We start from the raw sequence: 56,212 nt of genomic DNA, 5'->3' as shown, positions 1-56,212 counted from the left end.
AGGCCCACGTGCGCGTGCAACAATCCGAATTGCTGACACACCCCCGGTCAGCGCCTGTGGAGATCCCCTCCGGCCCCCGCGTTCCTCCCCCTGGCGCGGGGGCCTCTCCATGCACACATCTGTGACCCAGGCCACAGTTCAGGCGGCTCCGCAACGCAACCGTTATCGTGTCGCCGTGCCTCTTGGATCCCTTGGACGGTCGAAGTCTGGCCGGCATCGCCCGCCCGCGAATGAAGTCGACGGACCCGTGCCCGACGAGGAGCTGGAGTCGTACCTGGCCGCCCTCGCCCCGGAGACGGCGGACGCGGAGACGACGGCCGGCACCAGCTTCGGCAACGCGCAGGTCTACCAGCTCCGCCTCCAGCTGATGGCGAACGAGCAGCTGAAGGAGCTGGCCGCCGAACGGCAGACCTCGCCCCAGGCGCTGGCCACGGAGTGGGTCATGCAGCGGCTGGAGTGGGAAGCCCGCCAGCGCGGCTACTAGCCCGGCGCACCACGTGAAACGCCCCGGCCCCGAAGCCGGGCCCGAACCCCGATCGACGAGCAGGCCCCCGACCATCCCGGTCGGGGGCCTGCTCCGTCAGTGCCAAGACGTGAAGTTGTGACGATCGCCGCGATCAGACCTTGCGCACGTTCTGGGCCTGCGGACCCTTGGTGCCCTGGCCGATCTCGAACTCGACCCGCTGGTTCTCCTCCAGGGTGCGGAAACCCTGACCCTGGATCTCCGAGTAGTGCACGAAGACGTCCGGCCCGCCGTTCTCCTGGGCGATGAAGCCGAAGCCCTTCTCGGAGTTGAACCACTTGACAGTGCCCAGTGCCATGTACCTGCCTCCATCGCAGGAAAGCTTGGGGCTGCACCGTGCAGCCCCGGCCGTCCCGGGGCGTTTCCCCCACCGCTGGGGTGGGGACGGCACGCCCGCGTGTCGTTCCGCGAGCGTGAGACACGAACACAGAAACCACGGCCTGCGTGGCTGAGCGTATCGGTTGGTGACGCCCAGCACTACACCCCCGAAGTCATTGGTCCACCGGACAGCTACTTCTCCGTCACCTTGGGTGGTTCCGGCAGCGGCACGCCGGCCTGCCCGATGTTGCGCTCCAACGCCGACCGCCACTCGCCGGAGCCGACCATCTTCTCGATGGCCGCGCTGACCTCCGACCTGCCCTTGGCGTCGTCCTTGGCCAGCCCGATCCCGTACCGCTCGGTGGTGAACGGCTTGCCGACGAGCTTGAGCAGCTCGGGGTTCTCCGCCACGTACCCGGCGAGGATCACCTCATCGGTGGTCACCGCGTCGACGTTGCCCGCCAGCAGGGCGATCACGCAGTCGGAGTACTGGCCGTACTCCACGAGCTGCACGTCCTGGGCGAACTGGTCCTTCACCCGCTGCGCCGACGTCGAACCGGTGACCGAGCACAGCTTCTTGCCGTTCAACGTCTCCGGGCCGGTGATGTGGTCCTCGGTGAAGCGGACGAGCACGCCCTGGCCGGTCTCGAAGTACGGTCCGGCGAAGGACACCTGCTCCTTGCGCTTGTCGGTGATCGAGTAGGTGGCGACGACGAAGTCCACCTCGCCGGAGGCGATCAGCTTCTCCCGGTCGGCGGAGCGCGCTTCGCGCCAGGTGATGCCCTTCTCGTCGACGCCGAGCTGCGCGGCCACGTACTTGGCCACGTCCACGTCGAAGCCGACGTACTTGCCGTCGAGGCGGCGCTGGCCCAGGCCCGGTTGGTCGAACCGGATGCCGATGGTCAGCTTGCCGTCGTCGGCCTTGCCGGCGAGGGTGTCGTCGCTCGCGCCGCCGCACGCGGCGATCAGGGAGAGGGCCGTGACCAGCGCGGTCGCGGGCAGCAGTCGTCGGAACAGCATGAGGTGCGAACCTCTCGGGGTGCTCGGGAACGCGGGCGCGGATCGACGCGCCGGACGTTGGCCATGCTAAGCAAACCGAGCGGTCCTCTTGATGCGATAAAGGTCGCAGTGGTCCACTCCACTGCGCCGTTCGGAGCAGTTCCCGTTGTGAGCCCGCCGACTCCGCGCTACGACGGGAGCAGCGCGCGCCTCGGCGCAACCTGCAGGCCCAGTCGCCGTATCGCCTTGTTCACGTGACCCTCGGGGACGCCCCAGCGGATCGGCGCGGGGACGAGCAGCGCGGCGGCCCGGGCGGCGCGCAGCAGGGCGGTGGCGGCGGGTTCGGGGTACGGGCGGTGGCCGTGCAGGGCGATGGCCCACTCCGGTTGCACGGAGTACGCCAGGTGGCCCAGCAGCGGCTCGTAGGCGTCGAGGCCGAGGCGCAGCAGGCCGTCCACGGGCGGGCGGTGCAGGAACCGGTACACCACCTCGGAGTCCGCGGTGCGCTTGAGGTCGGGGAGCACGGCGGCGAAGTAGTCGGCCATCTCGGCGGCGCTGCCGGGCACCTCGTCGGAGTGCAGGCCGACGAGGGCGGCGGTGCGGCGTTGTTCGGCGTAGTAGCGGTCGACCTGGGCGTCGGTGAGGCGGTAGCCGGCGCGGCGCAGCACGGTGAGGAAGCAGTGGACCTCGGCGCAGTGCACCCACAGCAGCAGTTCGGGGTCGTCGACGCGGAAGCTGCGGCCGTCGGCGTCCTTGGCGCGCAGGCTGCGGTGCACGCCGCGGACGCGGGCGGCGGCCCGTTCGACCTCGTCGGTGGAGCCGTAGCTGACCGTGCCGACGAAGTCCGCGGTGCGCCGCAGGCGGCCCAGCGGGTCGCGCTGGAAGCTGGAGTTCTGCACCACGGCGGCGACCGCGCGGGGGTGCAGCGACTGGAGGTAGAGGCTCGCGATGCCGGCGACCCACATGGCCGGGTCGGCGTGCAGCTGCCACGTGACGGTTCCCGGTCCGAGCAACCCGACGTCCACCACCCGATCGTGTCACGCTCTCGGATTTCCGTCACCCCCCGCGACCAGCCGGAACAGGCTGGGGCGTAACACCTTCCGCGTGGTGGACGATTCCACGTGACAGCTTGGAGCCTCGGAGCGGGTGCTGGGATGAGCAGTGGCAGGGGTGTCGCGTTCGCCGGAGTGGCGCTGTTACTGGCGACCGGCGCGCTCGTGACGCTGGCGCTCACGGTGGACGACCCGCGACCGGTCGATGTGCGGCAGGTGCAGCTGAGTCCGGTGGAACCGGGGGTGCTCAGCGCCACCTACACGACCACCTTGGAGATCGCGCGGCCGACGACGGTGCTTGTGGTCGTCCCGCCGCCCGAGCCGCGGCCCGTGCCGCCGATCACCACCACGACCACCGTCGCCGTGACGACGACCTCCGAGCCGCCCGCGCCGCCCAGCGCGCCGGAGAGCTCCACGTCCACCACCCCGTCGTGGGGCGAGAACTGCGACCACTCCTACGTGACCGAGGGGCCGTGCGTGCCGTGGCGGTTCCCGCGCGGGGTGCGGCGGTTCTGCGAGTGGCTGCGCGAGCAGGGGACCACGCGCATCGAGGTGGTCGGCTGGGACCGCCACTACCTGGATCGCGACCGTGACGGCATCGCGTGCGAGCGTGCCGACTGACGGCCCGCGCGGACCTGAGCGTTGAACTCGGGGGTCCTGAACGTAGGACACACGCGTTCCGAACGTAGGACACACGCGTTCTGAACGTAGGACACACGCGTTCTGGAGGTAGGACTCGCGCGGGGGTCAGCGGTCGGCCAGGCGGTCCAAAGCGGTGCCCACGCGGTCGGTCAGCAGGGACAGCGCGCCCACCGTGCGGGTGGTCGGGTCGTCGGTGGAGCCGCCGAGGGCCCGGGCGCGGACGTAGGCGGCCTTCACCTCCTGCCAGCGGGTGGCCTGGGCCGGGGTCAGGGTGCCGCGCAGCTCGGCGAGCTTGAGCAGGTTCGCCTCGGCGTCCGAGGTCAGGGTCTGCGCCTCGCCCGCGTAGTGGTCGTCGATCACGGCGGCCAGCTCGGCGTCGTTCATCACCGGCACCACCTTCTCGGCCAGCTTGTTCATGTTGCGGTAGGAGCCCTGCAACCGGAACGGCGGCTCGACGCGCGAGGCGTCGGACTGGGCGGCCGAGGCGATGTAGGCCCGGTTGTTGGCCAGCACGACCTCCTGCACCCGCAGCAGCTTGCGCAGCACGGACAGCACCTGCTCCAGCTCCACCGACGGGTACGGGTGCGCGAGCCGGTCGGCCCGCACGTCCTCGCCCCGCGCCATCCGCACGAGCAGCTCCACGTCGCCGCGATCACGCGTGGACAGCGGGGCCAGCACCGGGTTCGACGTCAACGCGTTCTCGACGTAGCTCAACGCGAACAGCTCCTCGCGCCCGGACAGCACGTCGCCCAGGTTCCACACGTCGGCGCGGTTGGCGAGCATGTCGGGGACGCGGAAGCGCTGCCCGGACTCGGTGTACGGGTTGCCGGCCATGCACACCGCGAACCGCTTGCCGCGCAGGTCGTAGGTGCGCGTGCCGCCGTCCCACACCCCTTCCATGCGCCGCTGCGCGTCGCACAAGGAGATGAACTTCTGCAGCAGTTCCGGTGACGTGTGCTGGATGTCGTCCAGGTACAGCAGCACGTTGTTGCCGGCCTCCAGCGCGAACGAGATCTTCTCGACCTCCTGCCGCGCGGTGGCGTTCGGCGCGTCCGCCGGGTCGACCGACGTCACGTCGTGGCCCAGCGCCGGGCCGTTGACCTTGACGAACACCAGGCCGAGCCGGTTGGCCACGTACTCCATCAACGTGGTCTTGCCGTAGCCGGGCGGGGAGATGAGCAGCAGCAGGCCCATCTGGTCGGTGCGCTTGCCCTCGCCCGCCGCGCCGAGCTGCTTGGCCAGGTTGTCGCCGATCAGCGGCAGGTACACCTCGTCCAGCAGCCGGTTGCGCACGAACGCGCTCATCACCTTCGGCCGGTACTCGTCCAGCCGCAACCGCGCCCGTTCGGCGGCCACGACCTCGTTGCGCCGCCGCTGGTAGGCCCGGTAGGCGGGCACGCGCTGCTCGCGGAACGCGCGCGTGCGGGCCAGCAGCTCGTCCAGCCGGAAGGTCAACGACCGGTCCACGACCCGCGGGTGCGTGCCGAGCAACCCGTCCACGGTGGTCGTCAACTGGGCCGACGACTCGTGCCGCGGCAGGTCGCGGCACAGCTCCAGCGCCACGGCCTCCGGCAGGTCCGGATCGGCTCGACCGCCCAGGAACGCCTCGTACCAGCCCTGGACCAGACGCCGTCGCACGTCGAGGTCGGCCAACGCGCACAGGTCCTCGTCGAACTCCTTGCGCCCGCCCAACGCCCGGTGGAACGCGTCGACCAGAGCACGCGCCCCGGCGCTGGTGGCGAACCCGAACGGCGCGCCGCACAGCTCCTCGAACAGGTACTCGCCTGCCAACGGGTCGCCGGCCGCCGCGGCCAGCTCCGCGCACAGCTCGTCGATGGCCGCGGTGTGCCCGAACGCCTCCCGCGCGCGTCCCAGCGACACCGCCCGCCGTTCGAACGCGGCCCGCACGTCCTCGTCCGCCGAGGCCCAGTACAGCTGCGCCGCCGCACGCGCACCCGGCGGGTACCGCAGCACGCCCGCGCCCGCGTGCAGCCGCAGCACCGCGTCGAGGACGCGTGCCGCGTCGTGGTCGTGCACGCCCCGCTCGTAGCCCTCGTCCAGCCGCGACTCGGCCACCTGCCGCACCAGCTCGGGCAACCGGTCCTCGGTGACGGCGGCGTGCAGCGCGTCCACCGGGTGCGTGGCCAGGATCGACGTGGCCAGGTGCTCGGCCCGGTACACCTCGGCCGTCTCCGACACCAGGAGCTGGTCCCAGAACGGCCGGGTGTCGGCGAACGCGGGGTCGCGCACGGGCGAGCGGAAGTCGGTGCCGGTGAGGGCGAACGACAGCACGCCGTCCTTCGGCACCAGGGTCAGGTCGACCGGCTGGGTGTTGACCGCGAACCGGTGCCTGCCCAGCCTGATGGTCTCGCCGTCGAACAGGTCGAGCCGGTCGCGCAGCGCGCGGCCCGCCTCCTGCCACGCGGCCAGCAGCCGCCCGTCGAGCTCCTCGGCCCGCACCTGGTCGCCCAACGCCCGCAGCTCGTCGGCCACGGAACGGACCTTGGCCACCATCGGGTCGGCCGCGAAGTAGGTGTTGACCTCGTCCAGCGAGGCCGGCGACGCCACCCGCCGGGTGATGCCCGCGAGGATCCGGTCGGCCGAGGACGCGAGCCGGTCCGCGCGGCGGGCGCGGTCGTCCAGCAACGCCTGCTTGCGCGACGAGAACGCCTCGTAGACGTCGGTCCGCTTGGTCTCGAGCCGGGCGAGGAAGTCGTCGAACTCGCCGAACCGCGACTCCAGGTTCTCCAGTTGCAGCAGCAACCTGCCCAGTTGCTCGTCGCACCGCTGCGGGGTGTCCGCGACCGCCAGCGCGCCGGTGATCGCCTGGCCCAGCAACGCGAACTCCGCGGCGAACTCGGCCCGGCCCTCGGTGGCCACCAGGGCACGCCGGCGACCGTCCACGGTGGCCCGCGCCCGGTTCAGCCCGCCCAGCACCTCGCCGATGCGCTCCAGGATCGACGTGCGCACGGTGGCGTCGGCGATGTCCAGCGAGCCGACGACCTCGGTCAGCACCTCCAGGCCGTGCTGCTGCTCGGCCAGCTCCTCGACCACGGGCGCGGCCTCGGCGACCGTGCCGATCGCGTCGGCCCGACCGACCAGCGCCTCGACCCGCTCGTGGTAGCCGGTGAACGCGTCGTCACGCCGCAGGTGCTCGACCGCGCGCCGCGCCGTGACGCCCAGCTCGTCGTCCAGCGACGCCACGAGCGCGTCGATGCGCGCCACGTCGGCGTACCGCAGCTCCTTCAACGTCACCAGGTGCCCTTGCGCCTGCCGCAGGTCGGCCAACTGCCGGACCCACGCGTCCGCGGTCGTGGGCGCCTCGCCGCGCACCCGGCGCACCACCGACGCGATCCGCTCGTCGGCCTCCGCCACCGCGGCCGCCGCCCGGTCGGTCAGCTCCCGCACGGCCTCGAACTCGTCCAGCACCTGCTCGGCCGTCGCCCGCACCTGCGTCAAGGGGCCGCGCAGGTCCTCCAGCTCCGGCTCGCCCAGCCAGTGGTAGGTGTCGAGCACCCTGGTGCACGAGGCGATCAGGTCCTCGAACACCGCCACCGACGGCGCCATCTCGCCGACCACCCGGCTCACCGACAGGCAGTCGGAGACGCCGCGCACCAGGTCGGCGTTCCCGACCTTCTCCAACGGCCCCGTGCCCACCGGCTGGGCGGCGGCGTAGGCGTCGGACAGGTACGGCGTCCGCCACACCTGCATCGGGTGCACCCGGGTCGGCTCGTCGTTCATCGCGCGGAACACGACCAGCGTGCCGTCGTCGAACAGCGAGTACCCGTGGCACGACAGCGGGTTCGCCACCTCCTTGCGGATCACGTTGTACGGCAGCAGCAGAGACCGGCCGTCACGGCGGGCGTGGAAGACGTACAGCACGTCCTCGCCGTTGGTGGAGCGGATGACCCGCTCGAACTCCAGCTCGTCCACCGGGGTGTCGAACGTCTTGCTGACGCCCGTGGCGAGGTAGTAGCCGCCGGGGAAGATCAGGCCCTGGTCCTCGGGCAGCCGCCGGCACGCCTGGCCGATGCCGTCCAGCCGCACCACCGACCGGGTGCGGGTGTTGAACACCAGGTGACGCCACGCGGTCTCGTTGTACGGGCGGATGCGCAGCAGGATCAGCGAGCCGACCCGCGCGTACTGCACCTCGCCGTCGGCCAGCGACTGCAACGGCTCGTCCACCGGCTCGGTGTAGACGCCCTCGCCGGTCTCGGTGTTGTCCTCCACCTTGATCGTGAGGTCGCCGCCGATGGTCTCGACGAACACCTCGTCCTCGATCGAGATGTGCGGGTGCCGTCCCAGCACGTGGTGCTCGCGGCCCGTGACGACCCATTCGAAGCCGTGCGACGGCGGGAACACGTGGTCGCGCTCGCCCCGGTTGTCCAGGTACTCGACCGTGCCGTCCACGTCGACCCGCCAGCGCAGCACCCGGACGTCCTCGATGCGCGCGCCGGTCTGGAACACCGCCAGCAACCGGCCCTCGACCCGGCGCAGCTGGATCAGGCGCGTGTCGCGGTAGTACCGGTACAGCTCGGCGAAGTCGCGCTCGAACCTCGGGTCGCGCAGGAGGCCGGGCAGCTCGTCGTCGGCCGCGTCCTCGAACCGGAACGCGTCACCGTCACGGGTGAAGCGGTGCAGCGAGAACACGTCGTCGACGGTCGTCTCGGGCTTGAGGCCGATGAAGACGTTGTAGCCGAACAGCATCAGCCCGGCCACCTGCACCACGTCACGCGGCACGCAGTTGTGCTCGGTGCGGATGCGCTCGGTGCCCAGCAACCTCAGCTCGGCGCTGCCGAACACCTCCAGCCGGCGCGCGTTGAGCGCTTCGGCCCGGCGGGCGAGCCCGGCGGCCTGCTCGGCCAACCGGGCCCGCAGCACCTCGTAGGTGCCCGCCTCCAACGTCGGTGCCGCGTCCGCTGGCGTGGTCACGACAGCGAGGCGACCGGCCGCTCGGCCACGCCCAGGCGCTGCGCGGCGGCCAGCAGCTCGCGCAGCTTGCCCTCGTCCGGCCCACCGGAGTTGATCAGCTTGAGCAGCAGCGCGGACACGGTCAGGTTCTTCACGTCACCGGTGCTGAGAGAGCCGAGCAGCCTGCCGATGTCGTCGGTGAAGCTCGCCGACCCGTCCAACCACGGCCCGGCGAGGGTCCGCGCGACCTCGGAGTGCCCGACGAACCCGTCCACCTGCTTGCCCACGGTGATCGCGCCGACGATCCGGTCGAAGAACATGCTGTCGCCGCCGACGATGTCGATGTCGGCCTTCTCCAAGCCCGCGGCCAGCACCAACGCCTGCGACTCGGCCACCTGCCGCTGCACGTCGATCCCGGCCAGCCGGACCTCCTTGTCGGCCTCCAACCGCAGCCGGTACTCCTCGTGCTCGCGGGTCGCCTCGTCCAGCGCGGCCATCGCGCCCGCCTTGTCGGACAGGCCCTCCGCCTCGCCCTTGAGCTTCTCGCGGATCGCCAGCGCGGCGACCAGCGCCTTCTCCTTCTCCACGGCGGCCTCGGCGCGGCCGACCTTCTCGATCGCCTCCGCGTCGCGCTCGCGCACCTGCACGTCGGCGAGACCGGTCGCGGCCGCCTCGGCCTGCTTGCCCTCGGCCAGCCGGATCATGGCGCGGGTGTCCAGCTCGGCGGCCTGCTGCCGGGCCTCGGCCAGCAGCAGCTCCTCGCGGGCCTTGAACTTGGCGGCCTGCTCGGCGGCCTCGGCCGCCTTGATGTCCTTGACCAGGCCCTCCTGCGCCTGCGCCTCGGCCTTGATCACTACCGTCTGGCGCTGCCGCTCGGCCTCCTCGACCGCACGCAGCCGCTTGATGATCTCCTCCTGCTCGGCCACGGTCTTCTCCACCGCGATGCGCTCGCGCACCACCTCGGCGATGGACCGCTTCTCGGCCTCCAGCTCCTTGTCCGCGGCGATCCGGGTCAGCTCGGTCTCCCGCTCCCGGCCGATGACCTCCAGCATCCGGTCCTTCTCGATGCGCTCGGTCTCGATCGCGATCACGCGCTCGCGGTTCTTCTCCGCCACCGCGATCTCGCGCGCCTTGTTCTCGGTCTGGATCCCCAGCTGCTCGTCCGTGCGGATGTGCGCGGTGTTGGCCTTGAGGCGCTCCTCGGCCTGCACCTTCGCGATCTCGGCCTCCTCGCGGGCGCGCATCGTCTCGACCTCGCGCTTCTGCTTGATCTCCGCGTCGGCCTGGCGGCGCTCCAGCTCCAGGATCGCCTCGCGCGCCTCGACGTTCTGGCGCGTGATCTCCTTCTCCTCGTGCCGCGTGAACTCGTTCGTGCGCACGTGCTCGATCGCGGTCAGCTCGGTGATCTTGCGGATGCCCTGGGCGTCGAGGATGTTCGACGGGTTGAGCTGCGCCATCGGCGTCTGCTCCAGGTAGTCGATCGCCGCGTCCTCGAGGCTGTAGCCGTTGAGGTCGGTGCCGATGACCTGGATGATCCGGTCGCGGAACTCGTCGCGCTTGGTGTAGAGGTCGATGAAGTCGAGCTGCTTGCCGACCGTCTTCAACGCCTCGGAGAACTTGGCGTTGAACAGCTCCTGCAACGTCTGCTCGTCGCTGGCGCGGGCGGTGCCGATCGCCTGGGCGACCTTGATGACGTCCTCGACGGTCTTGTTGACCCGCACGAAGAACGTGATCCGGATGTCGGCCCGGATGTTGTCCTGGCAGATGAGGCCCTCTTGGCCCGCGCGGCGGATCTCGATCGTCTTCACCGAGATGTCCATGACCTCCGCGCGGTGCAGCACCGGCAGCACCACCGCGCCGGTGAACGTGACGTCCACCTTGCGCACCTTGGAGATGATCAGCGCCTTGCCCTGGTCGATCTTGCGGAACAGGCGGCTGACCAGGATCAGCACGCCGATGACGACGACCAGGACGACGGCGACGAGAATGCCGAACCCGGTGGTGATGACATCCATCAGTGGTCCCCCCGTGTGAGAGTCGGGCCGTGTCCGAGGTCGAGGGACGCGACCCAGAAGAACTCGCCGTCCGCGTCGTAATCGAAGATCAGCGCGGTGGCGCCCGCGGTCAGCGGGTCCTCGCCCGGCTGCCGCACCTGCACGACGGCCGACGAGCCGTCCGCGGCGGTGACCTCCGCCTGGCCGAACGTCCGCGTCACGCGACCCGTGCGGATGACGCACGTGCGGCCGACGAAGTCCAGCCGCGACGCGGGCGGGTCGGCCGGGAACAGCCGCTTCAGCGGCGTCATCACCAGCCGGGTCAGCACCAGCCCCGCGGCGAGCGCACCGCCGAGCACGCCCGCACCGGCGAGCGTCGACGGCGGCTCGAACACCACCACGCCGGCCAGGCACGCGAACCACGAGAACGCGATCAGCAGGGACAGCCCCAGGGTCGCGGGCACGCCACCGATGTCCAGCTCGACCCAGTCCGCGTCCGCCGCGCCGAAGGCGACCAGCAGCCAGTAGGCCACCACGATCACCAGCGGCACGGTGAGCACCGCGACCGGGAATCCCAGCGACGCCGCGAAGAACTCCCCCATGCACCCCCCTTGCACGGGACACTAACCCGTTTCCGGCGGCCACCAGGGGCGAATGACGCAACGCGGTCGAACCACCCCGGTCAGTGCACGAGCAGCCCCGACACCCGCGTCAGCGGGTTGCCCGCGTAGCTGACCACCGCGCCGTCGGCGAACGGCATGGACCGGATGCTCATGCCCGCGAAACCCTGGTCGGTCACGAACCAGCCCCACGTCGTCAGCCACGGCCGGTCGTCGCCCGGCACCACGTCCGGCGTCGGCCGCACGCGTTCCTGCACCACGTACGGCTGCCCCGCCACGTCGTCGAGCACCGCGGCCCACTCCCGGTCAGTCAGCAGCCAACCGGGGTGCACACCCGCGCCCGCGAACCCGCCCGCCGCCTTGACGATGAGGTTCTCCCGGTCGGCGCGCAGCCGGTCGCGCGGCACGTCGTGAACCAGGCGGGTCCACGGCACCAGCCGGTCCACCAACGCCCGCTCGTCGTCGGTCAGCTCCTCGCGGCGCTCCGACAGCAGCGCGATGGTCGACTTGCTGCCGTAGTAGTAGCTCGACAACGGCGTGTACAGCTCAGTCTTGTGACCCTTGGCCAGCAGGTCGGCGTACCCCACGGCCTGGGCGGCGGAGAAGTACCGGACCGCCACGTCCAGCCGGGCGCCGCGCAGGTGCAGGTAACCGTTGCGCTCGGTCAGCTCGTCCAGCTCGCCGAGCAGCACGTCCACGCCCAGCCGGGCGCACGTCTCGCGGAAGCTCGCGAACCCCTTGGCGAACCTGGCCAGCATCCCGCCCTCTTCCAGGAACGCGACGGTGCGGTCGCGGCCGATGGCGTCGAGCAGCTTCTCCACCGGGTTGAAGTACGTCAGCTCGTGCTCGCGCACGAACGGCTGGAAACCCGGGTTCTCGTGGATGACGCGGGCCAGCTCGCCGAGGTCGGGGCCACCGAGCTGCGAACCCGCGTTGACCTCCAGCAGCCGGAAGTCGTCGCCGACCCGGTAGATGTCCGCGCGGCCGTGCATGGGCGGGCGGTCCGAGCCCATGATCGCGGCTTCGGCGGGCGGGATGCCCAGCGCCTCGGCGAACCGCGTGAAGCTGCCGTCGAACATCCTCTTGGGCAAGGAGAAGAGGAGCTCGAAGAAGTCCATGACGTCCGCCGCGATGCGGTGCGCGGTGTGCTCCTCGAGGAAGAACGGCCGGTCGACCAGCCGGTGGCCGTAGGCGGCACGCAGGGCGGGCGGCAGGTCGAGCCGGCGCATCACCCCGTGCAGGCCCTCGTCGTCCAGGTACGCCTGCGTCACGTGGTCGGTCACCGTCGCCGCTCCTCCGGGTCGTGGGTCGGCGCACATGATGGCCGAGCGCCCAGCCCACGAGAATCCCCCGAAGCGCCGTGCGGACGTCCGCCGCCGGGTCGGGGGCTTTCCGCCTCCGCGAACGCTTCGGGGGCGGTGACTAGGACTGGGGCAGCTTCACGGTCTTGCGGGTGCGCGGCGCGGACGGCGGCGGCACCACCGGCCCGATGTCCCCGTCCGGCGCCTCGTCCAGGTCGACGATCACGGGGGCGTGGTCGCTGGGCCCGGTGCCCTTGCGCGCGTGCCGGTCGACCCACGCCGCCTTCACCCGCGCCGCCACCGGCGTCGACGCCAGCACCAGGTCGATGCGCATGCCGAGGTCCTGGTGGAACATGCCAGCGCGGTAGTCCCAGTAGGTGAAGACCCGCTCGTCGGGCCACCGGTCGCGGACCACGTCGTGCAGCCCGACCGCCTGCAACGCCGCCAGCGCCTCCCGTTCGGGCGCGGTCACGTGCGTGTGGCCGACGTAGGCCGCCGGGTCGAACACGTCCGCGTCCGCCGGCGCGATGTTCACGTCACCGCAGACCACGACGTCCCGCGGCCCGGCCGCCACCACGTCCCGCAACGCCGCGAGCCAGGCGAGCTTGTAGTGGTAGTGGTCGGAGTCGGGTGACCGCCCGTTCGGCACGTAGACCGAGTGCACCCGCACCCCACCACACGTCGCCGCCACCGCCCGCGCCTCGGGGTGCGGGAACCCGGGCCCGTCCGCGAGCCCGTCGACGACGTCGTCGAGCCCCACGCGGGACAGGATCGCCACCCCGTTCCACCGGCTCTCGCCGTGCGCCGCCACCTCGTACCCGCGAGCGGCCAGCTCGTCACCGAGCAGCGCGACGAAGGCGTCGTCGGCCAACTTCGTCTCCTGCAGGCAGACCACATCGGGCCGCCGCTGGTCGAGCCACGGCAACAACCGGGGCACCCGCTGCTTGACCGAGTTCACGTTCCAAGTAGCCACCCGCACAACCCCACGGTAGTCCGAACGCACCACCGCGACGCATCCCCAACCCCCTGACCAGCCCCACCAGCCGACCCCCGCACCCGAACGTGACACCACCCACACCACCGCCCCGACCACCCCGCTCACCACGGGCGCCGGTCTCGGTAAGCTGTCGAGCACGGGCTGCTAGCTCAATTGGCAGAGCAGGAGACTTTTAATCTTCGGGTTCAGGGTTCGAGTCCCTGGCGGCCCACCAGACTCATCGGTTCCGATGGGAAATGCGGGCAGGCGTCCTCGGGCCGCCGGCTTGGTCCGGTCGGCGGAGGCGTGATCGGCTCGGCGGTCGTGTTGGTCGATCGGCTCGCCTTGGCGTCCACCTGCCACGATCGGTTGGCTGCGCCCGTCCTTGGTCGTGTGCCGTAATTGCGAGATAAGTGGCGGGAATGGGTGGCGGGGTTTTATGGATTGTCAGTAAAACCTGTGGGTGGGAACTCCACCGGAACGGGTGATTGCGGTGGCGGTTGGGGGTGGTGGGGGATAAGTAGGAGGTATGCACTTCGCTGTGGCGCTCGCCCTCACGGCCTCGTTCACCGTCGTGTCCGGGGATCTGACCAGCTATGACCCGCGCGTGCCCGTCGGGGCCAGGGCGGAGGTGGTGGTCGCGCCCATAGGGGCCGGCGGGACGGTGGTGTGGTTGCGCACCAGTGGGTTGCTGCCCGATCGGGACTACGGCGCGCACGCCCACGTGAACCCCTGTGGACCGGCGCCGGCGGATTCCGGGCCGCATTACCAGCACGTCCAGGGTGGTGCGACGGATCCCGCGTTCGCCAACCCGTCCAACGAGATCTGGCTCGACTTCACCACCGACTCGCACGGCCGAGCGGAGGCGTGGGCTCGGGTTCCGTGGCAGTTCGGCGAACGGCGCGCCCAGTCGGTCGTGCTGCACGAGGAGCACACGCACACCGAGCCGGGTCACGCGGGCACGGCGGGGGCTCGGGTCGGGTGCATCACCGTCCCGTTCTGACGCTGTCGTACCCCGCCGGCACCCTGCGCCCATGACCGCGCACATCGACATCCACCCGTGGGCCGAGGGTGACCTCTGGTTGCTGCGGCGGCTGAACGCGCCGGAGGTCACCACGCACCTCGGTGGCCCGGAGTCGGACGAGCGGGTGGCCGACCGGCACCGGCGCTACCTCGTGCTCGGCGACGGCCGGATGTTCCGCGTCGAGGTGGACGGCGTCCCCGCGGGCAGCATCGGGTACTGGACGAAGCCGTGGCGCGGCGAGGCGGTGTGGGAGGTCGGCTGGAGCGTGCTGCCCGAGTTCCAGGGGCGCGGGGTGGCCTCGGCGGCGGCACGGGCGACCGTGGTCGCCGCGCGGGCGGACGGCAGGCACCGGTGGGCGCACGCGTTCCCCTCGGTGGACCACCCGGCGTCCAACGCGGTGTGCCGCAAGGCCGGCTTCACCCTGCTCGGCGAAGCCGATGTCGAGTACCCGCCGGGCCGGTGGATGCGGTGTCACGACTGGGCGCTGGACCTGCGACCCGACCTCGACCCCGGCTGATTCGGTCGTGTGGCGACGGCCACTGGCCGGGGTGGGTGACAATGGACGGCGATGTCCACCGCGCTGCACGCCACCAAGCCCCTGAAGATCGGCCCCTACCCGGTCGATCCCGCCGTCGTCCTCGCGCCCATGGCGGGGATCACGAACGTGGCCTTCCGGCAGCTGTGCCGCGAGTTCGGCAGCCCCACCTCGCTGTACGTCTGCGAGATGATCACCGCCCGCGCGATCGTCGAGCGCGACGCCAAGACGATGCAGATGATCACGTTCGGCGAGGGCGAGCACCCCCGGTCGATGCAGCTCTACGGCGTCGACCCGAAGTCGATGTCCGAAGCCACGAAGATCATCGTCGGCGAGGACCGGGCCGACCACGTCGACATGAACTTCGGCTGCCCGGTGCCCAAGGTCACGCGCAAGGGCGGCGGCGCGGCGCTGCCGTACAAGAGGCAGCTGTTCCGGCAGATCGTGCGGGCCGCCGTACGCGCCGCCGAACCCGCCGGGGTGCCGGTGACGGTCAAGTTCCGCATCGGCATCGACGACGACCACCTCACCTACCTCGACGCGGGCCGCATCGCCGAGGACGAGGGCGCGCAGGCCGTCGCCCTGCACGCCCGCACCGCGGCCCAGCGCTACTCCGGCCAGGCCGACTGGTCCGCCATCGCGCGGCTGAAGGAGGCCGTGACCAGCATCCCCGTGCTCGGCAACGGCGACATCTTCAGCGCCCGCGACGCCCTGGACATGGTCGCCCGCACCGGCTGCGACGGCGTGGTCGTCGGGCGCGGCTGCCTGGGCAGGCCGTGGCTGTTCGGCGAGCTGCAGGCGGCGTTCCGGGGCGAGCCCGTCCCGCCGGGGCCGAGCCTGGGCCAGGTCGGCGAGATCCTGCGCCGCCACGGCGCGCTGCTCGCGGACTTCCTCGGCGAGGACAAGGGCCTGCGCGACCTGCGCAAGCACATGTCGTGGTACCTGAAGGGCTTCCCGGTCGGGGCGGAGCTGCGGCGCAGCCTCGCCATGGTCTCCACCCTGACCGAGCTGGACGACCTGGTGGGCCGGCTCGACCCGGCGCTGCCGTTCCCCGACAACGCCGACGAGCCGCGCGGCCGGCAGGGCTCGCCCGGCAAGGTCGTGCTGCCCGAGGGCTGGCTGGACGACCCGGAGGACGCCACCGTGCCCGTGGGCGCCGACGAGCTGCACTCGGGTGGCTGACGTGCTCGCGCGCGCCGCGACGGCGCTGGCGTGCGCCCTGGTGCTGGCCGGGTGCGGCTCGGCGACGAGCGGTGTGGCCCGTCCGCTGCGGGTCACCGACGTGGAGCGCGAGCTGGTGTCGGGCTACTTCGCCGACCTCAACGAGGCGGGCGGGCAGGGCACGTCCGAGCAGCGCGACCTGCTCAAGGACACCCAGCACCCCGATTTCCGCGACGAGGACTGCCAACTGCCCTCGGGCACGATCAGGGTGCAGCCGACGATGTCGACGCTGCGCCTGGACCCGGCGTGGACGCCGCCCGGCACGGAGGAGCACCCGCGCGGGGTCGTGCTGGTCGTCGCGGTCACGTTGACCGTGGTGCAGGAGGGCTCCGAGATCGGCAGCCAGATCGGCTCGCAGCACGTCGTGCTGCTCAACGGCAAGGCCTACGGCTTCGCCCCTTGCGTCAATTGAGGTGACGCGGGCCCGGTTGACCACGCTGGGCAAACTTCGTGACAGTTCGATCACCGAATGTCACTAGTTCGGAGCAGTGCACGGTCAACCAGTCGAGGGAAATCCCTCTGTGACGCGTCCCGCCGGCTCAAGCGTCGCCTCGTATCAGACGACACCTTGGCAAGGAAGGAGGTGAGCGCGTTGACCGCACTGCGACCCGAAGTGGCCCAGTTCGACCACGACGGCCAGCCCGGAGGAGACCTGCCCACGTCCGAGCACGAGGGCACCGGCCTGGTGCAACTGCACGAGTCGATCGCCGCGCTCCTCGCCTCCCGCGGCCAGTGGCGGCAGGCCTACCAGCACCTGCGGTCCGCGTTCGACCTGGTCTACGCCGACCAGGACGAACCGCCGCAGGTGCCCGAGCAGCTGCGCCGCGAGGTCGACCGGCTGCGCCGCGAGCACGCCGAGGCGCGCGAGCAGAGCCTGCGCGACAGCCTCACCGACAGCTACAACCGCCGCTACCTGGACGAGCGACTGCTCGACATGGTCGCCGAGCGCGGGTCCACCACGTCCGGCCTCGCCATCGCGTTGATCGACCTGGACTGGTTCAAGCAGGTGAACGACACGTTCGGGCACCTGTTGGGTGACCGGGTGTTGCAGCGCGTGGTCGAGCTGTTGCAGGAGGAGCTGCCCGAGGGCGGGTTCTGCGCCCGCTACGGCGGCGAGGAGTTCGTCCTCGTGCTGCCCGGCGTGGAGCCCGCGCCGGCGGTGGAGATCGCCGAGGCGGCCCGCCTGCGTGTCGAGCGTCACGCCTGGGCTTCGCTCGCGCCGGGTTTGCGAGTGACCGTCAGCATCGGGCTGGCCTACGAGCCGCCCGCGGCGGGGTCGCCGACGCGCCCGCCGGTCGCGCCGGAGCAGCAGCTCCTGCGCGCGGACAGCCTGCTCTACACCGCCAAGCAGTCAGGACGCAACGCCGTGGCCTACCGGGAGAACGGCCGCGTCCGCCTGGCCGGTGCCGCTTCCGGGCGACGAGGTATAGCTGAATCGCGGGTCGTCGGTTACTGACACCGAACAGCAACTCACCCCTTCGGACGTAGTCTGCTGCGCACAACCGAGTACTGCCGACCCCTGTATCACCGGGAGTGGTCGTCAGGACTGGCGGTCATCCGTAGTATCGCCAAGGCAAGTGACACGCCGTTGGTGCAACCAATGTGTCCTTGCCGTCGTCAACTCGTGATGACGACCGACTAATGACCGACGCTGAAGGGAGACCGGGTGCCCGACGAGCCCCGCCGTGGCGGCCCCGGACCCGGAGGTGACCAGGCCCCGCAGGAGGACCAGCCGACCGGTCGTCGCCGCAGGTCGCTGGACGGTGGCGGGCTGAGCGTGTCCGACCTGCTGGAGCAGCACAGCCGCACGAACATCCCCCGCCCGGTCCCACCCGGTCCGTCGGACACCGGCCGCCGCGCCGCGCCCGAGCCGGAGCCGCCCCGCAGACCCGCGCCGCCCGCGACCGGTGGTCACGCGCCCGAGAGCACCGGTCGCCGTGCCGCGCCGGAACCGCCGCGCAGGCACGCGCCCGAGGACACGGGAACCCGGCCCAGGCCGGCGAACGGCGCACCACCCGAAGGCCGCCGCGCCGCCGCACCGCCCGCGAACGACTTCTTCTCCGCCACCGGCGAGGGCACCGGCACCAGGACGCCGCGCCCCGGCCCCGAGGGCACCGGCACGCGCCGCCGTCCCGAGGAGCCCGGCCAGGCACGTCCCGGTCGCCCCACGCCCCCGCCGGCGAACGGTTACGCACCGGCCGGCGAGCCGAGCAGGCGCATCCCCGCCAACGGCCGCCCGCGCACCGAGAACACCGGCCAACGCCCGCGCCCGGACGTCCCCGGCACCCCGCCGGGTCGACGGCTCCCCGACGTCGGCGGGCCCCTCGTCCCCGACGCGCCCGGGCGGACCCCGGACGGCAGCGGACCGCGCCCGCGGCCGGACGACCTCGCGCCCGACGCGCCCCGGCGGATGGGCGAAGGCACCGGGCAACGCCGACGACCCGACGACCTGGCTCCCGACGCGCCCCGCCGCGCCGCCGAGGGCACCGGGCCACGCCGACGACCCGACGACCTGGCACCGGACGCGCCGCGCCGCCTGGCCGAGGGCAGCGGACCGCGCCCGCGTCCCGAGAACGCGCCCCGCCGCCCGGCGGACGGACCGCGCCAACGACCCGACGACTTCGGGCGCCGCGCCCCCGAGGGCCAGGCCGCGGAAGGCATCGGCAGGCGGCTCGCGGACGGACCGCGCCCCGGCGAGAACACCGGCCGCCGCCCGCACCCCGGTGTCCCGGCCACCGGCAGCGGCCCGCACGACCTGACCGGCGCACCCCGACCCGGTCGCCGCCCGGCGGACGGCCCCCGTCCCGGCGTGCCCGGCGAAGACCCGACCGGTCGCCGCCCCGACGGCAGCGGCCCGCGCCGCCTCGCCGACGGCCCCCCAGTACCTCCGGTCGACGGCCCAGGCCCCCGCCGCTTGGCCGACGGGCCTCCGGTACCTCCGATCGACAGCAGCGGCCCCCGCCGCTTGGCCGACGGCCCGCCGGTTCCCCCCGTCGACGGTCCTGGTCCGCGCCGCCTCGCGGACGGTCCCCCGGCGCCCCCGGTCGACAGCAGCGGCCCCCGCCGCCTCGCCGACGGCCCACCGGTACCCCCGATCGACGGCCCAGGCCCCCGTCGCCTCGCCGACGGTCCCGCGGTTCCGCCCATCGACAGCCCAGGCCCTCGTCGCCTGGCGGACGGTCCGCCCGTGCCGCCGGTCGACGGCCCGGGCCCGCGCCGGCTCGCCGACGGTCCCCTAGTACCGCCCGTCGCACCCGGCGACGGTCCGCGCCGCCTCGCGGACGGCCCTGCGGACGGCAGCGGCCCGCGGCCCGTCGGGGACGTGGCCGGGCGCAGGTTCGCCGACGACGCCGAGGCCGAGCAGGCACCGCCCGTCATCGCCGCCCGCCTCGACGGCGGCCCCGAGCCGCGCGAGGCCATCGACCCGGCCAGCCTGACCACGGAGATGGAGGCCATCAGCGACGACGTCAAGAAGCGTCGCGAGGTCGACCACACCCTGGCCCGCTTCTCCGCCGTCCACGACGAACTGGCCGAGCAGGAACGCCTGCGCAAGGAACGCCGCCAGAAGCTCATGCCGTGGAAGGCCGACCACGACGAGGACGCCACCGAGTACGCCTCGCCGGTCGACGGCCCCGAGGACGAAGGCCCCCGCCGCCGCGGCCGCACGGCCAAGCACAGCAAGATCGTCCGCACGATCAAGGTCGTCTCGCTGGCCGCCGCCGTGCTGGTGTTCGTGTCCACAGGTCTGGGCTGGGGCGCGATGTTCTACATCGACAGCAAGATCACCGAGATCGACGCGCTGAACTCCAACTCGGCCGCGGTGCACGAGGCGGAGAAGCAGCTCGGCGACGAGAACTTCCTCATCGTCGGCTCGGACACCCGCGCGGGTGCGAAGCCGCAGGACGGTGTCGGCGACGCGAACTTCGAGCCGGGCGCGCGCTCGGACGTGCTGATGCTCGCCCACATCCCGGCCGACCGAAAGCGCATGGTCGTGGTCTCCGTGCCGCGCGACCTGCTCATCAGCCGGCCCCAGTGCGAGCGGTGGGATCCCTCCACCGGCCAGTACACCGGCGAGCAGCTCGACGCCGAAGAGGACGTCAAGGCCAACGAGCCGTACGCGGTCGGCGGGCCCAAGTGCGTCAGCAAGTTCATGACCGAGCTGACCGGCTTGGAGATCAACCACTTCATCAGCGTCGACTTCAACGGCTTCAAGGGCATGGTCGACGCCATCGGCACCGTCCCGGTGTGCGTGCCCAAGCCGATGAAGGACGACGAGCTCGGCGTGATCTTCGACAAGGCGGGCCGGTTCGAGATCAACGGCACCAAGGCGCTGGACTACGTGCGGGCGCGCAAGGTCGCGGGCGAGGACAAGACCGACTACGACCGCGTCAACCGGCAGCAGCAGTTCCTGTCGTCGTTGCTGCGCAAGGCGTTGTCGTCGGAGATCCTGCTCAACCCCGGCAAGCTCAACGCGTTCCTCAACGCGTTCGCCTCCTCCACCGTCGGCCAGAACATCGGCGTGAACGACATGCTGACGCTGGCGCAGTCGATGCGCAGCCTCGAAGCGGGCCGGGTCACGTTCGTGACCATCCCCCACGAGACGTCCGAGGGGCCGACGACGGCCAACGACGACAACCTGGAACTGCTGAAGAAGGAAGACACGAAGGCGTTGTTCCAGGCCATCATCGACGGCACGCCGCTGCCGGAGGAGACCCCGGACACCGCCGCGACCGACCCGAACCAGGGCCAGACGCAGGCTTCCGCGCCGCCGCCCGGCCCGAAGCAGGGCAAGGTCGTCGACCACAAGGGACTCAAGATCCAGGTGCGCAACGGCGACCCGGACAACGGCGGCGCGGCCGGCCGGGCCTCGGCGGCGTTGCGGGAGCTCGGCTACGACGTCGTCTTCTCCGGTGACGCGCCGCCCGCCGAGAAAACCGTGATCCTGTACGGGATCGGCGGTGAGGACGCGGCGGCGACGCTGGCGTCCTCGGTGGCCGGCGCGACGCTGCAGTACCAGGCGAACATGGCCGGCGCGGTGCAGTTGCTGATCGGACCCGGCTGGGACGAGGAGGTCCGCGCGCCGCAGGCGGCGGGCAGCGAGCCGGGCAAGACGGGGCCGCCGGAAGACCTGTCCGTGGTCAACGCGGGCAAGGACCCGTGCGCCTAGGCCGACTGGACGTCTCGGGTTCATCGTCGGTTCACCGGGGCGGGTCGCTACCGCGATGACCTGGCCGTAGGCTGACGGCCATGCGTGAGGCCTACCACGACCAGCTCGGACAACTCGCCGGCCAGCTCGCCGACATGTGCGGCATGGCCGGTGACGCGATGGAGCGCGCGACCGCGTCCCTGCTCGGGGCTGACCTAGCCCTCGCCGAGCAGGTGATCGGTGACGACGCCAAGATCGACGACGTGCGGTCGGCCATCGAGGAGCAGGCCTACGCGCTGCTGGCGTTGCAGGCCCCGGTCGCGACCGACCTGCGCATCGTGCTGTCGGTCATCCACGCCGCCGAGAGCGTCGAGCGGATGGGCGACCTGGCGCTGCACGTGGCCAAGGCCGCGCGCCGCAGGCACCCGAACCCGGTCCTGCCGGAGACCGTGCGGCCGTACTTCGCCGAGATGGGCCGCATCGCGGTCGAGCTGGCGCGCGAGGCGACCGACATCATCCGCACGCAGGACGTGGAGCGGGCGCGGTCGTTGGAGGACGCCGACGACGCGATGGACGACCTGCACCGGCACCTGTTCACCGTGATCATGGACAAGGACTGGCAGCACGGCGTGCCATCCGCGGTCGACACGACCCTGCTGGGCCGGTTCTACGAGCGCTTCGCCGACCACGCCGTGTCGGTGGCCAAGCGCACCGTCTTCGTGGTCACGGGCCGGATGCCCGGCTACCACGCCGACGGCTCCTGACCGTCAGGTGAGCAGGCCGTTCAGCTCCTGCGCGAGCTGGGCGGCGATGCGCGCGTTGTCGGCGGGGGCGTGGGTGAGCCACTTCTGGCCGTCCGGCCCCTGCCGCGTCTGCGACATGTAGCGGCCCTGGTCGTTGTCGAACCACGCGACTTGCGGCGCGCGCTGCTCGCGGCCGTGCCTGCCGCGGACCGTGACGCCGAACTGGCCGGCGCGCAGCCGGGGCCGTTCGAACACCGCCTCCAACGCGCGGACCTGGGTGGACGTCGACGAGCGCGGGGCCATGGCCTGGGTGAACCGCGCGTTGCCGAAGTCGTCGTCGGGGCGCGGTGGCGGCGGTGGCGCGGATGTCGGCATCGGCACCGTGATCGACTGGCCGGGGCCCGGGCGGGCGGGCGGCACGAGGTCCACGACCGCGCGCAGCAGCGCGGGCGCCCGCATCAGGTCGACCTTGATCTGCCGGTCGTCCATCACGGCGAGCGCCGCGTTCTCACCGGCCGCGCCGCCGCGCGCCAGCAGTTGGCGCTCGACGTTGCGCGCGTCGAGGGACGCGATCGCGTTGAGGCTGTAGTCGAAGCGCACCAACAGGGTGAGCGCTTCCTCCACCTCGGGCGCGACCCGGCCGCGCCGGGCCAGGCCGCGTGACTCGAGGTCGCGGTACACGGCGTCGCGGATGCCGCGCCGCTCGTCGAACGTCTGCCCGAAGTAGGGGAACTCGAACGGGTAGGGACGGCTGCCGAGCTTCAGGTCCTCCCAGAGCATGTCGGCCGCCGCGAACGACAAGGCGAACGAGAACACGCTCACCCGCCGATGACCGGCGGGGCGACCATGGTGCCGTCACCGAAGACGTCCTCGGTCTCCACCAGGTAGGACGCGGCCTTGTGCTCCTTGTCCTCCTCGCCACCGCCGCGGCCCGCGCCCGCGCCGCCCATGCCCGCCGCGCCCGCGCCGCCGGGACCGCCACGACCCGCCGCACCCGCGCCCGCGAGACCACCGCTGCCGCCCGGCCCGAACCCGCCGGAGCCCGATCGACCCGCTTCACCGAGCGTGCCCGCGCTGCCGCCGGGGCCGAAGCCGCCCAGGCCACCGCGACCGGCCGCGGCCATGCCGCCGGGGCCACCACCGGGGAGGCCACCCGGGCCGCCGCCGAAGCCACGGCCACCGGGACCGCCGCCGGGGCCCCGGCCGGGACCGTTCGGCATGCCGGGGGGACGTCCGCCGGGCGGGGTCGTCGGCCGCTGGTTGGGGCCCGTGCCCGGCGGGTAGATGCCGGGCGGGTAGGGGCCGTTGCCGGGGCCGGGGATGTTCGTGTTCCCGCCACCACCGCCGCCGCCGGGACCGGGCAACGTCGTCGTGCCACCGCCGGGACCGTTCAAACCGGACTGGTTGGTGTTGCCACCGCCGCTGCCGTTGCCACTGCCGCCACCGCCGGGCACGCCGAGGTCGCCGAACCCGCTGCCGCTGCCGCTGCCCGTGCCGTTGCCCGTGCCGCTGGGGACGGTCGGCCGGCCGTTGATCTCGCCCGTGCCGGGGCGACCGGGGTCGCCGCTGCCGCCGGAACCCTCCATGGGCGGCGGCGGGGAGAAGGCGGGCATGGTGGAGCCCGACTCCTGGAAGCTCGTGGACATGGTCGTCATGACCTCGGCCGCACGTTCGTGGGCCTGCTGCTTCTCCTCGAACTTCTGCTCGATCTGGTCGATCGTCTCGGCCCACTTGAACGGGTTGGGCTCGGAGAAGAACATCTTGTAGGCGTCGGCGGTGCTGAACTCGACCGGCTCGGGCATCGCGTTCTTCGCCTGCTCGGCCGCCGTGCTCTGGGCGTACAGCTTGTTGCCGGTGAGCTGCGCGCCCTGGGCCGCGTTGCCGGACCAGGTGGCCACGTTGGTGAAGTACCCCTGCGCCGCCTCCGCCGCCGCGCCCTGCCACGCGCCCTTGCTGGCGGCCGTCGCGCTGGTCAGGTTGGCCTGCAGCTCGGCCAGCGTGTTGCCGATCTTGGTCCAGGCCTCGCCCTGCTCGTTGGCGGTGCTGGGGGCCATGTTCTCGGTGACCATCTGCTGCAGCGCCTTGTGGTCCCAGGCCAGGTAGTTCGAGCCGGGCGGGGACAGCGGCGGGCGGTAGCTCTCGACCACCTGCTCCAGCTGCTGCTCCTGCGCGGACTGGTACTGGGCGGACTGCTGCTTGTAGCGCAGGTAGTCGTCGAGCGTCGTGATGGCGCCGAAGATCCCGGGGTGGGCGGCGCGCTCGCGCTCGTACTCGGCGCGCAGCTCGGCTTCGGTCTGGCCGGCGTAGGTGACCTGGGTCGCCTGGCTGTTGTTGTGCGGCTGCGGCGGCGGTCCGTACGACGGCTGCGAGTTCGGCGGCGTCACGACGTTCTCCCCCCTCGGGTTACTTGGGCAGCTTCGGTTCGATGGCTTCGGCGACCTTGGTGGCGGCCTCGCACGCCTCAGCTTGCGAGGCGTTCGCGGAGGCTCCCACATCGACCCTAGAGGTGGCGGTCACCTCGATGGCGACCAAGCACGACGACTCCGACGACGGAGCCTTCACGAGTTTGGCCTTGCGCGACCCGACCGTGATGTCCGACAGCTCTTTTCCAACCGCCTCGTCGATCTTCAGTGACGGCTGCGCCTTGACCGTCACCGACGTCGTGGCGGAGAACTCCGCGTCGCAGGCTTGGCCGTCCGCTTCGATCTCGGTCAGTTGCAACCCGGCTGCGGACTTCAGGGCCTCGCAAGCGTCAAAGTCGGCAAGAGTGTTGCCGCTGCCGGAAGCCTTCGTACTGGTGGTGGTTTCCACAGTCTTCTCGGTGGTGGTGGAGCCGGCACTCGGGGTGGGAGTGCCCTCGGTGGTGCAGCCGGTGAGGACCAGCCCGAGCACCACCGACGCGAGAAAGACGCGGGCCGACAATACCTTGATCAACTGGTTCCACCCTCAGTAGCGCTTGTAGGTACCGGCATTGGAGTCGTCAACCTCGCGATAGTTCTCGATCGCCTTCTGAAGCGCCAGCCGTGCTTCTTCCAGTGCCACCTTCAGTTGATCGATGGCGGGCACGATGCCCGACGTCCCGGCACCGCCCTCGACACTCTCCCTGTTGTAACGGGCCATGGCGGTGCCGTCCGGACTGGTGCCGAGCTTGACGTCCTGCCGGAGCAGCAGCACGTCCCCGTCCATCTTCCGCAGATCCTTCTGCGCGCTGTCGATGGCCTTCAGGTAGGCCTCGGCGCCCTCCTGGCTGATGGCGAACGAACCGGACTCGGCGGCCTGCTTCAGCCCCACCATGCTGGCCGTCATAGCTTGCATGGACTGTGCGCTCCACGCACCTTCCGCCGCCACGGTTACCCCCTGCGAGTCTGCCGATCCCATCGGTCACGGTACCCCCGAACGGAGGACCATGTCTTGATTTTGACGGCAGGGACGACCGCGCGGTTCCGTTGTCACCCGAACGCGCGGAAGCCCTCCCGCTGCAGGTGGGAGGGCTTCCGGGAACCGGGGTGGATCAGCCGAAGCGGCCCGAGATGTAGTCCTCGGTGGCCTTCTGGCTCGGGTTGGAGAAGATCTTCTCCGTGTCGTCCACCTCGATCAGCCGGCCCGGCTGACCGACACCCAGCAGGTTGAAGAACGCGGTCTGGTCGCTGACCCGCGCCGCCTGCTGCATGTTGTGGGTGACGATGACGATCGTGTACTCCTTCTTCAACTCCGTGATCAGGTCTTCGATCGCCAGGGTCGAGATGGGGTCCAGCGCCGAGCACGGCTCGTCCATCAGCAGCACGTCCGGCTGCACGGCGATCGCCCGCGCGATGCACAGCCGCTGCTGCTGACCGCCGGACAGGCCGCCGCCGGGTCGGTCGAGGCGGTCCTTGACCTCGTTCCACAGGTTCGCCCCGCGCAACGACCGCTCGGCCACCTCGTCGAGCTTCTTCTTGTTCCGCTCGCCCGCGAGCTTCAGGCCCGCCACGACGTTGTCCCGGATGGACATCGTCGGGAACGGGTTGGGGCGCTGGAACACCATGCCGATGGTCCGGCGCACCTGCACCGGGTCGACGGAGGACGCGTAGATGTCCTCGCCGTCGAGCAGCACGGTGCCCTCCACCCGGGCCCCGGGCGCCACCTCGTGCATGCGGTTCAACGACCGCAGCACGGTGGACTTCCCGCAACCGGACGGGCCGATGAACGCCGTCACGTTCTTCGGCGGCACGGCGAGCGAGACACCGTCCACGGCGTGGAACTTGCCGTAGTACAGGTTGAGGTCTTTCACGTCGATGCGCTTGGCCATGACCGCCCGCTCACTTCGTCTTCGGAGCCAGCCACCGCGAGATCACGGTCGCCAGCAGGTTGAACAGCGTGATGATGATGACCAGGGTGATCGCCGCACCCCAGATCCGCTCGAAACCGGCCTGCGTCGGGTTGTTCCGCTCCGAGGTCATCAGCAGCGGCAGCGACGCCATCGGCCCTTCGAACAGGTTGTAGTTGATGTACGGCGCGTACGCGGCCAGCACGAGCACCGGCGCGGTCTCGCCCATGACCCGGGCCAGCGCCAGCATGATGCCGGTGATGATGCCGGACAGCGCGGTCGGGACGACGACCTTCACGATCGTCTTCCACTTCGGGATGCCGAGCGCGTAGGACGCCTCGCGCAGCTCGTCCGGCACGATCTTGAGCATCTCCTCGGTGGTCCGCACGATCACCGGCACCATCAGCAGCACCAGCGCGAGGGACACCGCGAACCCGCTGCGGCCGAAGCCGAAGTAGGTGATCCACAGCGTGTAGACGAACAGGGCGGCCACGATGGACGGCACACCGGTCAGGATGTCGACCATGAACGTGGTGGCCCGGGCGAGCTTCGACCGGCCGCCGTACTCCACCAGGTACACGCCGACGAACAGGCCGATCGGCACGGACAGCACACCGCACACCAGGCCCTGCACCAGCGTGCCGTAGATCGCGTGGTAGACGCCGCCGCCCTGCTGGCGGCCCAGCAGGCCGGACAGCGACTTCTGCCACCAGTCGCCGTCGAGCACCACCGGGAACCCGCGCTGGATCACCACGAACAGCACCCAGACCAGCGGCACGATCGCGACGAGGAACGCCCCGTACACCAGCGCGGTGGCGATGCCGTTCTTGAGCTTGCGCGCGCCGCTGACGCTCTGGAACGTCGGCGGCGTGGCGAGGCGGTTCAGGTCCGCCGTGTCGGTCGTCATTCGTACTCCTTGTGACCGGCGACGATGGACCGGGCGATGGCGTTGACGCCGAACGTGAGCACGAACAGCACCAGGCCGGCGGCGATGTAGGCGCCCGCCGTGCGCGGGTCGTTGAACTCGGGCGCGGCCAGGGCGATCTTCGACGCGAACGTCGCGCCGCCGTCGAACAGGCTCCACGCGAACGCGGCGCCCGTGCCGCTGAGGATGATCGTCAAGGCGATCGTCTCGCCGAGGGCGCGACCGAGGCCGAGCATGGAGGCGCTGACGTAGCCCGCCTTGCCGAACGGCAGCACGGTGGTCCGCACGACCTCCCACTTGGTGGCGCCGAGCGCGATGGCGCCTTCCACGTGGGTGACCGGGGTGCGGTCGAACACCTCGCGGCTGACCGCGGTGATGATCGGCAGGATCATCACGGCCAGCACGATGCCGGCGGTGAAGATGGTGCCGCCGAGCTCGATGCTGACGTTGCCCGTGTCGAACAGCGGGATCCAGCCGAGGTTGGCGGTCAGCCACTCGCCGATCGGGGTGAGCACCGGGCCGAGCACGAGCAGGCCCCACAGGCCGAAGATGATCGACGGCACGGCGGCCAGCAGGTCGATGACGTAGGCGAAGGGCCGGGCGAGCCGGCGCGGCGCGTACTGGGTGAGGAACAGGGCGATGCCCAGGGCGATCGGCATCGCGATGATCAGCGCGAACGCGGACGACACCACGGTGACCAGGAGCAGGTCCAGGATGCCGTAGCGCATGTCGTTGACGTCGCCGGTGGACCACTCGCGGCTGGTCAGGAAGTTGACCTTGTCCAGGGCGAGCGAGGGGATGGCCTGGAGCAGCAGGAAGACGCCGATCGCCGCGATCAGGACCACGATGAAGATGCCCGACCCCGTGGCCAGGCCTGCGAAGATCCGGTCACCCGGCCGGACGTGTGTCTTCTTCTCGGCTTCCGTGATCGGGGGAATCGGGGCCTCCGAGGCGGGTCGGGCAGCCGGAACGCCCTCACGGGCACCGGTCGTGCCGGTGCCCGCGGGGCGTGGGGCCACTGTGCGGTCGTTCATCGCAATGGCGTTCCCGGGAAGTGTGCCGGCCTGGTCAGGCGATGGCCTTGATGGCGGTCAGCAGCTTGTCCTGGAAGGCCTTGGGCAGCGGAGCGTAGCCCGCGTCCGCCAGGCCGTCCTGGCCGCTCGTCGCCGCGACCGTGAGGAACGCCTTGACGGCCTTCGCGGTGTCGGCGTCGTAGCCCTTGGAGCAGACGATCTCGTAGGTGGCCAGCAGCAGCGGGTAGGCGCCCGCGGTGGTGGAGCCGTAGATCGAGTTCAGGTCGAGGACCAGGTCGTTGCCGGTGCCCTTGATCTTGGCGCCGTCGATGGCCTTGCCGACCGTCTCGTTGGTCAGCTCGACCGGGCCGGCGCCGTTGTCGATCTTGGCCAGGGACAGCTTGTTGTCCTGCGCGAACGACAGCTCGACGTAGGTGATGGCGCCGTCGACGGAGCCCGCGGCCTGCGCGACACCGGCGGACTTCTCCTTGGCCTCGCCGACACCGCCCTTGAACTGCTTGCCGTCACCCTGGGTCCACGCGCCCTTGGAGGCGGCGGTCAGGTACTTCTGGAAGTTGTCCGTCGTGCCCGACTCGTCCGAGCGGTAGACGACCTTGATGTCCTTGTCCGGCAGCGACGCGCCGGAGTTCAGCGCCGCGATGGCCGGGTCGTTCCACTTCTTGATGCCGCCGTTGAAGATCTTGGCGGTCACCTCGCCGTTGAGGACCAGGTCCTTGACGCCCTCGAGCTTGTAGCCCAGCGCGACCGGGCCGAACACCAGCGGCAGGTTCCACGCCGGGTTGCCCTTGCAGCGCTCGGCCGCCGCGGCGACCTCGCCCTTGCTCTCCGACAGCGGCGAGTCGGAGCCGCCGAAGTCGACCTGGCCCGCGTTGAACTGCTTGACGCCCGCACCGGAGCCGGAGGCGTTGTAGGCGAGGTCGGAACCCGGGCACTTCGCCTGGTAGGCCTGGATGAACGTGGCGATCGCGTTCTGCTGCGCGGAAGAGCCCTCGGCGCTCAGCTTCGACTTGCCACCGCACTCGACGGGCACGGAGGAGGCCGTGTCGCCGGCCGCCGACGTCCCGCCCGCGGGGGCGTTGTTGTCGCTGCCACACGCGGTGAGCAGAAGCGCACCGGCCGCGATCAGGCCGAGTACGGCGCCGTGTCGCTTGGTCTTCACCTGGGAGTCCTCCAGCTACGGAAGCGGGTTGCGCGGCGAAGCCCCGCCGCTCGACACGGACGGTAGGTAGCGAGGGTGGACAGGCCCCCAGGAGAAGGTGAACGACGAGTGAACACCACACGGGAAGTGACGGAGTACACCGCCTTTTGGGTGTCCCGTGACCTGCACGTTTGCATGGCGTGATGGGTTTGTCACTACCGGGCGTATTGGACGTCCGAGTCCCAGCGCGTGAAACCCAACCGGTCGTACACGGCCAACGCCGCAGCGTTGTCGGACTCGACGTAGAGCATCACCTCGGTGAGGCCCGCGTCACGCAGGTGCGCCAGGCCCGCCAACGTGATCGCCTTGCCCAGGCCGCCGCCCTGCGCGTCCGGGTCCACGCCCACCACGTACACCTCGCCGAGGTCGGCGGTGTGCGCCTTGGTCCAGTGGAAGCCCAGCAGCCGCCCCTCGGCGTCGACGGCGAGGAGGAACCCGGCCGGGTCGAACCACGGCTGCTCCTCCTTCTGCCGCACGTCCTCGATGCTCATCGCGCCCTGCTCGGGGTGCCACGCGAACGCCCGGTGGTTGACGTAGACGACGGCCGCCTCGTCCCGACCGGGCACGAACGCGCGCAGCGTGACGCCGTCGGGCAGCACGGGCGCGGGCAGGTCGGCGTCCAGCGGGCGGCGCAGGCGCAGCAGTTCGCGGACCTTGCGGTAGCCGAGCCCGGCGGCCAGCGCCTCCGCGCCGGGGTGACCGCCGTGCGACCAGACGCGCAGCGGCTTCGCGCGGTCGGCCACGGCCTCGACCAGCGCGGTGCCATGGCCGCGGCGGCGGTGGTCGGGGTGCACGGCCAGCTCGGCGACCTCGTTGCCGTCGGCGTCGCCGAAGACGTCGAGGTGCAGGTAGCCGACGAGCTCGTCGCCATCACGGGCCAGCAGGTGCCGGCTGCCGGGCGCGTCGGGGCGCAGGCGCAGCAGGACGGCCTCGCCGACGGGAGCGACACCGTCGGCGGCTTCGGCGGCCCCGAGCAGACCGGAGACCTCATCGGCCTGCTCGGGGGACAACACGTCGAACCAGGTCAATTCCACAGTGCTCGATTGTCCTCGCTCCGCGAGGACGGGCGAGGCCGCCCCGGAAGTCGGTCGCCTCGCCGGGGCTAGGCCCGGAAGATCAGCTCGGCTTCGTCGATGGTGTTCTCCGGCGCGTCCACCACCTGGTCGACGCGGCGGGCGCTGCCCGGGCGCGGCGGGCGGACGAACTTGTAGCCCACGTTGCGCACGGTGCCGATGAGCGACTCGTGCTCGGGGCCCAGCTTGGCGCGCAGGCGCCGGACGTGCACGTCCACCGTGCGCGTGCCGCCGAAGAAGTCGTAGCCCCAGACCTCCTGGAGCAGCTGCGCGCGGGTGAACACGCGGCCCGCGTGCTGGGCCAGGTACTTGAGGAGCTCGAACTCCTTGTAGGTCAGGTCGAGCGGGCGGCCGCGCAGGCGGGCGGTGTAGGTCGCCTCGTCGATGACCAGCTCGCCGAGCTGCAACGACCCGTCGCCGCCGGGCTGCGTGGCGCCGCGGCGGGAGCGCACCAGGCGCAGCCGGGCGTCCACCTCGGCCGGGCCGGAGGTGGGGAGCAGGATCTCGTCCACGCTCCAGTCGGAGTTGACCGCGACCAGGCCGCCCTCGGTGACGACGGCCACCACGGGCACGTCCACGCCGCTGGAGTCGAGCAGCCGGCACAGGCTGCGCGCGGCCACGAGGTCGGTCCTGGCGTCGACCAGGACGATGTCGTGCGGACCTGCTTCGAGCAGCGCCGAGACCTCCGGGCGCAGCGGGCGCACTTCGTGCGGGAGGAGCGACAGCGCGGGCAGCACCGCCTCGGGGTCGGGGTCGGTGGTCAGCAGCAGCACATCGATACTCATCGCGGCGCCCTCTCGTTCGGCCGGTGCTTGGTCACCGACCAAGCACAGGCGAAGTACGGTGACCGGGCCCCGTTGCCTGCGGATGACGGAGACAATACCGGTGCACACCACGAAAGACCCAGGTCAGCAGGTCAGGGTCACAGTTGTTTCCACAAGCGTCACGCCTGTTACATCCATGTCACATGACGGCGTGCCCCTGCACGGGGTGCACGTGAGATCAACACCGTGCGTGACGGATCTCGCGTTCGTGGTCGGTCACGGCTTCACCAATCACGTTCGCAAACCGTTCGTGTCACGCGTGTTGCACCGGTTCGCCCGGCACGGCGGGGTCGTCGCGCTGGACTTCCGGGGCCACGGCCGCTCCGGCGGGCGCTCCACCGTCGGCGCCGACGAGGTCCACGACCTGGCGGCCGGCGTCGCGCTCGCCCGCGACCTCGGCTACCGGCGGGTGGCGACCGTCGGCTTCTCCATGGGCGCGTCCGTCGCCCTGCGGCACGCGGGCCTGCACGAGGACCGGCCGGACGCGGTGGCGGCGGTCAGCGCGCCGTCGCGCTGGTGGGTCCGCGACACGGTGGCGATGCGCCGGGTGCACTGGCTGCTCGAGCAGCCGCACGGCAGGCTCGCCGCCCGCGCGCTGGGCGTCCGCCTGGGCCCGCCGTGGCGGAGCACGCCGGAGAGCCCGCTGGAGGTGGTGCACCGCATCACCCCGACCCCGCTGCTCATCGTGCACGGTGAGCAGGACCACTACTTCGGCCCCGCGCACGCCGTCGCGCTGCACCGCGCGGCGGGCGGCGACGCGCAGCTGTGGCTGGAACCCGGCGTGCGGCACGCCGAGTCGTCGATGACACCCTCTCTGGTGGACCGGATCGCGACCTGGCTGGACGACCGCACGCAGCACCCCACCGACCCGACAGAGGGCAGGCGATGACCGCGACTCCCGAGACCGAACGCCGCCGTCCCGCGAGGGGCCGCAAGCTGATCATCACCGTGCTGGTCGTGGGCGCCCTGCTGGTCGCGGCCGACTTCGCGCTGGCCGCGGTGGGCGAGTACCAGGTCGCGCAGAAGATGCGGGAGAAGTTCGGGCTCAGCGAGGACCCGTCGGTCCGGATCAACGGCTTCCCGTTCATCACGCAGGCGATCGGCGGCGACTACCGCGACATCGAGATCAGCGCCACCGGCGTGCCGGTGCGCGACCAGCTGCGCGACCTGGAGATCCGGGCGAACCTCAAGCACACCCGCATCGGCCTGTCGGACCTGCTCGCGGGCAACACCCGCGACGCGCGGATCGACCAGGTCAAGGGCAGCGTCAAGATCAAGGTCAACGACCTGAGCCGGCTGGTCAACCAGATCACGCCGTTCACCGACCTGGCGATCGAGCCGGACAAGCGGACCAAGGTGACCGACGGGCAGGCGGCGGACCCGACGGTCGCGGCGGTGAAGCTGTCGGGCAAGACCAAGGTCGCCGGCCGCGACATCCGCATCACCGCCTACGGCACGGTGTCGCTGGTCAACGGCCAGGTGATGATCGCGGTGAACGACGTCGAGCTGGACGACCTGGCGCTTGACGGGCTCGACGCCGTGCTCGGCGTGGTGCGCGAGGCGTTGAGCGTGACCATCGACCCCGGCGCGTTGCCGTTCACGGTGACGCCCACGGCGGTGAAGGTGGAGAGCGGCGCGTTCACCGTGGAGGGCGCGATCAACGACATCCTCCTCGACCAGGGCGGCAACTAGGTGACCGGCGTGTGGGCGTTGCTCGGCGCGGTGGCGGTCGTCGCGGTGATCGCCGTGGTGCTGCGCGCGCGTGACGGCCGGGTGCGCGAGGCCAAGGCCCGCGCGGTGAGCCTGCCCGCGCCCGTGCGCGACCTGCTGGACCCGGACGCCGCCGTCACGCTGGTGCAGCTCTCCACGACGTTGTGCGCGAACTGCCGGCAGGCGCGGGCGGTGCTGGAGGGCCTCGCCGGCCGCGTCGAGGGGCTGCGGCACGTCGAGCTGGACGTGACGGACCTGCCCGAGGTCGCCGCCGACTTGGGCGTGCTGCGCGCGCCGACGACGTTGGCCCTCACGCCGTCGGGCGCGGAGCTCCTGCGCGTCGGCGGGGTGCCGAAGCCCGACGCGCTCGTCGCGGCTTTGCGCCCACACCTGCCTGGACCGATCGGGTGAACCTGGGTGTTCCCACGACGTGGACGCCACTCCCGACAGCAGGGATGAGCGGCTAGGCTCGATCCCATGACCACGCTGCTGACCAAGCGACTCGCGGTGGACCTGTGCCGCGTGCGCAGCAGCCTGTGTCGCGCGGCGCGCTGACCGGGCGGTCGCCGGCGGCCCACGTGCCCTTGACGGGCGTGTGCGCCTGCCCCTAACACCGCCTGAGACGGACTGCCAGTCTTGTCCACCGTCAGGAGGTCGCCCGTGCCTTTAGATGCCACCGCCACCAAGGACGCGCCGGTCGACCCGCGCGGACCGCGGTTCAGCGCCTGGATCACCACCGCCATCCTGGCGGTCGTCCTGCTGACCGGGTCGTGGCGGCTGCTGGCCGCCCAGACCGTGCTGTTCGGGATGTGCGCGTTCATCTCGCTCAAGCTCAACCCGTGGGGTCACGTCTACCGGTTCGCGGTGCAGCCGAGGATCAAGCCGACCACCGAGCGCGAGGAGGCCGCCCCGCTGCGGTTCGCCCAGGGCGTCGGGTTCGTCTTCGCGTTGACCGGCACCATCGGCTACGCCACCGGCCTGACCGCGCTCGGGGTCGTCGCGACGTCCGCCGCGCTGGTCGCCGCGCTGCTCAACGCCGCGGTCGGCCTGTGCCTGGGCTGCGAGATGTTCCTGCTCCTGCGCCGTTACGCACCCGCGCTCGCCCGACCCCAGTGACACCACCGTCGCAGTAAGAACGAAGAAATTGGAGCAGCTCGATGAGCCGTGAAGACGTCCTGGTCTCGGCCGCGTGGTCCGAGGAGAACCTCACCACGCCCGGTGTGGTGTTCGTGGAGGTGGACGAGGACACCACCGCCTACGACGGTGGCCACATCCCGGGCGCGGTGAAGATCGACTGGAAGAACGAGCTGCAGGACCCGGTGCGCCGCGACTTCGTCGACCGCGAGGGCTTCGAGAAGCTGCTGTCGGCCAAGGGCATCGCCAACGACGACACGGTCATCCTCTACGGCGGCAACAACAACTGGTTCGCCGCCTACGCGTACTGGTACTTCAAGCTCTACGGCCACGACACCGTGAAGCTGCTCGACGGCGGCCGCAAGAAGTGGGAGCTCGACGGCCGCCCGCTGGACAAGGAGCAGGTCGAGCGCCCGGCGACCGAGTACAAGGCCCAGGAGCAGAACCTGGCGATCCGCGCCTTCCGCGACGAGGTCGTGGACGCGATCGGCAACAAGAACCTGGTCGACGTGCGCTCGCCGGACGAGTTCTCCGGCAAGCTGCTCGCGCCCGCCCACCTGCCGCAGGAGCAGGCGCAGCGCGCCGGCCACATCCCGAGCGCGATCAACGTGCCGTGGAGCAAGGCGGCCAACGAGGACGGCACGTTCAAGTCGAACGAGGAGCTGGCCGAGATCTACGGCGAGGCCGGGTTCGACGGCTCCCGCAAGACGATCGCCTACTGCCGCATCGGCGAGCGCTCGTCGCACACGTGGTTCGCGCTGCACGAGCTGCTCGGCCACGAGGACGTGAAGAACTACGACGGTTCCTGGACCGAGTACGGCTCGCTGGTCGGCGTGCCGGTCGAGCTCGGCAGCGGCAAGGAGGGCTGATCATGAGCTTGGACGGTTGCGGCGCGCCCCAGCAGGGCGTGGACATCCAGGTGGGTGCGAACGAGGTCGTGCTGACCGGCAAGGTCCGCTCCGAGGGCGCTCCGGTCGGCGGCGCGTTCGTGCGCCTGCTGGACGCCTCGGGCGAGTTCACCGCCGAGGTCGTGTCCTCGGCCGACGGCGACTTCCGGTTCTTCGCCGCGCCGGGCCAGTGGACGATCCGCGCGCTGCACCGGTCCGGCAACGGGCAGGCGTCGGTCAACGCGGACGGGCCGGGCGTGCACCCGGTCGAGGTCGCGGTGGCCTGAGGCCGACCCCCTCGCGAGACGCGGGAGCGCACGGGCTGCCCCCGGCGCTACCCCTTCGCCGACCCCGGTGGCGTTCGCCACCGGGGTCGGCGGCTTCCGGGGTCCGGTGCCTAGACTGGCCGGGTGGAACACTTCTTCACCGGGCTGCTGGTTCTCGTGTCCCTGCTGGTCGTGTGGTTCGCCGGGTACGTGGTGTACCGCCTGTTCTCCGACCAGCGATGAGCGGCGACGGGCCCGTTCCGGGCAGTGGTGACGCGGCCGTGCAGGCCGCCGCTTCGCGCGCCGAGGTGACCGGCGGGCGCAACCTGCCGCAGTTCGACGACCTGCCGATCCCGGCGGACACGGCGAACCTGCGCTCCGGCCCCTCGCTGCACGACGCGTGCCTGGCCCTGCTGCCGCTGGTCGGTGTGTGGCGCGGCGAGGGCGAGGTCGTGTACCCGACGATCGACGGCCCGTACCGCTACGGGCAGCAGATCACGTTCGCGCACGACGGCCGCCCGTTCCTCTACTACGAGGCCCGCGCGTGGCTGCTCGACGAGAACGGTGGCGTGATCCGCCAGGCGGCGCGGGAGACGGGCTTCTGGCGTCCCCAGGCCGACGACACGATCGAGGTGCTGCTCACGCACAACACCGGGATCGTGGAGCTGTACTACGGCAAGCCGCGCAACCAGACGTCGTGGGAGATCTCCACCGACGCGGTGGTCCGCACGGCGACCGCCAAGGACGTCACGGCGGCGCAGCGCCTGTACGGCATCGTCAACAACGGCGACCTGGCGTACGTCGAGGAGCGGGCGATGGTGGGTCAGCCGTTGCAGCCCCACACCTCGGCCCACCTCAAGCGCATCGTCGGCTGAGGCGGGTCGCCGGTAAGGCGCGCCGCGCGGGACACGCACAGGTGGATTGTTCAACAATCCTCGCTTACCCTTGACCCATGCAGCTGCGGCGGTGCGGCACGGACGGCGTGCTCGTCGAGGTGGGCTCGCTGGGCGAGGTGGAGGCCGTGCGCGCCGCCGTCGCGGCGGCGGACCTGCCGGACGTGGTCGAGCTCGTGCCGGCCGCCCGGACGGTGCTGGTCGTCACCAGGCCGGGCGGCGCGGCGGCCGTGCGCGAGCTGCTGGCCGGCGCCGACCTGGCCCACCGCCCCGGGGTCGTCGGCGACGAGGTGGTGGTCATCGAGGTCCGCTACGACGGCCCGGACCTGGACCTGGTCGCCGAGACCGCGGGCCTGACCACGACCGAGGTGGTCGAGCTGCACACCGGCGCGGACTACCGGGTGGCGTTTTGCGGGTTCGCGCCCGGTTTCGCCTACCTGACCGGCCTGCCCGAGCCGCTGCGCCAGCCGCGGCTGGACTCGCCGCGCACGAAGGTCCCGGCGGGCTCGGTGGGCGTGGCGGGCGAGTTCACCGCCGCCTACCCCCGCGCCACCCCCGGCGGCTGGCGGCTGATCGGCCGGACCGACGCGCCGCTGTTCGACCCGCGCCGCCCGACCCCGGCCCTGCTCACGCCGGGCGACCGCGTCCGCTTCGAGGCCGTCCGATGACCACCCCCGCGAGTCCTACGTCCGGAACGCGTGTGTCCTACGTTCAGAACACCCGAGTTGAACGTTCGCGCACCCTCACCGTGCTGCGCACCGGCCCGCAGACCCTCGTCCAGGACCTGGGCCGGCCGGGCAACGCGCACCTGGGCGTCCCCCCGTCCGGCGCGCTGGACCCCCGCTCGCTCACCCTCGCCAACCGCCTGGTCGGCAACCCCGAGGACGCCGCCTGCCTCGAAGTCCTCCTCGGCGGCCTGTCGCTGCGCGCCGACGCGTCCTGCACGGTCGCCGTCACGGGCCCCTCGACGCCGGTGCTGGTCAACGGCGTCCTGCGCGACTCGCCGCTGCACCTGGCCCCCGGCGACACCCTCACCCTGGGCACGCCCAGCGGCGGCCTGAGGTCCTACGTGGCGGTCTCCGGCGGCGTCACGGTGCCGGCCGAGCTGGGCAGCCGTTCCACCGACCTGCTCTCCGGCCTGGGCCCGGCCCCGCTGCGCCCGGACGACGTGCTGCCCCTCGGCGACCCGACCGGCGTGCCGGTGGGCGTGGACGTGCTGGTGCCGACGCGGGTGCCGGGCGAACTGCGCGTCCCCGTCCTCCTCGGACCCCGCGACGACTGGTTCGACGACGCGGCACGGCAGCTGCGCGAAGGCCGCTGGACCGTCTCCGACCGCAGCAACCGCGTCGGCCTGCGCCTCACCGGCACCGCGTTGGACCGGGCGCCGGACCGGGTCGGGCAGGAGCTGCCCAGCGAAGGGCTGGTCACCGGCGCGGTGCAGGTCCCGGCCGACGGGCGGCCGGTCGTCTTCCTCGCCGACCACCCGACGACCGGCGGTTACCCGGTGATCGGCGTGGTCGGCGCGCACGCGCTGCCGCTGCTGGGCCAGGCCCCACCCGGCACCCGGCTGGGGTTCGACCCGCGGGTCTGAACGGACGCAATTGGTCTAGACCCATTGTCAACGGCCCCCGCACGACCTACGTTCGACAGAAGTTCCGGGAAAGACCGGCACGACCAGGCCGCCGTGGTTCTCGACCGTCCCCGTCTCGAGAGGCACACCCTGATGCGCCGACCAACCATCGCGCTCCTGGCCTTCCTGCTGGCCACCGCAGCGCTGTCCGCACCGGCCGCCGCGGCGACCGGCCTGACCGCCACGTTCAGCAGAACCGGCACCACGGGCAAGTTCGTGGTCACCAACCCGACGACCGCCGCCATCTCCGGTTGGACGATCAAGTTCGACCTGCCCGCGGGCGTCACCGTCAGCGTCGCGCAGCACGCCACCACCACGCAGACCGGCACCCGGGTGACCCTGACGCCCGCGTTCTACATCGGCACCATCCAGGCGGGCCGCACCACCGACCCGTACAGCCCGACCTTCACGTTGAGCCAGGCCGTCGACCCCACCACGTGCACGGTCAACGGCGCCAACTGCGACGGCAGCGGCCCACCGCCACCACCGCCCGCGCCGACCACGGCCGACTTCAGCCTCACCGGCTCCACCGGCAAGTTCGTGGTCAACAACAACACCGACGCGGTGCTGGCCGACTGGTCGATCACCTTCACCCTGCCCGCCGGCGTCACGGCGGGCGGCGCGCAGCACGCCACGATCAGCCAGACCGGCAACGCCGTCACGCTGAACCCGGTGCACTACAACCGCAGCGTGGGCGCACGGCGCTCCACCGAGCCGTACAGCCCGACGTTCACGCTCAGCCGGGCCGCCGAACCGGTCACCTGCCGGGTCGACAACGCCAACTGCGACGGCACGCCCGACACGCCGCCCACCCCGCCGGCCAACCTGAACTCGCCGGTGCGGACCACCAAGACCGTCTCGCTGGCGTGGACCGCCTCGACGCCGGGCTCCCTGCCGATCGCCGGGTACGAGGTCTACAACGGCACGGCCCTCGCCACCACGGTCACGTCGACCAGCGCCACCGTCACGGGCCTGACCCCGAACACCGCGTACAGCTTCACGGTGAAGGCGCGCGACACCAAGGGCACGTTGTCCACGGCGTCCAACGCGCTCAGCGTCACCACCAACAACCCCGCCGACGACACCCAGCCGCCGACCGCGCCGACCAACCTCCGCGGCACCGCGAAGGACGCCGGCAGCGTCACGCTGAGCTGGGACGCCGCCACCGACAACCGGGGTGTGGCGAACTACGACGTCTACCTGGGCACGACGGTGAAGGCGACCGTCACCGGCACGACGGCCCGCGTCGACGGCCTCTCACCGTCCACCCCGTACACCTTCACGGTCCGGGCGCGGGACCTCTACGACAACGTGTCGGGCCCGAGCAACGCGGTCACGGTGTCCACCTCGGACATCGTGGACGGGTACGCGCGGGTCGGGTACTTCGTGCAGTGGGGCATCTACGGCCGCCAGTACTTCGTGAAGAACCTGGACACCAGCGGCACGGCGGCCAAGCTGACGCACCTGAACTACGCGTTCGGCAACATCGACCCGGTCAACCTGACCTGCCTGCACGGCGTCACGAAGGGCACCTCGCCCAACCCGCAGGACCCCAACCAGGGCGACGGCGCGGGTGACGCGGAAGCCGACTACAGCAGGCCGTTCAGCGCGGCGCAGTCCGTGGACGGCGTGGGCGACACCGGCTGGGAGCCGTTGCGCGGCAACTACAACCAGCTGCGCAAGCTCAAGGCCAAGCACCCGCACCTGAAGGTGCTGATCTCGCTGGGCGGGTGGACGTACTCGAAGTACTTCTCCGACGTGGCGGCCACGGACGCGGCGCGCAAGAAGTTCGTCAAGTCCTGCCTGGACGTCTACATCAGGGGCAACCTGCCCGTGTACAACGCGGCGGGCGGGCCGGGCACGGCGGCGGGCATCTTCGACGGCATCGACCTGGACTGGGAGTGGCCGGGCGCGGAGGGCCACGCGGGCAACCACATCGGACCGAACGACAAGCAGAACAACACGCTGCTGATCGAGGAGTTCCGCCGGCAGCTCGACGAGCTGACCCGGGAGACGGGCAAGCGCTACGACCTGACCGCGTTCACCCCGGCCGACCCGGCGAAGATCGAGGCGGGCTGGGACCTGCCGCGGGTGGCGAAGTCCCTGGACGTCTTCAACGTGCAGGGCTACGACTTCCACGGCGCGGGCAGCGACAACTCGTGGGAGCCCAACCGCACCGGCCACCAGGGCAACCTGTACGCCGACGCCGACGACCCGTACTCGTTCCACTTCAGCGTGGAGGACGCGGTGAACGCGTACACGTCGGTGGGCGTGAACCCGCGCAAGATCACCATCGGGTTGGCGTTCTACGGCCGCGGCTGGCAGGGCGTCCAGGACGGCGGCCGCAACGGCGAGTGGCAGTCGGCGACCGGCGCGGCACCGGGCCAGTTCGCCGAGGAGGCGGGCACGCGCGGGTACTCGAACCTGCTGGCGAGCGTGCCCGGCTGCGCGGTCCACCACGACGAGGTCGCCGTGGCCACGTCCTGCTTCACCGGCAACGGCGGGCAGTGGTGGACGTTCGACGACGTGTGGGCGATCCAGAAGAAGACCGCGTGGCTCAAGCAGCGCGGCCTGCTCGGCGCGATGATCTGGGAGATGTCCGGCGACACCGCCGGCGGCACCCTGATCAACGCCGTGGACGCCGGCCTGAGGTGAGTGTCGTGGCCCCAGGCACGACGAGCCCGGGGCCACACCCCTAATACTCCGACTCGTACAGCTCGGCCAGCCGCGCGTGCAGCTCGGCGGCGTCGGGCAGCGCCTTGCCGTCCAACGTGTGCACGCGGGTGATCTTGCGGACGCTCGACACCAGGAACACGCCGTCCGCCGAGTACAGCTCCTCCACCGCCACCGGCCGCACCTCGACCGCCCAGCCCTCGCGTTCGGCGGCGCGGAACAGCGCGGCCTGCGTGGTGCCGGGCAGGATGCCCAGCTCGGCGGGCGGCGTGGTCAGGGTCCGGTCGCGCGCCATGATCAGCGTGGAGGTGGGGCCTTCCAGCACCGAGCCGGACGACGTGGTGAACACGACCTCCGCCGCGCCGCGCCGTTCCGCCTCGCGGAGCGCGGCCATGTTCACCGCGTACGACAGCGACTTGGCCCCGAGCAGCAGCCAGGGCGCGCGCTCCATCAGGCCCGGCTCGACACCGCGGTCCAGGGTGACGGCGGCGATGCCCTCGGCGCGCTGCGCCATCACCTTCGGCGAGATGTCCATGCCCAGCGCGAAGCCGGTCGGCGTGCCGTCACCGCCCTCGACGCCGCGCGTGTAGACGAGCTTGAGCGCGACCTCCGCGCCGCCCGTCCAGTTGTCCAGCACGAGATCGACGGCGCGCTCGAACGCCGCGCGGTCCGGTTCGGGCAGGTCGAGCATGGCCGCCGAGCGGGCCAGCCGGTCCAGGTGCGGACCGAGCTCCCGGGGCTTGCCGTCGACGACGAGGATGGTCTCGAAGACACCGTCGCCGCGCATCAGGCCGAGGTCGTCGACCCGGATCAGCGGGGCGTCGGGGTCGGCCAGCGTTCCGTCCAGCAGTGCGAGCACGCGCATACCGTGAGACTACTCACGGCCTACCATCGGTTTCGTGGACACCGCCAGCGCTCCGAAAGCCCTGCGCAAGACGCTGCACGAACGCGGCATGCGGATGACGCCCCAGCGCCAGCTCGTGCTGGACGCCGTGCGCGAGCTGGGCCACGCCACGCCGGAGCAGATCTGCCAGCGCGTCCAGGTCACCGCGCCCACGGTCAACATCACCACGGTCTACCGCACGCTCGACCTGCTCGACCGGCTCGGCCTGGTCCGGCACACCCACCTGGGGCACGGCGCGCCGAACTACTCGGTCGACGCCCACGAGCACGTGCACCTGGTGTGCCACCGGTGCGGGCGGGTCGACGAGGTGCCGTGCGAGCTGCTGTCCCCGCTGGGGGGAACACTGCGGGACGAGTACGGGTTCGAACTGGATGCGAGCCACCTCGCGCTGTCCGGCACGTGCCGCGAGTGCCTGAGCGCACCGAAGGAGTCCGAGTGAACTCACCGCTGTTGACCGCCCCCGGCGCCGTCGCGCCGTTCGAGGGGACGCCCGACCAGGGCGTGCCGTGGCACTTCGGCGACCCGTTCGCCGAGCAACGCTCGGCGGCCAGGTCGGCGGCGGTGTTCGACCGGTCGCACCGGGCCGTCATCGCGGTGCCCGGCGACGACCGGCTGACCTGGTTGCACTCGCTGACCAGCCAGCACTTCACCGCGCTCGGCGAGGGCGAGGGCACCGAGGCGTTGATCCTCGACGTGCAGGGCCGGGTCGAGCACCACGCCGCGGTGGCGAACGTCGGCGGTGTCGTCTACCTCGACACCGAGGCGTCGCGGGCGGGCGAGCTGCTGGCGTACCTGACCAAGATGGTGTTCTGGTCGAAGGTCGAGCCGCGTGACGCCACGGCCGAGCTGGCGGTGCTGACCGTCGTCGGCCCGGAGGTCGCGCGGGTGTTCGCCGAGCTGGACCTGCCGCTGCCCGACGCCCCGCACGGCGTGGTCGCGGTGGGTGGCGGCTTCGCCCGCCGCAGGACGTGGCCCGGCCCGGACGCGGTCGACCTGGTGGTCCCGCGCGGCGAGCTGGCCGACTGGTGGGCACGGCTCACCGGCGCGGGCGCGCGGCCGGCGGGCAGCTGGGCGTTCGAGGCCCTGCGGGTGGAGGCGCTGCGGCCCAGGCTGGGCGTGGACACCGACGAGAAGACCATCCCGCACGAGGTGAACTGGATCGGCTCGGCCGTGCACCTGGACAAGGGCTGCTACCGGGGCCAGGAGACGGTCTCGAAGGTGCACAACGTGGGCCGCCCGCCGCGCCGGATGCTGCTGCTGCACCTGGACGGGTCACGGGAGGTGCAGCCGGAGACCGGCGACCCGGTGCTGGTGGACGACCGCGTGGTCGGCCGGGTCGGCAGCGTGGCGCTGCACCACGAGCTGGGCACGATCGTGCTGGCGCTGGTCAAGCGGTCGGTGTCGCCGGAGACCGAGCTGCTGGTCGGCGCGGAGGACCGCCGGGTGCAGGCGAGCGTCGACCCCGACTCGGTGCCGCCGGACACCCCCGGGCTGGGCCGTGAGGCGGCGCGCAACCTCGGCCGCTGAGCGTCCGGACCGGAAAACCGGGCACCGCGCCTGCCTGCGGTTCCTCCGTTCGCCCACCCCGCTGAGTCGCTGGTCCGACCGGGTTCTGTGCCAGGATCACGGCATGTCCCGACCCGGATCCCACGGCACGCTGCTCACCGTCGCCCCCACCGGGGCCGAGCACGCGAAGGCCGACGTACCCCACCTGCCGGTCACCTTGGAGGAGCTGGTCAGCGCGGCGCAGGCGTGCGAGCAGGTCGGCGCCGCGATGGTGCACGTGCACATCCGCGGCGAGGACACCAGGCCGACGCTGGACCTCGGGCGGCTGAAGGAGACGGTCGCCGCCCTGCGCGAGCGCACGAACCTGATCGTGCAGCTGTCCACGGGCGGCGCGGTGACCGACCCGGAGGCCGACCGGCTGCGGGTGCTCGACGCCCTGCCCGACTCGGCGTCCTGCACCATGGGCACGGTGAACTTCGGCGACGACGTGTTCCTGAACCGCTGGGAGTTCGTCGTGGCGTTGCACAAGGGGATGCAGGAGCGGGGCATCGTCCCGGAGTACGAGATCTTCGACCTCGGCCAGTTGGCGTCGCTGCGGCGGCTGCTGGACCAGCACGGGCTGCCCGCGGGCGGCAAGGTGCACGTCGACCTGGTGATGGGCGTGCCGGGCGGCATGCCGGGTGACCCGGAGACGCTGGTGGCGGCGTTGCGGCTGCTGCCGGAGGGCGCGTCGTTCTCGGCGACGGGCATCGGGCGGACCACGCTGCCGGTGATGCTGACGGCGCTGGCCGCCGGCGGTCACCTGCGGGTCGGCATGGAAGACACCATCTCGTACGCCAAGGGCCAACCGGTCCGGGACAACGCGCAACTGGTCGCTCGCGCGGCGGGGCTGGCGAAGATCGCCCAGCGCCCGCCGCTGTCGCCCGCGGACGCGCGTGCCCTGCTGGGCGTGCGCAGTCCGGTACAGGTTTGAGACAACTTTGGAAGCAGGTTTGTGTTGGCGGGTGGACGCGAACTACCTCAGGATGAGTACGTGATCGAGGTGCGTCCTGGCGGACGCCGCCGTATCGACCGGGTGCTCGCCCCCGACTACACCGAGGGGGTCGAGCGGCTCCCGCTCGCCGAGGTGCGCGCGCTGCGCGACGAGGCGGCGCAGGAGGAGACCGACCTGTCGTACCTGCGGCGGCTGCTGCACGCGCGGATCGACATCGTGCGGGCCGAGCAGGAGCGGCGGACCTCGGGCGGTTCGGCGGTGGTCGACCAGTTGGCGACCATCCTCGCGTCGAACGCCGTCGGACCCGCGACGGGCCTCGGGCGCTACCAGACGCAGGAGCCGTCCCGGGCGGAAGCGCACCGGCGGCACGTCGAGGCGCTGGTCTCCGACGTGGACCTGTCGGACGTCAGCGCGCTCTCGGACGACAAGCTGGACCTGGCGCTGCGGGTGTTCGTCGGCGAGGAGGCCTCGGTCTCGTCCCGGCGGCGGGAGGTGCAGGCCGTGGTCGACCTGCTCAACGCCGAGATCGCCGGGCGGTACCAGAGCGGCAGCGCCTCGGTGGACGAGCTGCTGGCCGCCGAGCGGGGCTGGCCCGCGAACCCCGGGCGTTCCAAGGAATAGGATCACACTCCCGCCATCTGGACCTGCCGCCTAACGTGGCCGGTTGATGGCACAGCAACGTTCGACTTCGCCCCGCTACCGCTGGGTGGTGCTCGCGGTCGGCGCGGTCGCGCAGGGCACGAACGCCGCGGTGTTCCTCGGGCTGCCCGCGATCACGCCCCAGTTGCGCGAGCACTTCGGGCTGTCGTTGCCGCAGGTCGGGATGCTGCTCGGCGCGGTCAACCTGGGCACCATGCTGACCCTGGTGCTGTGGGGCGCGGCGGCCGACCGGCACGGCGAGCGGCTGGTCATGGCCATCGGCGGCTTCGGCGCGGCCGGGTGCCTGGCGCTGGCGGCGTTCGACGGGCCCGTGGTGGCCGGGTTGGCGCTGGTCGGCGTGGGGCTGTTCGGCGCGAGCGTGAACGCGGCCAGCGGCCGGGCGGTGCTGACCTGGTTCCCCGCGCAGCGGCGCGGCCTGGCCATGGGCATCCGGCAGACCGCCACCCCGCTCGGCGCGGCACTGGCCGCCGCGGTGCTGCCGGTGATCGCCCTGCACGCCGGCGTGCCGGTGTCGTTCCTGGTGCTCGCGGGTGGCACGGCGGTCGTGGCGGTGGCCGTGGCGCTGTGGGTGCGGGAGCCGCCGTGGGCGGTGCGGTCCGGCCAGGGCCGGCACGGCGTGGTGCTCAAGGACCCGGACCTGATCCGGCTCAGCACGGCCAGCGGGCTGCTGGTCGTGCCGCAGTTCACCGCCGCCGCGCTCATGGTCGAGCTGCTGCACGACCACCGCGGCGTGGCCGCGGGGCTGGCCGCCGGGTTGTTCGCCGTCGCCCAGGTCAGCGGCGGTGTTGGCCGGCTGGTGGTGGGCATCTGGTCGGACCGGTCGGCCACCCGGGTCGGGCCGTTGAAGGTGCTCAGCGTGCTGATCGCGGTCGGGTTCGTGCTGTGCGCGGTCTTCGACCAGGCCCCTGTGTGGGTGTTGTGCGTGGTGCTCGTGCCCACGGCGGCCCTGGCGCTGTGCTGGAACGGGGTGGCGATCACGGCCGCGGGCGAGCTGGCGCCGCCCGGGCGGGTCGGGATCGCGCTGGGCATGCAGAACAGCGCCAACTACCTCAGCGCCACCATCACGCCGCCGTTGGCCGGCCTGGTCGCGGTGGGCGTCGGGTGGCCCGCCGCCCTGCTGCTGGCCGCGGCGGCGGCCGTGGGCGCCCGCGTGCTGCTAGCCGTGCCGTTCGCGGCGCGCCAGCTCGCCCCAGAACTCCCGTAGCCGCTCGTACCGGAGGGCGACCTCCTCGGCGTCACCGGTCTCCAGGGCGTCGACGATCGCGTTCACGTCCGCCGCCGAGCTGTCCTCCAGCAGGTCCTGGTCGTCGATGAGCTGCACCAGGCCGCCGTAGTCGAGCTCGACGGCCGAGTCCGGCGCGAAGTGGTCGAGCCAGCGGCCGGTGTCGGCCAGCACCTTGGCCGGGCCCGCCTCGCCCAGCGAGCCCGACACCACCCGGTGGGCCCTGGCCACCCGCGCCCGTGCGTCCGCCATGGACACCCGCCACGACACCTGGCGCTCCGGGTCGTCCCGCGGCGCCAGGACGACCCGCCGCGCCTCCGGCTCGACCAGCGCGAACCAGGGCAGCGGCACGGTCCAGGTGGTCGAGATGACGTGCACCGCGCCGGCGGTCAGCTCGGCCATCACCGCCGACGCCCGCGACCGGATCGTCTCCGGCTCGACCGGCACGGCCTCCTCGCGCAACGGGCCGGTGGCCGTGGCCAGGAAGCCGACCAGGGCGGCGGCCGACCGGGCGCGCAGGTCGAGCGGGCAGACCAGGGGACCGGGGCCGACCTCCCCCGGCACCTCGGCGGGGCTGATGGTCATCACGTCGAACGGCGCGTCGGGCGCGACGCTGCCGTCCGACCGCTCACCGGGCAGGAGGCGACGCGGCCGGGCCAGCTGTGATCGCAACCACAGCTCCCGTTCGCGCGCGCCGACGTCCGCACGGCTCAACGCCCCGTTTTCCAGGGCTTTTCGCACCTGATCGGCCAACGGTGCGTCAAGAGCCGACAGCGGTTCGTACACCCTGAGGTAGGCGACGAACGGTCGAGGCACCCGCGCATCCTCCCACGGTGAGATTTGGCGGTACGTGTCACGCCTACCGCGTCGCGGGGAACCCCTTCGACACGGTACGGTAGTTACCAGGAACTAGTTGTCGAGACGAGTGGGGCCGCCGTTCCCCCGGCCGCCCCCGTCCCTGTGCGAGGGGGTCGAGCCATGGGGCGCGGCCGAGCGAAGGCCAAGCAGACCAAGGTGGCGCGGGAGCTCAAATACAGCTCTCACAACATCGACGTCGACGCCTTGCAACGCGAGCTGTCCGGCGGCGAGTCCGCTGCTGGTCGCCGGAGCGAAGAACGCTTCGACGACCCGTCGGACGACGAATACGACGACTACCGTCGCTGACACACCACACCCGCTGCTGAGGTTGGGCTGCCGGTTGTCCAGACCGGCAGCCCAACCTTTGCAGCGGGCCCCTACAACGCCCTGGCGTACTGCCTCGGCGGGTTGACCTGCACCCCCAGTTGCTGTGCCGCGTGCAACGGCCAGTACGGGTCGCGCAGGAGCTCCCGGCCGAGCAGCACCAGGTCGGCCGAGCCATCGGCGAGGACCTGCTCGGCCTGCCGGGCGTCGGTGATCAAGCCGACGGCCGCGGTGGGCACGTCGGCCTTGCGCCGGACGGCCTCGGCGAACGGCACCTGGTAGCCGGGGCCGGTCGGGATGTCCGCCGTGGGCGTGTTGCCACCGGTGGACACGTCGACCAGGTCGGCGCCCAGGGCCGCGAGGTCGCGTGCCAGCTCGACGCTGTCCTCCGCGGTCCAGCCGCCCTCGACCCAGTCGGTGGCGGAGATGCGCACGAACACCGGCACGTCCTCGCCCACGGCTTCCCGGACGGCGGCGGTGACCTCGCGCGTGAGCCGGGTGCGGTTCTCCAGGGAGCCGCCGTAGGCGTCGGTGCGGTGGTTGCTCAGCGGCGACAGGAACTCGTGCAGGAGGTAGCCGTGGGCGGCGTGCACCTCGACGACCCGGAAGCCGGCCGCCAGCGCGCGCTTCGCCGCCGCGGCGAAGTCGGCGACCACCCGCGCGATGCCGTCGGCGTCCAGTTCGGCCGGCGTGCGGTAGGTCTCGTGGAACGGCACGGCGCTGGGCGCGACGGGCGTCCACCCGCCGTCGGCGTCGGCGACCCCGCCGCGACGCGACGCGAACGGCGCGTAGGTCGAGGCCTTGCGCCCCGCGTGGGCGAGCTGCACGCCGGCGACCGCGCCGTGCGCGTGGATGAAGTCCACGACGCGCCGCCACGACTCGACGTGCGCGTCGTCCCACAGCCCGGTGTCCTCGGGCGAGATGCGACCGACCGCCTGCACCGCGGTCGCCTCGGTGAACACCAGTCCCGCGCCACCGACCGCGCGCGAGCCGAGGTGCACGAGGTGCCACTCGTTCGGGTGGCCGTCCTGGGCGGAGTACTGGCACATCGGGCTGACGGCGATGCGGTTGGGCAGCGTGACGGCGCGGAGTGTCAAGGGGCTGAACAGCTGGCTCACGAGTGGCTCCTGGAACGTTCCGGTATGGCAACGGCCTCTGGGCGCGTCACCTCGTCCAAGGTCGCCGCGCGGGCCCTTGTTCCCCGGTGTGGCGCCCGTCCCACCTCCGCGAGCTGCGCAATTCCATTCGATTCGGTATTGCGCGTGCATTCGCACGTGATCTTCAATGGGAGGTCGGCGGCAAAACGCCGAACAAGAGGCCGCCAGTTACCCCCATTCGGGTGTACTGTCCGCAGCACGTTCGGGGAGACCATCACTTGCCGTCCGACGCAGGTCGGCCCATTGGAAGTTCCCGCCGGTCACGACAGTAACAGGATCCACATGCTGCCCATGCCGACCACGATGACACCGGATCCAGGGTGGCCCAGCAACAGCCTCCTGGGTCGCCTCCGAGACAACACCCGACAAGAGCTGTTGAACATCGGCACGGTCGTGCGGTACACGGCCGACCGCGAGGTCATCGAGCAAGACGCGAAGGACACTCACGTCCTTCTGCTGCTCGACGGCGTGGTCAAGGTGCAGACCACGGACGAGACGGGTGACACGGCACTGCTCGCGATCAGGGTCGCGGGCGACCTGGTGGGCGAGATGGCGGCGCTGGACCAGAAGCCGCGCTCGGCCACGGTCGTCACGTGCGGCGACGTGGTCGCCAAGCTCATCACCAGCGGCGAGCTGATGAGCTTCCTGCACCGGCGCAACGACGTGTTCGTCGAATTGATCGGGATGATCAACGACCGGCTGCGCTGGGCGAACCAGCGCCGGCGGGATTTCCTGTCCCACCCGGCCGCCGAACGCGTGGCCCGGGTGCTGGCCGAATTGGTGCAGACCTACGGGCGCGAAGAGGCCCACGGCTGGACGTTGGGAATTCCGCTGACGAAGGTGGAACTCGCCTCCATCGCCGGGATGAAGCCCCGAACGGCCGAGAAGGCGTTCTCCGATCTGCGAAAAGCGGGGGTGGTGGTGAGTCACCTGAGGCGCGACGTGCTGGTGCCGGACCTGGCCGGGCTGCGCAAATTCGCGGGCTTCTGACGCGAGACCGCATTTCTGCGGTATTCCCGCCGATGCAGTAGTCCACAGTGACTCTGCGGAGTCGTGTGGTCCGCAGTGCGTCAGCAACCCCGTCGAAAGGCTTGGCCGATGAGCTTCCAGCGCAGCCTGCTGGTGTGTTGTGACCTGAAGAGCTACGGGTCGGCGGACGACCTGCTCCAGCACGAGCTCCAGGAGCTGCTGGTGCGCAGCCTGGACCGGGCGGGCGAGGCCGCGGGCCTGGACCGGGCGTCGTGGCGGCGGCAGGCCAAGGGCGACGAGGAGTGGGCCGTGCTGCCCGCCTCGACGCCGGAGGGCGACGTCGTGGACCGGTACGTGCGCGCGCTGGACGCCGAGCTGGCCAAGACCAACCGCTACCGGGTGCCGGAGGCCAAGCTGCGGATGCGCATGGCGATCCACTTCGGCACCACGGTCGAGGGCGCGAACGGCTACCCCGGGCAGGACGCCGTGCTGGTCAGCAGGCTGCTCAACAGCGAGCCGCCGCACGCGGCGCTGGAGCAGTCACCCACCTCGGACCTCGTCGTGGTGCTGTCGGACACGCTGTTCACGTCGCTGGTCGCGGCCCGGTACACCACCCTGCGGCCGGAGGAGTTCCGGCGCGTGGACGTGCACGTGAAGGACTTCCGCGGCCACGGGTGGATGTGGCTGCCCAGCGGTGACGTGCACTCGCTCGTGCTCGACGGCGCCGGCCCCGCCGAGGCCGGCGCACCGGTCGTCGCGGAGCCGGTCTCGCCCGTGGTCGCGCCGACCTCGGTGCACCAGAACGCGGTCGCCACGGGCGGGTCGACGGTGGTCCAGGCCGGCCGTGACGCGCGGGTGCCCACCCAGACGGCCGACGTGATCCAGAACTTCGACCGCAACGACCAGCGGGGCTCGCACTTCGGCCCGGTCTACCGCCGGGACGACGACGAGAAGGCGTGACGGGTGCGCGAGGGCCGGCTGCTCGACGGGCCGGCGATGCTCGTGCTGGAGCAGCGCCGGTTCGAGGAGACGCGCGGCCTGTGCGACCGCGCGCTGGGCGCGCACCGCTCGACCGAGGACCGGCACGGTGAGGCGGTCGCCCTGAACACCTGGCCGACCTCGCCCTGACTTCACCGTCGCCGGGCGGCGCTACCTGGAGGCGTTGCGGATCTCCGAGCAGCTCGCCGAGGCGCGTCGTGGGCATGGTGGAAAAGGCGCGCGAACACCGGACCGAGGCGCGGGACGTGTTCCGGGCGTTCGGTGATTCGCCAGTCCGCGAGCCACGTCGAGCGGTGGCTCGCGGAACTCGGCGGTCACAGGTAGCGAATTTGTTTCGCTTTACCGGCGGCGGCTTCGTCGTGGGCGGCGGTGATTTCCGGTCGGTGCGCCACTTCCGGCACGCCGACCTCCCACCACGCGCCCGCATCGGTCCACGCCGACGGGTGAGTGCGAATCACCACCACGGCCGGGCGGTGTTCGGCCTTCACGACTTCCCGGGCCCGGCGGTAGGCGGCACGCAGGCCGTCCAGGTCGTCCACCGGGAACGCGGCGCAGCCCATCGCGGCGGCGTGCGCGGCGAAGTCGGTGCGCGGCGGCCGGGCGTGCGCCGAGCGGACGTCGTCGTAGAGGTTGTTGAACGCCGCGCCGCCCTGCCCGGTTTGCAGCCGGTGGATCACCGCGTACCCGTCGTTGTCGCACACGACCGCCACGAAACCGTGCCCGGCGAACGCCGCCGAGAACAGCTCCGAGTTCAGCATCAGGTACGAGCCGTCACCCAGCAGCGTGGTCACCACGCCGTCCGGTCGGGCGATCGCCGCGCCCCACGCACCGGCCAGCTCGTAGCCCATGCACGAGAAGCCGTACTCGACGTCCATCGTCGCCTCGCCGACCGCGCGCCAGCCGCCGATCAGCTCGCCGGGCAGGCCGCCGGACGCGGTCAGCACGTAGTCCTCCGGCGTGGACTCCTCGTTCACCACGCCCACCACCTGCGCGTACGTCGGCGTGCCGCCGGGCGCGCGCAGGCCGTCGACGTGCGCGTCCCACTTGCCGCGCTCCTCGGCCGCCCGCGCGGCCCAGGCCGGGTCGGCCCGCCAGTCGCCCAGCGCGTCGGTCAGCTCGCGCAGGCCCTCGTCGGCGTCGGCGACCAGGGCGAGCGCGCCGTGCTTCACCGCGTCGAACCGGGCGGTGTTGAGGGCGACGACCCGGACGTCCGGCGCGAACACCGTCCACGAGGCGGTGGTGAAGTCCTGCAGGCGCGTGCCGACGGCCAGGACCACGTCCGCCCGCGCGGCCAGGGCGTTGGCCGAGGTCGAACCGGTGATGCCGAGCGGCCCGGCGTGCAGGGGGTGCTCGTGCGGGACCTCGGTGCGGCCGGCGGTCGTCTCGGTGATCGGGACGGCGTGCTGCTCGGCGAAGCGGACCGCGCGGCCGGCGGCGCGGGAGTAGCGGACGCCGCCGCCCAGGACGAGCAGCGGTCGGCGTGCGGCCCGCAGCGCCGTGACGGCGTCGGCGAGGGCCCGGGTGTCCGGGCGGGGGCGTTGCGGGCGGTGGACGACCGGGGTGAACAGCGCGTCCGGGAAGTCGAACGACTCGGCCTGCACGTCCTGCGGCAGGGCGAGCACGACCGGGCCGCAGTCGGCCGGGTCGGTCAGCACGCGGCCCACCTGCGGGAGGGTGTTGAGCAGCTGCTCGGGGCGCGTGACGCGGTCGAAGTAGCGGCTGACCGGGCGGAACGCGTCGTTGGCGGTGGTCGTCGGGTCGCCGAAGTGCTCGACCTGCTGGAGCACCGGGTCGGGGGCGCGGCTGGTGAACGTGTCGCCGGGGAGCAGCAGCAACGGCAGGCGGTTGGCGTGGGCGACGCCGGCGGCGGTGACCATGTTCAGCGCGCCCGGCCCGATCGAGGACGTGGCGACGCCGACCTGCCGGCGGTGGGTGGCCTTGGCGATGCCGACCGCGGCCAGGGCCATGCCCTGCTCGTTGTGGCCGCGCCAGACGGGCAGTTCCGACTTGGCCTCCTCCAGGGCGTTGCCGAGGGCCAGGACGTTGCCGTGGCCGAAGATCGCGAAGACGCCCGGGAAGAGCGGGGCCCGTCGGCCGTCGGGGAGCTCGGTGCGTTGCGCGGTGAGCCAGCGGACGAGGGCTTGCGCGGTCGTGAGCCTCATTCCACCCGTCCTTCGGCGGTCGTGACGGGGCAGCGGGGGTCGGGGGTCTGGCTCGCCCAGGTGTCGCGGACCCAGGTGTGGGCGGGGTCGTCGCAGAACTCCAGGGAGCGCTGCGGGTTCGGGCCCGCCAGGACGTTCAGGTAGTACATCGGGTAGCCGGGGGCGGCGACGCAGGGGCCGTGGTAGCCGCGGGGGATGAGGAAGACGTCGCCGTCGCGGACGACCACGTTCTCGTCCAGGTCGCCGTCGTCGGTGTAGGTGCGGTGGAAGCCGAAGCCCTCACGCGATGGGGTGATCTTGTCGCGGCCGGCGATGCGGAAGTAGTAGATCTCCTCGTTGACGACGTCGCAGGTGTGGTCGTGCTTGTGCGGCGGGTAGGACGACCAGTTGCCGTCCGGGGTGATCAGCTCGCAGGCGATCAGCTTGTCGGCGTGGTCCCAGGCGCCGGGGACGCCGAAGTTGGTGACCTGGCGGGTGGCGTTGCCCGCGCCCCTGACCTCGACCGGGACGTCCTCGGCCGGGCCGTACTTCGGTTCCAGCCTGCGGTGGCAGCGCGCCATGGGGAGGGCGACCTCTACGCCGTCCTTTGTGGACAGTCTCACTTCGGCGTCGCGTGGGACGTAGGCGAAGTCCGAGACCCGGGTGAAGACGGAGTCCCGGCCGGTGATCTCGAACCGCTGATCGTCGACCTCGACCACGCAGCCGCCGGACAGCGGGAGCACGAACGCTTCGCAGTCACCGGTCTCGATCGTGACCACACCACCGGGGTGCAACAGCAGCACCCGCAACCCTGCGTGATCCCATCCGGCGGCCTGGGGCGTGAGCTCGACCGCGTTCTCCCCCACCGCCAACGTGCCGAGCGGCCGATGCAGACTCATCCCGCCACACCCTCTCCGGCTTCGTCCCACGCCCCACCGGCACCGACATCGGCTCCGGCTCGGTCACCCTCACCTGATCGAGCGAATTCGCGCGCCGACCTCAGCACCCTCGCCGCCGCGTCGACCGCCGCCGCCACGTCACCGTCCGGCGGGTAGAGCAGCGCCCGCCCGATGACCAATCCGCGCACGTTCGGGTGACGCAACGACCGCCCCCACGACTCCAAGTCATCACTGAGCCGCGCGGAAGGCACACCGCCGAGCACGAGCGCCGGCAACGTCGTCGCACCAAGCACCTCATCGGGTGACGGCGGCAGCTTCAACCAGGTGAACGCCGACGTCACCCCCAACCCGGCCGCCACACTCCCGGCCCGCGCCAACGCCGCCGCGTCCTTCTGCAACACCAACTCGCCGCCGGCGTCACGCGCGTACGGCAACGGCTCGACCATCGCCATCAACCCGCGCTCCGCCAACGCCGACACCGCCGCCGCGCAGCTCTCCAACGTCGGCACCGTGCCCGGATCCGAGTCCACCAGGCGCAGCAACATCTTCCCGCCGTCCAACCCGTTGCCCGCGATCGCCGTGGGGTCGTACGCGGTGAACCGGTCGTCGATCTCCCAATCCGCCCCGGCCAGCCCGCCGCGGTTCATCGAGCCGATGACCACCTTGTCGTGCAGGCCGTCGAGCAGCAGCAGTTCCTCGATCACGTCCGGGGTGCCGAGCACCCCGTCCACGGCCGGGTTCGCCAGCGCGGTGAGCAACCGGTCCAGCAGCGAGCGGCGGTCGGCCATGGCCAACGGGTCGCCGCCGACGCCGAGCGCCCCGCGCGCCGGGTGGTCGGCCGCCACCAGGAACAGCGTCCCCCGCTCCGACAACCACTGCGTCCGCCGCCGTCGTGCCTGGTAGGCGCGGCGGATGGCGGCCGGGTCGGTCGCCCTGGCGTCCAGCAGCGCCGTCCACTGCGCGTCGCTGATCACCGCGCACCTCCTGCCGGCGACATCGCCCAGGCCGGCGACGTCACCCAAGCCGGAGGCGTCACCCAAGCCGGAGGCGGTGCCGTTGGTGCTGAGGTCGAGGGTGCGGTCGCTGGTGGGTGTGGCGGGTGGTTGTCGGGCGCTCGGTCTCGTTTTAACCGAGGGGCGGTAACGGTGTTTCCGTACAGTTTCGGGTGTGGTTCGCCCAATCGTGTTGCCGGGTCGGTTCGGTCGGGGTGATCTTGGCACGAGGTCGGCCGGGCCGCCTGTCGACGTGTTCTCACAGGTGGGCCTCGATCTCCGACTCGGTCGGCATGGCGTCGGCGCAGGCCAGGCGGCCGGCGACCAGGGCACCGGCGACGTTGGCGTAGCGGGCGATCCGGTCCGGTGGCCAGCCCGACAGCAGGCCGTGGGCCAAGGCGCCGCCGAACGCGTCACCCGCACCGAGGCCGCAGACGACGTCCACCGGGTGCGGTGGGGTGGTCCAGGAGCCCGCGGTGGTCGCGAACAGCACGCCGTCCGCGCCCTTCTTCACCACGGCCAGGTCGACGCCGCGGGACAGCAGGCGGGCGGCGGCCTCGTCCGGGTCGGCGGTGCCCACGGCGACCTCCACCTCGGCCCGGTTGCCCACGGCGACCGTGACGTGGTCGAGCATCCAGTCGATCTCGCGGTGGGCGGTGGCGACGTCGGGCCAGAACATCGGGCGGTGGTCGAGGTCCAGGACGGTGTGGGTGCGGCGGGAGCGGTGGTGGAGGATTCGGCGTTGGGTTTCCCGGGCCGGTGAGGCCGAGACGCCCGTTCCGGTCACCCAGAGCAGGGGCACGTCGGCCACCAGGTCCCACGGCACGTCCTCCGGCGTCAGCGACAGGTCCGGGGCGAGCGGTGAGCGGTAGAACAGCAGCGGTGGGTCCTCGGGTGGGTCCAGGGCACAGAAGACGACCGGGGTTTGCAGGTCGGGCGCGGTGCCCACGTACTCCGACGACACGCCGAAGGACTCCAGCGCGGAGCGGACGTAAGGGCCGAAGCCGTCCGGCCCCACCTTGGTCAGCACCGCAGCCGAACGGCCCAGCCGCGCCGCCGCCACGGCCACGTTCGTCGCCGTGCCGCCGAGCGACTTGGCGAACGTCCGCACCTGCGCCAACGGCACGCCGCTCTGCTCCGGGTACAGGTCCACCCCGACCCGGCCCACGGTCAGCACCTCGACGGTCATCGGTCCACCCCGCGCAGCTCGTGCGCCAACGCCTCCAGTTCCGCCCCGCCGGCCATCTGCCTGGTCAGCTCCTCCAGCCCGATCTCCGACTTCTCGTGCGCGCCCAGCGCACGGCCCCGCTTGAGCAGCAGGAACCGGTCGCCCACGGGGTAGGCGTGGTGCGGGTTGTGGGTGATCAGCACGACGCCGAGGCCGCGGTCACGGGCCCGGGCCACGTGCTTGAGCACCACGCCCGCCTGCTTGACGCCCAGCGCGGCCGTCGGCTCGTCCAGGATCAGCACCCTCGCCCCGAAGTGCACGGCCCGCGCGATCGCCACGCACTGCCGCTCGCCACCGGACAGGGTGCCCACGGGCTGCTCCACGTCCCGCAGGTCGATGCCCATCTCGGCCAACGCCGTCCGCGTCACGTCCCGGGCGCGCCGCCGGTCGAGGAACCCGAGCCGGGTGGTCGGCTCCGACCCGAGGAAGAAGTTGCGCCACACGCTCATCAGCGGCACGACGGCCAGGTCCTGGTAGACGGTGGCGATGCCCCGGTCGAGGGCTTCGCGCGGTGACGAGAAGCTCACGGGTGAGCCGTCGACCAGGAGTTCGCCGGAGTCGTGCCGGTGCACGCCCGCCAGGATTTTGATCAACGTCGACTTGCCCGCGCCGTTGTCGCCGAGCACGCACGTGACCTCGCCCGCGTGCACGGCGGTCGTGACGTCCCGCAGGGCGATCACGCTGCCGTACGTCTTGCCGATCCCGCGCACCTCCAGCAGTGCCCGTCCGCCGTCCGGCCGGTTCATCGCCGCACCCTCTCCGCCCGCCGCCGCAGGGCGTTGTTGACCAGCACGGCGGCCA

56 protein-coding genes and 1 tRNA gene (1 of these 57 only partly in view) are annotated in these 56,212 nt (G+C 71.8%); 30 read left to right on the top strand and 27 right to left on the bottom strand.

Features of this window, described 5'->3' with window-relative positions; genetic code table 11:
* The first annotated feature begins 247 nt into the window (after positions 1–247).
* Entirely contained in the window at positions 248–484 is a 237-nt protein-coding gene (locus tag LZG04_RS13460; protein ID WP_233816672.1) for a hypothetical protein, read from the top strand.
* A gap of 133 nt (positions 485–617) precedes the next feature.
* Here the strand turns inward: LZG04_RS13460 and LZG04_RS13455 are convergent, their stop codons facing one another.
* The 3 genes from LZG04_RS13455 to LZG04_RS13445 all read right to left on the bottom strand — a co-directional run bounded on the left by LZG04_RS13455 (position 618) and on the right by LZG04_RS13445 (position 2,865).
* Positions 618–821 (bottom strand): cold-shock protein, encoded by a 204-nt coding sequence (locus LZG04_RS13455; protein ID WP_015105489.1) that lies wholly within the window; start codon positions 819–821, stop codon positions 618–620.
* A 212-nt stretch (positions 822–1,033) separates the two neighbouring features.
* The gene (locus tag LZG04_RS13450) at positions 1,034–1,861 is read right to left on the bottom strand and encodes a glutamate ABC transporter substrate-binding protein (RefSeq protein WP_233816670.1); all 828 of its coding nucleotides are present in this window, start codon (positions 1,859–1,861) and stop codon (positions 1,034–1,036) included.
* 167 nt (positions 1,862–2,028) lie between these two features.
* The gene (locus tag LZG04_RS13445; protein WP_233816668.1) at positions 2,029–2,865 is read right to left on the bottom strand and encodes an oxygenase MpaB family protein; all 837 of its coding nucleotides are present in this window, start codon (positions 2,863–2,865) and stop codon (positions 2,029–2,031) included.
* A 129-nt stretch (positions 2,866–2,994) separates the two neighbouring features.
* On the opposite strand from LZG04_RS13445, the gene LZG04_RS13440 reads away from it, so the two are divergent.
* Positions 2,995–3,513, top strand: coding sequence for an excalibur calcium-binding domain-containing protein (locus LZG04_RS13440; protein ID WP_233816666.1), 519 nt, complete (start codon positions 2,995–2,997; stop codon positions 3,511–3,513).
* 126 nt (positions 3,514–3,639) lie between these two features.
* Here the strand turns inward: LZG04_RS13440 and LZG04_RS13435 are convergent, their stop codons facing one another.
* From LZG04_RS13435 to LZG04_RS13415, 5 genes are all read right to left on the bottom strand, one after another.
* The gene (locus LZG04_RS13435) at positions 3,640–8,466 is read right to left on the bottom strand and encodes a DNA repair ATPase (protein WP_233816664.1); all 4,827 of its coding nucleotides are present in this window, start codon (positions 8,464–8,466) and stop codon (positions 3,640–3,642) included.
* Positions 8,463–10,460 carry an SPFH domain-containing protein gene (locus tag LZG04_RS13430; RefSeq protein ID WP_233816662.1) on the bottom strand — a complete coding sequence of 666 codons (1,998 nt, stop codon included), beginning with the start codon at positions 10,458–10,460 and terminating at the stop codon, positions 8,463–8,465. Before LZG04_RS13430 ends, LZG04_RS13435 begins: the two co-directional genes overlap by 4 nt.
* Positions 10,460–11,041 (bottom strand): hypothetical protein, encoded by a 582-nt coding sequence (locus tag LZG04_RS13425; RefSeq protein ID WP_233816660.1) that lies wholly within the window; start codon positions 11,039–11,041, stop codon positions 10,460–10,462. Before LZG04_RS13425 ends, LZG04_RS13430 begins: the two co-directional genes overlap by 1 nt.
* Positions 11,042–11,121: 80 nt before the next feature.
* Positions 11,122–12,342 (bottom strand): hypothetical protein, encoded by a 1,221-nt coding sequence (locus tag LZG04_RS13420; RefSeq protein WP_233816658.1) that lies wholly within the window; start codon positions 12,340–12,342, stop codon positions 11,122–11,124.
* Between the two features lie 139 nt (positions 12,343–12,481).
* Entirely contained in the window at positions 12,482–13,339 is an 858-nt protein-coding gene (locus tag LZG04_RS13415) for an exodeoxyribonuclease III (RefSeq protein ID WP_233816656.1), read from the bottom strand.
* A 156-nt stretch (positions 13,340–13,495) separates the two neighbouring features.
* Between LZG04_RS13415 and LZG04_RS13410 the strand changes: the two genes are divergently transcribed.
* The 8 genes from LZG04_RS13410 to phoU all read left to right on the top strand — a co-directional run bounded on the left by LZG04_RS13410 (position 13,496) and on the right by phoU (position 22,026).
* Positions 13,496–13,571 (top strand) — tRNA-Lys (locus LZG04_RS13410).
* Positions 13,572–13,865: 294 nt separating this feature from the next.
* The gene (locus LZG04_RS13405; protein ID WP_233816654.1) at positions 13,866–14,339 is read left to right on the top strand and encodes a superoxide dismutase; all 474 of its coding nucleotides are present in this window, start codon (positions 13,866–13,868) and stop codon (positions 14,337–14,339) included.
* Between the two features lie 31 nt (positions 14,340–14,370).
* Positions 14,371–14,877: a GNAT family N-acetyltransferase gene (locus LZG04_RS13400; RefSeq protein WP_233816652.1), complete on the top strand. Its 507-nt coding sequence runs from the start codon at positions 14,371–14,373 to the stop codon at positions 14,875–14,877.
* 51 nt (positions 14,878–14,928) lie between these two features.
* On the top strand, positions 14,929–16,077 hold the full coding sequence (dusB, locus tag LZG04_RS13395; protein ID WP_233816650.1) for a tRNA dihydrouridine synthase DusB: 1,149 nt from the start codon (positions 14,929–14,931) through the stop codon (positions 16,075–16,077).
* On the top strand, positions 16,070–16,528 hold the full coding sequence (locus tag LZG04_RS13390) for a hypothetical protein (RefSeq protein ID WP_233816648.1): 459 nt from the start codon (positions 16,070–16,072) through the stop codon (positions 16,526–16,528). Before dusB ends, LZG04_RS13390 begins: the two co-directional genes overlap by 8 nt.
* A 180-nt stretch (positions 16,529–16,708) precedes the next feature.
* Entirely contained in the window at positions 16,709–17,572 is an 864-nt protein-coding gene (locus LZG04_RS13385; protein ID WP_233816646.1) for a GGDEF domain-containing protein, read from the top strand.
* A 210-nt stretch (positions 17,573–17,782) separates the two neighbouring features.
* The gene (locus LZG04_RS42495) at positions 17,783–21,283 is read left to right on the top strand and encodes an LCP family protein (RefSeq protein WP_233816644.1); all 3,501 of its coding nucleotides are present in this window, start codon (positions 17,783–17,785) and stop codon (positions 21,281–21,283) included.
* Positions 21,284–21,363: 80 nt separating this feature from the next.
* Positions 21,364–22,026, top strand: coding sequence for a phosphate signaling complex protein PhoU (gene phoU / locus LZG04_RS13375; RefSeq protein ID WP_233816642.1), 663 nt, complete (start codon positions 21,364–21,366; stop codon positions 22,024–22,026).
* A 3-nt stretch (positions 22,027–22,029) separates the two neighbouring features.
* Here the strand turns inward: phoU and LZG04_RS13370 are convergent, their stop codons facing one another.
* From LZG04_RS13370 to LZG04_RS13325, 10 genes are all read right to left on the bottom strand, one after another.
* A complete protein-coding gene (locus LZG04_RS13370) occupies positions 22,030–22,827 on the bottom strand; it encodes an ESX secretion-associated protein EspG (RefSeq protein ID WP_233816640.1) in 798 nt (265 codons plus the stop codon).
* Positions 22,824–24,389: a hypothetical protein gene (locus tag LZG04_RS42490; protein WP_308199068.1), complete on the bottom strand. Its 1,566-nt coding sequence runs from the start codon at positions 24,387–24,389 to the stop codon at positions 22,824–22,826. The genes LZG04_RS13370 and LZG04_RS42490 overlap by 4 nt, the downstream gene beginning before the upstream one ends.
* Positions 24,390–24,408: 19 nt before the next feature.
* Positions 24,409–24,939, bottom strand: coding sequence for a DUF3558 family protein (locus LZG04_RS13360; RefSeq protein ID WP_233816638.1), 531 nt, complete (start codon positions 24,937–24,939; stop codon positions 24,409–24,411).
* Positions 24,940–24,951: 12 nt separating this feature from the next.
* A complete protein-coding gene (locus tag LZG04_RS13355; protein WP_233816636.1) occupies positions 24,952–25,311 on the bottom strand; it encodes a hypothetical protein in 360 nt (119 codons plus the stop codon).
* Between the two features lie 205 nt (positions 25,312–25,516).
* Positions 25,517–26,293, bottom strand: coding sequence for a phosphate ABC transporter ATP-binding protein PstB (pstB, locus tag LZG04_RS13350; RefSeq protein ID WP_141980105.1), 777 nt, complete (start codon positions 26,291–26,293; stop codon positions 25,517–25,519).
* A gap of 10 nt (positions 26,294–26,303) precedes the next feature.
* Positions 26,304–27,218, bottom strand: a complete 915-nt coding sequence (gene pstA / locus LZG04_RS13345) for a phosphate ABC transporter permease PstA (protein ID WP_233816634.1) — start codon at positions 27,216–27,218, stop codon at positions 26,304–26,306.
* A complete protein-coding gene (pstC, locus tag LZG04_RS13340) occupies positions 27,215–28,270 on the bottom strand; it encodes a phosphate ABC transporter permease subunit PstC (protein WP_233816632.1) in 1,056 nt (351 codons plus the stop codon). Before pstC ends, pstA begins: the two co-directional genes overlap by 4 nt.
* 34 nt (positions 28,271–28,304) lie before the next feature.
* The gene (gene pstS, locus LZG04_RS13335) at positions 28,305–29,429 is read right to left on the bottom strand and encodes a phosphate ABC transporter substrate-binding protein PstS (RefSeq protein ID WP_233816630.1); all 1,125 of its coding nucleotides are present in this window, start codon (positions 29,427–29,429) and stop codon (positions 28,305–28,307) included.
* A 194-nt stretch (positions 29,430–29,623) separates the two neighbouring features.
* Positions 29,624–30,502: a mycothiol synthase gene (gene mshD, locus LZG04_RS13330; RefSeq protein ID WP_374202815.1), complete on the bottom strand. Its 879-nt coding sequence runs from the start codon at positions 30,500–30,502 to the stop codon at positions 29,624–29,626.
* 68 nt (positions 30,503–30,570) lie between these two features.
* Complete coding sequence (locus LZG04_RS13325) at positions 30,571–31,326, bottom strand: response regulator transcription factor (RefSeq protein ID WP_233816628.1); 756 nt, start codon at positions 31,324–31,326, stop codon at positions 30,571–30,573.
* Between the two features lie 175 nt (positions 31,327–31,501).
* Between LZG04_RS13325 and LZG04_RS13320 the strand changes: the two genes are divergently transcribed.
* From LZG04_RS13320 to LZG04_RS13275, 11 genes are all read left to right on the top strand, one after another.
* A complete protein-coding gene (locus tag LZG04_RS13320) occupies positions 31,502–32,254 on the top strand; it encodes a S9 family peptidase (RefSeq protein WP_267936194.1) in 753 nt (250 codons plus the stop codon).
* Positions 32,251–33,057, top strand: coding sequence for a DUF2993 domain-containing protein (locus LZG04_RS13315; RefSeq protein ID WP_233816624.1), 807 nt, complete (start codon positions 32,251–32,253; stop codon positions 33,055–33,057). The genes LZG04_RS13320 and LZG04_RS13315 overlap by 4 nt, the downstream gene beginning before the upstream one ends.
* The gene (locus LZG04_RS13310) at positions 33,058–33,486 is read left to right on the top strand and encodes a thioredoxin family protein (protein ID WP_233816622.1); all 429 of its coding nucleotides are present in this window, start codon (positions 33,058–33,060) and stop codon (positions 33,484–33,486) included.
* Positions 33,487–33,552: 66 nt separating this feature from the next.
* The gene (locus LZG04_RS43015) at positions 33,553–33,630 is read left to right on the top strand and encodes a putative leader peptide (RefSeq protein ID WP_360462167.1); all 78 of its coding nucleotides are present in this window, start codon (positions 33,553–33,555) and stop codon (positions 33,628–33,630) included.
* Positions 33,631–33,735: 105 nt separating this feature from the next.
* Positions 33,736–34,191 carry a DUF4395 domain-containing protein gene (locus LZG04_RS13305; RefSeq protein WP_233816620.1) on the top strand — a complete coding sequence of 152 codons (456 nt, stop codon included), beginning with the start codon at positions 33,736–33,738 and terminating at the stop codon, positions 34,189–34,191.
* 41 nt (positions 34,192–34,232) lie between these two features.
* Entirely contained in the window at positions 34,233–35,078 is an 846-nt protein-coding gene (locus LZG04_RS13300) for a sulfurtransferase (protein ID WP_233816618.1), read from the top strand.
* Between the two features lie 2 nt (positions 35,079–35,080).
* Entirely contained in the window at positions 35,081–35,383 is a 303-nt protein-coding gene (locus tag LZG04_RS13295) for a DUF1416 domain-containing protein (protein WP_233816616.1), read from the top strand.
* Between the two features lie 218 nt (positions 35,384–35,601).
* A complete protein-coding gene (locus tag LZG04_RS13290) occupies positions 35,602–36,237 on the top strand; it encodes an FABP family protein (protein ID WP_233816614.1) in 636 nt (211 codons plus the stop codon).
* 77 nt (positions 36,238–36,314) lie between these two features.
* Positions 36,315–36,923 carry an allophanate hydrolase subunit 1 gene (locus LZG04_RS13285; RefSeq protein WP_233816612.1) on the top strand — a complete coding sequence of 203 codons (609 nt, stop codon included), beginning with the start codon at positions 36,315–36,317 and terminating at the stop codon, positions 36,921–36,923.
* An 80-nt stretch (positions 36,924–37,003) separates the two neighbouring features.
* Positions 37,004–37,846: a biotin-dependent carboxyltransferase family protein gene (locus LZG04_RS13280; protein ID WP_233816610.1), complete on the top strand. Its 843-nt coding sequence runs from the start codon at positions 37,004–37,006 to the stop codon at positions 37,844–37,846.
* A 132-nt stretch (positions 37,847–37,978) separates the two neighbouring features.
* On the top strand, positions 37,979–40,540 hold the full coding sequence (locus LZG04_RS13275) for a glycosyl hydrolase family 18 protein (protein WP_233816608.1): 2,562 nt from the start codon (positions 37,979–37,981) through the stop codon (positions 40,538–40,540).
* Between the two features lie 40 nt (positions 40,541–40,580).
* On the opposite strand, the gene LZG04_RS13270 is transcribed toward LZG04_RS13275, so the two are convergent.
* Positions 40,581–41,423, bottom strand: a complete 843-nt coding sequence (locus LZG04_RS13270) for an aminodeoxychorismate lyase (RefSeq protein WP_233816606.1) — start codon at positions 41,421–41,423, stop codon at positions 40,581–40,583.
* Between the two features lie 88 nt (positions 41,424–41,511).
* Here LZG04_RS13270 and LZG04_RS13265 point away from each other — a divergent pair, with 88 nt between their 5' ends.
* The 5 genes from LZG04_RS13265 (at position 41,512) to LZG04_RS13245 (ending at position 45,826) form a co-directional block, all read left to right on the top strand.
* The gene (locus LZG04_RS13265) at positions 41,512–41,901 is read left to right on the top strand and encodes a transcriptional repressor (RefSeq protein WP_233816941.1); all 390 of its coding nucleotides are present in this window, start codon (positions 41,512–41,514) and stop codon (positions 41,899–41,901) included.
* Entirely contained in the window at positions 41,898–42,989 is a 1,092-nt protein-coding gene (locus LZG04_RS13260; protein WP_233816604.1) for a folate-binding protein YgfZ, read from the top strand. The genes LZG04_RS13265 and LZG04_RS13260 overlap by 4 nt, the downstream gene beginning before the upstream one ends.
* Positions 42,990–43,092: 103 nt before the next feature.
* A complete protein-coding gene (locus tag LZG04_RS13255; protein ID WP_233816602.1) occupies positions 43,093–43,941 on the top strand; it encodes a 3-keto-5-aminohexanoate cleavage protein in 849 nt (282 codons plus the stop codon).
* Between the two features lie 60 nt (positions 43,942–44,001).
* On the top strand, positions 44,002–44,583 hold the full coding sequence (locus LZG04_RS13250) for an aerial mycelium formation protein (RefSeq protein WP_233816600.1): 582 nt from the start codon (positions 44,002–44,004) through the stop codon (positions 44,581–44,583).
* 46 nt (positions 44,584–44,629) lie between these two features.
* Positions 44,630–45,826, top strand: coding sequence for an MFS transporter (locus LZG04_RS13245; RefSeq protein WP_233816598.1), 1,197 nt, complete (start codon positions 44,630–44,632; stop codon positions 45,824–45,826).
* Here the strand turns inward: LZG04_RS13245 and LZG04_RS13240 are convergent.
* A complete protein-coding gene (locus LZG04_RS13240) occupies positions 45,779–46,660 on the bottom strand; it encodes a hypothetical protein (protein ID WP_233816596.1) in 882 nt (293 codons plus the stop codon). The genes LZG04_RS13245 and LZG04_RS13240 overlap by 48 nt on opposite strands.
* A gap of 162 nt (positions 46,661–46,822) precedes the next feature.
* On the opposite strand from LZG04_RS13240, the gene LZG04_RS13235 reads away from it, so the two are divergent.
* Positions 46,823–47,008 carry a DUF3073 domain-containing protein gene (locus LZG04_RS13235; protein WP_233816594.1) on the top strand — a complete coding sequence of 62 codons (186 nt, stop codon included), beginning with the start codon at positions 46,823–46,825 and terminating at the stop codon, positions 47,006–47,008.
* A gap of 71 nt (positions 47,009–47,079) precedes the next feature.
* Here the strand turns inward: LZG04_RS13235 and LZG04_RS13230 are convergent, their stop codons facing one another.
* Positions 47,080–48,144, bottom strand: a complete 1,065-nt coding sequence (locus tag LZG04_RS13230) for an NADH:flavin oxidoreductase/NADH oxidase (RefSeq protein ID WP_233816592.1) — start codon at positions 48,142–48,144, stop codon at positions 47,080–47,082.
* 144 nt (positions 48,145–48,288) lie between these two features.
* Here LZG04_RS13230 and LZG04_RS13225 point away from each other — a divergent pair, with 144 nt between their 5' ends.
* The 3 genes from LZG04_RS13225 to LZG04_RS13215 all read left to right on the top strand — a co-directional run bounded on the left by LZG04_RS13225 (position 48,289) and on the right by LZG04_RS13215 (position 50,280).
* Positions 48,289–49,173, top strand: coding sequence for a Crp/Fnr family transcriptional regulator (locus tag LZG04_RS13225; RefSeq protein WP_233816590.1), 885 nt, complete (start codon positions 48,289–48,291; stop codon positions 49,171–49,173).
* A 108-nt stretch (positions 49,174–49,281) separates the two neighbouring features.
* Positions 49,282–50,112: a hypothetical protein gene (locus LZG04_RS13220; protein WP_233816588.1), complete on the top strand. Its 831-nt coding sequence runs from the start codon at positions 49,282–49,284 to the stop codon at positions 50,110–50,112.
* Between the two features lie 3 nt (positions 50,113–50,115).
* On the top strand, positions 50,116–50,280 hold the full coding sequence (locus LZG04_RS13215; RefSeq protein WP_233816586.1) for a hypothetical protein: 165 nt from the start codon (positions 50,116–50,118) through the stop codon (positions 50,278–50,280).
* 185 nt (positions 50,281–50,465) lie between these two features.
* Here LZG04_RS13215 and iolD read toward each other — a convergent pair whose 3' ends face one another.
* The 6 genes from iolD to LZG04_RS13185 form a co-directional block, all read right to left on the bottom strand.
* Positions 50,466–52,313, bottom strand: a complete 1,848-nt coding sequence (iolD, locus tag LZG04_RS13210; protein WP_233816584.1) for a 3D-(3,5/4)-trihydroxycyclohexane-1,2-dione acylhydrolase (decyclizing) — start codon at positions 52,311–52,313, stop codon at positions 50,466–50,468.
* The gene (gene iolB, locus LZG04_RS13205) at positions 52,310–53,191 is read right to left on the bottom strand and encodes a 5-deoxy-glucuronate isomerase (protein WP_233816582.1); all 882 of its coding nucleotides are present in this window, start codon (positions 53,189–53,191) and stop codon (positions 52,310–52,312) included. The genes iolD and iolB overlap by 4 nt, the downstream gene beginning before the upstream one ends.
* Complete coding sequence (locus tag LZG04_RS13200) at positions 53,188–54,165, bottom strand: aldolase (RefSeq protein WP_374202821.1); 978 nt, start codon at positions 54,163–54,165, stop codon at positions 53,188–53,190. Before LZG04_RS13200 ends, iolB begins: the two co-directional genes overlap by 4 nt.
* 277 nt (positions 54,166–54,442) lie before the next feature.
* Positions 54,443–55,372, bottom strand: a complete 930-nt coding sequence (iolC, locus tag LZG04_RS13195) for a 5-dehydro-2-deoxygluconokinase (protein ID WP_233816578.1) — start codon at positions 55,370–55,372, stop codon at positions 54,443–54,445.
* Positions 55,369–56,157 (bottom strand): ATP-binding cassette domain-containing protein, encoded by a 789-nt coding sequence (locus LZG04_RS13190; protein ID WP_233816576.1) that lies wholly within the window; start codon positions 56,155–56,157, stop codon positions 55,369–55,371. Before LZG04_RS13190 ends, iolC begins: the two co-directional genes overlap by 4 nt.
* Positions 56,154–56,212, bottom strand: the 3' end of a protein-coding gene (locus LZG04_RS13185; protein ID WP_233816574.1) for an ABC transporter permease. 988 nt of this gene lie beyond the right edge of the window; 59 of the gene's 1,047 nt are visible here — the last part of the coding sequence; its start codon lies beyond the right edge, outside the window; it ends in the stop codon at positions 56,154–56,156. The genes LZG04_RS13190 and LZG04_RS13185 overlap by 4 nt, the downstream gene beginning before the upstream one ends.

The sequence above is a fragment of the Saccharothrix sp. S26 genome (assembly GCF_021390395.1).
Classification (GTDB): Bacteria; Actinomycetota; Actinomycetes; order Mycobacteriales; family Pseudonocardiaceae; genus Actinosynnema.
Note: the sequence above shows the minus strand (reverse complement) of the source record. Positions and strands in the feature narration are given on the sequence as shown.

Coding starts and splice junctions, on each gene's coding strand:
- LZG04_RS13455 (WP_015105489.1), bottom strand. CDS start 821: ATGGCACTGGGCACTGTCAAGTGGTTCAACTCCGAGAAGGGCTTCGGC.
- LZG04_RS13450 (WP_233816670.1), bottom strand. CDS start 1,861: ATGCTGTTCCGACGACTGCTGCCCGCGACCGCGCTGGTCACGGCCCTC.
- LZG04_RS13440 (WP_233816666.1), top strand. CDS start 2,995: ATGAGCAGTGGCAGGGGTGTCGCGTTCGCCGGAGTGGCGCTGTTACTG.
- LZG04_RS13430 (WP_233816662.1), bottom strand. CDS start 10,460: ATGGATGTCATCACCACCGGGTTCGGCATTCTCGTCGCCGTCGTCCTG.
- LZG04_RS13425 (WP_233816660.1), bottom strand. CDS start 11,041: ATGGGGGAGTTCTTCGCGGCGTCGCTGGGATTCCCGGTCGCGGTGCTC.
- LZG04_RS13405 (WP_233816654.1), top strand. CDS start 13,866: ATGCACTTCGCTGTGGCGCTCGCCCTCACGGCCTCGTTCACCGTCGTG.
- LZG04_RS13400 (WP_233816652.1), top strand. CDS start 14,371: ATGACCGCGCACATCGACATCCACCCGTGGGCCGAGGGTGACCTCTGG.
- dusB (WP_233816650.1), top strand. CDS start 14,929: ATGTCCACCGCGCTGCACGCCACCAAGCCCCTGAAGATCGGCCCCTAC.
- phoU (WP_233816642.1), top strand. CDS start 21,364: ATGCGTGAGGCCTACCACGACCAGCTCGGACAACTCGCCGGCCAGCTC.
- LZG04_RS13355 (WP_233816636.1), bottom strand. CDS start 25,311: ATGACGGCCAGCATGGTGGGGCTGAAGCAGGCCGCCGAGTCCGGTTCG.
- pstB (WP_141980105.1), bottom strand. CDS start 26,293: ATGGCCAAGCGCATCGACGTGAAAGACCTCAACCTGTACTACGGCAAG.
- pstA (WP_233816634.1), bottom strand. CDS start 27,218: ATGACGACCGACACGGCGGACCTGAACCGCCTCGCCACGCCGCCGACG.
- pstC (WP_233816632.1), bottom strand. CDS start 28,270: ATGAACGACCGCACAGTGGCCCCACGCCCCGCGGGCACCGGCACGACC.
- LZG04_RS13325 (WP_233816628.1), bottom strand. CDS start 31,326: ATGAGTATCGATGTGCTGCTGCTGACCACCGACCCCGACCCCGAGGCG.
- LZG04_RS13320 (WP_267936194.1), top strand. CDS start 31,502: ATGTCACATGACGGCGTGCCCCTGCACGGGGTGCACGTGAGATCAACA.
- LZG04_RS13315 (WP_233816624.1), top strand. CDS start 32,251: ATGACCGCGACTCCCGAGACCGAACGCCGCCGTCCCGCGAGGGGCCGC.
- LZG04_RS43015 (WP_360462167.1), top strand. CDS start 33,553: ATGACCACGCTGCTGACCAAGCGACTCGCGGTGGACCTGTGCCGCGTG.
- LZG04_RS13300 (WP_233816618.1), top strand. CDS start 34,233: ATGAGCCGTGAAGACGTCCTGGTCTCGGCCGCGTGGTCCGAGGAGAAC.
- LZG04_RS13295 (WP_233816616.1), top strand. CDS start 35,081: ATGAGCTTGGACGGTTGCGGCGCGCCCCAGCAGGGCGTGGACATCCAG.
- LZG04_RS13290 (WP_233816614.1), top strand. CDS start 35,602: ATGAGCGGCGACGGGCCCGTTCCGGGCAGTGGTGACGCGGCCGTGCAG.
- LZG04_RS13285 (WP_233816612.1), top strand. CDS start 36,315: ATGCAGCTGCGGCGGTGCGGCACGGACGGCGTGCTCGTCGAGGTGGGC.
- LZG04_RS13275 (WP_233816608.1), top strand. CDS start 37,979: ATGCGCCGACCAACCATCGCGCTCCTGGCCTTCCTGCTGGCCACCGCA.
- LZG04_RS13270 (WP_233816606.1), bottom strand. CDS start 41,423: ATGCGCGTGCTCGCACTGCTGGACGGAACGCTGGCCGACCCCGACGCC.
- LZG04_RS13265 (WP_233816941.1), top strand. CDS start 41,512: ATGCGGATGACGCCCCAGCGCCAGCTCGTGCTGGACGCCGTGCGCGAG.
- LZG04_RS13255 (WP_233816602.1), top strand. CDS start 43,093: ATGTCCCGACCCGGATCCCACGGCACGCTGCTCACCGTCGCCCCCACC.
- LZG04_RS13245 (WP_233816598.1), top strand. CDS start 44,630: ATGGCACAGCAACGTTCGACTTCGCCCCGCTACCGCTGGGTGGTGCTC.
- LZG04_RS13235 (WP_233816594.1), top strand. CDS start 46,823: ATGGGGCGCGGCCGAGCGAAGGCCAAGCAGACCAAGGTGGCGCGGGAG.
- LZG04_RS13220 (WP_233816588.1), top strand. CDS start 49,282: ATGAGCTTCCAGCGCAGCCTGCTGGTGTGTTGTGACCTGAAGAGCTAC.
- iolD (WP_233816584.1), bottom strand. CDS start 52,313: ATGAGGCTCACGACCGCGCAAGCCCTCGTCCGCTGGCTCACCGCGCAA.
- iolB (WP_233816582.1), bottom strand. CDS start 53,191: ATGAGTCTGCATCGGCCGCTCGGCACGTTGGCGGTGGGGGAGAACGCG.
- iolC (WP_233816578.1), bottom strand. CDS start 55,372: ATGACCGTCGAGGTGCTGACCGTGGGCCGGGTCGGGGTGGACCTGTAC.
- LZG04_RS13190 (WP_233816576.1), bottom strand. CDS start 56,157: ATGAACCGGCCGGACGGCGGACGGGCACTGCTGGAGGTGCGCGGGATC.